Origin of the sequence: Ancylomarina sp. 16SWW S1-10-2 (assembly GCF_009669305.1) — a bacterium.
Lineage (GTDB): Bacteria > Bacteroidota > Bacteroidia > Bacteroidales > Marinifilaceae > Ancylomarina.
The window spans coordinates 1-57,671 of the sequence record NZ_SADB01000011.1; the positions used below are offsets into that span (position 1 = coordinate 1).

General features: G+C 33.9%; 48 protein-coding genes and 7 tRNA genes. 13 read left to right on the top strand and 42 right to left on the bottom strand.

Translation table 11 applies throughout. The features are described 5' to 3' along the window. The coding region (locus tag EMN46_RS19960; RefSeq protein WP_229130336.1) for a hypothetical protein at positions 1-215 on the bottom strand (215 nt) is incomplete at its 3' end. A 52-nt stretch (positions 216-267) separates the two neighbouring features. Then, positions 268-1,110: a GLPGLI family protein gene (locus tag EMN46_RS10535; RefSeq protein WP_154200773.1), complete on the bottom strand. Its 843-nt coding sequence runs from the start codon at positions 1,108-1,110 to the stop codon at positions 268-270. Between the two features lie 710 nt (positions 1,111-1,820). Here EMN46_RS10535 and EMN46_RS10540 point away from each other — a divergent pair. Together EMN46_RS10540 and EMN46_RS10545 are read left to right on the top strand one after the other, a co-directional pair. Next, positions 1,821-3,188 carry a sensor histidine kinase KdpD gene (locus tag EMN46_RS10540; protein WP_154200774.1) on the top strand — a complete coding sequence of 456 codons (1,368 nt, stop codon included), beginning with the start codon at positions 1,821-1,823 and terminating at the stop codon, positions 3,186-3,188. A gap of 44 nt (positions 3,189-3,232) precedes the next feature. Further along, on the top strand, positions 3,233-3,898 hold the full coding sequence (locus EMN46_RS10545; protein WP_154200775.1) for a response regulator transcription factor: 666 nt from the start codon (positions 3,233-3,235) through the stop codon (positions 3,896-3,898). Positions 3,899-4,124: 226 nt separating this feature from the next. Here the strand turns inward: EMN46_RS10545 and EMN46_RS10550 are convergent, their stop codons facing one another. The 23 genes from EMN46_RS10550 to EMN46_RS10660 form a co-directional block, all read right to left on the bottom strand. After that, positions 4,125-4,451 (bottom strand): DUF3467 domain-containing protein, encoded by a 327-nt coding sequence (locus EMN46_RS10550; protein WP_154200776.1) that lies wholly within the window; start codon positions 4,449-4,451, stop codon positions 4,125-4,127. A gap of 150 nt (positions 4,452-4,601) precedes the next feature. Then, positions 4,602-8,876, bottom strand: coding sequence for a DNA-directed RNA polymerase subunit beta' (rpoC, locus tag EMN46_RS10555; protein WP_154200777.1), 4,275 nt, complete (start codon positions 8,874-8,876; stop codon positions 4,602-4,604). Positions 8,877-8,958: 82 nt separating this feature from the next. Next, entirely contained in the window at positions 8,959-12,771 is a 3,813-nt protein-coding gene (gene rpoB, locus EMN46_RS10560) for a DNA-directed RNA polymerase subunit beta (RefSeq protein WP_154200778.1), read from the bottom strand. A 109-nt stretch (positions 12,772-12,880) separates the two neighbouring features. Next, positions 12,881-13,249, bottom strand: a complete 369-nt coding sequence (gene rplL, locus EMN46_RS10565; protein WP_154200779.1) for a 50S ribosomal protein L7/L12 — start codon at positions 13,247-13,249, stop codon at positions 12,881-12,883. Between the two features lie 38 nt (positions 13,250-13,287). Next, entirely contained in the window at positions 13,288-13,797 is a 510-nt protein-coding gene (gene rplJ, locus EMN46_RS10570; protein ID WP_154200780.1) for a 50S ribosomal protein L10, read from the bottom strand. A 33-nt stretch (positions 13,798-13,830) separates the two neighbouring features. Next, positions 13,831-14,523, bottom strand: coding sequence for a 50S ribosomal protein L1 (gene rplA, locus EMN46_RS10575; RefSeq protein WP_154200781.1), 693 nt, complete (start codon positions 14,521-14,523; stop codon positions 13,831-13,833). A gap of 20 nt (positions 14,524-14,543) precedes the next feature. Then, the gene (gene rplK, locus EMN46_RS10580) at positions 14,544-14,987 is read right to left on the bottom strand and encodes a 50S ribosomal protein L11 (protein ID WP_154200782.1); all 444 of its coding nucleotides are present in this window, start codon (positions 14,985-14,987) and stop codon (positions 14,544-14,546) included. Between the two features lie 23 nt (positions 14,988-15,010). After that, the gene (gene nusG, locus EMN46_RS10585) at positions 15,011-15,559 is read right to left on the bottom strand and encodes a transcription termination/antitermination protein NusG (protein ID WP_154200783.1); all 549 of its coding nucleotides are present in this window, start codon (positions 15,557-15,559) and stop codon (positions 15,011-15,013) included. 16 nt (positions 15,560-15,575) lie between these two features. Continuing rightward, a complete protein-coding gene (gene secE / locus EMN46_RS10590) occupies positions 15,576-15,767 on the bottom strand; it encodes a preprotein translocase subunit SecE (protein ID WP_154200784.1) in 192 nt (63 codons plus the stop codon). A 98-nt stretch (positions 15,768-15,865) separates the two neighbouring features. Next, a tRNA-Trp gene (locus tag EMN46_RS10595) sits at positions 15,866-15,941 on the bottom strand. Positions 15,942-15,981: 40 nt separating this feature from the next. After that, positions 15,982-17,169, bottom strand: coding sequence for an elongation factor Tu (gene tuf / locus EMN46_RS10600; RefSeq protein ID WP_154200785.1), 1,188 nt, complete (start codon positions 17,167-17,169; stop codon positions 15,982-15,984). Positions 17,170-17,228: 59 nt separating this feature from the next. Beyond that, positions 17,229-17,300, bottom strand: a tRNA-Thr gene (locus EMN46_RS10605). Between the two features lie 11 nt (positions 17,301-17,311). Further along, positions 17,312-17,384, bottom strand: a tRNA-Gly gene (locus EMN46_RS10610). A 41-nt stretch (positions 17,385-17,425) separates the two neighbouring features. Further along, a tRNA-Tyr gene (locus EMN46_RS10615) sits at positions 17,426-17,507 on the bottom strand. Between the two features lie 18 nt (positions 17,508-17,525). Further along, positions 17,526-17,599: transfer RNA gene (locus EMN46_RS10620), tRNA-Thr, on the bottom strand. A 104-nt stretch (positions 17,600-17,703) separates the two neighbouring features. Further along, complete coding sequence (gene raiA, locus EMN46_RS10625) at positions 17,704-18,003, bottom strand: ribosome-associated translation inhibitor RaiA (RefSeq protein WP_154200786.1); 300 nt, start codon at positions 18,001-18,003, stop codon at positions 17,704-17,706. Between the two features lie 17 nt (positions 18,004-18,020). After that, positions 18,021-18,905: a tyrosine-type recombinase/integrase gene (locus tag EMN46_RS10630; protein ID WP_154200787.1), complete on the bottom strand. Its 885-nt coding sequence runs from the start codon at positions 18,903-18,905 to the stop codon at positions 18,021-18,023. 70 nt (positions 18,906-18,975) lie between these two features. Then, positions 18,976-19,167: a 30S ribosomal protein S21 gene (gene rpsU / locus EMN46_RS10635; RefSeq protein WP_154200788.1), complete on the bottom strand. Its 192-nt coding sequence runs from the start codon at positions 19,165-19,167 to the stop codon at positions 18,976-18,978. Between the two features lie 174 nt (positions 19,168-19,341). After that, a complete protein-coding gene (locus EMN46_RS10640; protein ID WP_154200789.1) occupies positions 19,342-20,637 on the bottom strand; it encodes a helix-hairpin-helix domain-containing protein in 1,296 nt (431 codons plus the stop codon). 156 nt (positions 20,638-20,793) lie between these two features. Continuing rightward, positions 20,794-21,273 carry an NAD(P)H-dependent oxidoreductase subunit E gene (locus EMN46_RS10645; RefSeq protein WP_154200790.1) on the bottom strand — a complete coding sequence of 160 codons (480 nt, stop codon included), beginning with the start codon at positions 21,271-21,273 and terminating at the stop codon, positions 20,794-20,796. Between the two features lie 95 nt (positions 21,274-21,368). After that, positions 21,369-23,135, bottom strand: a complete 1,767-nt coding sequence (locus EMN46_RS10650) for an NADH-dependent [FeFe] hydrogenase, group A6 (RefSeq protein WP_154200791.1) — start codon at positions 23,133-23,135, stop codon at positions 21,369-21,371. Between the two features lie 12 nt (positions 23,136-23,147). Continuing rightward, positions 23,148-24,938, bottom strand: a complete 1,791-nt coding sequence (locus EMN46_RS10655; RefSeq protein ID WP_154200792.1) for an NADH-ubiquinone oxidoreductase-F iron-sulfur binding region domain-containing protein — start codon at positions 24,936-24,938, stop codon at positions 23,148-23,150. A 21-nt stretch (positions 24,939-24,959) separates the two neighbouring features. Continuing rightward, positions 24,960-25,352: a ferredoxin gene (locus tag EMN46_RS10660; protein ID WP_154200793.1), complete on the bottom strand. Its 393-nt coding sequence runs from the start codon at positions 25,350-25,352 to the stop codon at positions 24,960-24,962. Between the two features lie 378 nt (positions 25,353-25,730). Between EMN46_RS10660 and EMN46_RS10665 the strand changes: the two genes are divergently transcribed. From EMN46_RS10665 to raiA (EMN46_RS10680), 4 genes are all read left to right on the top strand, one after another. Then, the gene (locus EMN46_RS10665; RefSeq protein WP_154200794.1) at positions 25,731-26,537 is read left to right on the top strand and encodes a hypothetical protein; all 807 of its coding nucleotides are present in this window, start codon (positions 25,731-25,733) and stop codon (positions 26,535-26,537) included. 239 nt (positions 26,538-26,776) lie between these two features. Then, complete coding sequence (locus EMN46_RS10670) at positions 26,777-27,982, top strand: sodium:calcium antiporter (protein WP_154200795.1); 1,206 nt, start codon at positions 26,777-26,779, stop codon at positions 27,980-27,982. Between the two features lie 60 nt (positions 27,983-28,042). Further along, positions 28,043-28,675, top strand: coding sequence for a hypothetical protein (locus EMN46_RS10675; RefSeq protein WP_154200796.1), 633 nt, complete (start codon positions 28,043-28,045; stop codon positions 28,673-28,675). Positions 28,676-28,935: 260 nt separating this feature from the next. Beyond that, a complete protein-coding gene (gene raiA, locus EMN46_RS10680; RefSeq protein WP_154200797.1) occupies positions 28,936-29,223 on the top strand; it encodes a ribosome-associated translation inhibitor RaiA in 288 nt (95 codons plus the stop codon). Positions 29,224-29,271: 48 nt separating this feature from the next. Here raiA (EMN46_RS10680) and EMN46_RS10685 read toward each other — a convergent pair whose 3' ends face one another. Beyond that, complete coding sequence (locus EMN46_RS10685) at positions 29,272-29,709, bottom strand: (4Fe-4S)-binding protein (protein ID WP_154200798.1); 438 nt, start codon at positions 29,707-29,709, stop codon at positions 29,272-29,274. Between the two features lie 246 nt (positions 29,710-29,955). On the opposite strand from EMN46_RS10685, the gene EMN46_RS10690 reads away from it, so the two are divergent. Continuing rightward, positions 29,956-30,028: transfer RNA gene (locus EMN46_RS10690), tRNA-Trp, on the top strand. 64 nt (positions 30,029-30,092) lie between these two features. On the opposite strand, the gene EMN46_RS10695 is transcribed toward EMN46_RS10690, so the two are convergent. From EMN46_RS10695 to EMN46_RS10710, 4 genes are all read right to left on the bottom strand, one after another. Further along, entirely contained in the window at positions 30,093-31,655 is a 1,563-nt protein-coding gene (locus tag EMN46_RS10695) for an NAD(P)/FAD-dependent oxidoreductase (RefSeq protein WP_154200799.1), read from the bottom strand. A gap of 27 nt (positions 31,656-31,682) precedes the next feature. Then, on the bottom strand, positions 31,683-32,402 hold the full coding sequence (locus tag EMN46_RS10700; RefSeq protein ID WP_154200800.1) for a porin family protein: 720 nt from the start codon (positions 32,400-32,402) through the stop codon (positions 31,683-31,685). Between the two features lie 51 nt (positions 32,403-32,453). Continuing rightward, the gene (gene ubiE, locus EMN46_RS10705) at positions 32,454-33,173 is read right to left on the bottom strand and encodes a bifunctional demethylmenaquinone methyltransferase/2-methoxy-6-polyprenyl-1,4-benzoquinol methylase UbiE (protein WP_368667524.1); all 720 of its coding nucleotides are present in this window, start codon (positions 33,171-33,173) and stop codon (positions 32,454-32,456) included. 135 nt (positions 33,174-33,308) lie between these two features. Next, positions 33,309-35,465, bottom strand: a complete 2,157-nt coding sequence (locus EMN46_RS10710; protein WP_154200801.1) for an AIR synthase related protein — start codon at positions 35,463-35,465, stop codon at positions 33,309-33,311. 341 nt (positions 35,466-35,806) lie between these two features. Here EMN46_RS10710 and EMN46_RS10715 point away from each other — a divergent pair, with 341 nt between their 5' ends. After that, positions 35,807-36,565, top strand: coding sequence for an SDR family NAD(P)-dependent oxidoreductase (locus EMN46_RS10715; protein WP_154200802.1), 759 nt, complete (start codon positions 35,807-35,809; stop codon positions 36,563-36,565). Positions 36,566-36,614: 49 nt separating this feature from the next. Continuing rightward, a complete protein-coding gene (locus EMN46_RS10720) occupies positions 36,615-37,184 on the top strand; it encodes a hypothetical protein (protein ID WP_154200803.1) in 570 nt (189 codons plus the stop codon). Positions 37,185-37,660: 476 nt separating this feature from the next. Here EMN46_RS10720 and EMN46_RS10725 read toward each other — a convergent pair whose 3' ends face one another. Further along, positions 37,661-39,358, bottom strand: a complete 1,698-nt coding sequence (locus tag EMN46_RS10725) for a BamA/TamA family outer membrane protein (RefSeq protein ID WP_195715243.1) — start codon at positions 39,356-39,358, stop codon at positions 37,661-37,663. A 260-nt stretch (positions 39,359-39,618) separates the two neighbouring features. On the opposite strand from EMN46_RS10725, the gene EMN46_RS20225 reads away from it, so the two are divergent. Beyond that, a complete protein-coding gene (locus EMN46_RS20225; RefSeq protein ID WP_255447784.1) occupies positions 39,619-39,747 on the top strand; it encodes a hypothetical protein in 129 nt (42 codons plus the stop codon). Between the two features lie 220 nt (positions 39,748-39,967). Further along, positions 39,968-40,975 (top strand): type I glyceraldehyde-3-phosphate dehydrogenase, encoded by a 1,008-nt coding sequence (gene gap, locus EMN46_RS10730; RefSeq protein WP_154200805.1) that lies wholly within the window; start codon positions 39,968-39,970, stop codon positions 40,973-40,975. 707 nt (positions 40,976-41,682) lie between these two features. Here the strand turns inward: gap and EMN46_RS10735 are convergent. Next, entirely contained in the window at positions 41,683-43,317 is a 1,635-nt protein-coding gene (locus EMN46_RS10735; protein WP_154200806.1) for an ABC-F family ATP-binding cassette domain-containing protein, read from the bottom strand. Between the two features lie 235 nt (positions 43,318-43,552). Between EMN46_RS10735 and EMN46_RS10740 the strand changes: the two genes are divergently transcribed. Then, positions 43,553-43,640, top strand: a tRNA-Ser gene (locus EMN46_RS10740). Positions 43,641-43,799: 159 nt separating this feature from the next. Here the strand turns inward: EMN46_RS10740 and EMN46_RS10745 are convergent. Together EMN46_RS10745 and EMN46_RS10750 are read right to left on the bottom strand one after the other, a co-directional pair. Next, positions 43,800-44,423 (bottom strand): DUF6266 family protein, encoded by a 624-nt coding sequence (locus EMN46_RS10745; protein ID WP_154200807.1) that lies wholly within the window; start codon positions 44,421-44,423, stop codon positions 43,800-43,802. Positions 44,424-44,500: 77 nt separating this feature from the next. Next, positions 44,501-44,746, bottom strand: a complete 246-nt coding sequence (locus tag EMN46_RS10750; RefSeq protein ID WP_154200808.1) for a hypothetical protein — start codon at positions 44,744-44,746, stop codon at positions 44,501-44,503. 124 nt (positions 44,747-44,870) lie between these two features. Here EMN46_RS10750 and EMN46_RS10755 point away from each other — a divergent pair, with 124 nt between their 5' ends. Beyond that, the gene (locus EMN46_RS10755) at positions 44,871-45,344 is read left to right on the top strand and encodes a DUF5675 family protein (protein ID WP_154200809.1); all 474 of its coding nucleotides are present in this window, start codon (positions 44,871-44,873) and stop codon (positions 45,342-45,344) included. A gap of 1,142 nt (positions 45,345-46,486) precedes the next feature. On the opposite strand, the gene EMN46_RS20425 is transcribed toward EMN46_RS10755, so the two are convergent. From EMN46_RS20425 to EMN46_RS10795, 8 genes are all read right to left on the bottom strand, one after another. Continuing rightward, positions 46,487-46,867 (bottom strand): S46 family peptidase, encoded by a 381-nt coding sequence (locus tag EMN46_RS20425; protein ID WP_368667530.1) that lies wholly within the window; start codon positions 46,865-46,867, stop codon positions 46,487-46,489. A 96-nt stretch (positions 46,868-46,963) separates the two neighbouring features. Continuing rightward, positions 46,964-47,989: a hypothetical protein gene (locus tag EMN46_RS10765; protein WP_154200811.1), complete on the bottom strand. Its 1,026-nt coding sequence runs from the start codon at positions 47,987-47,989 to the stop codon at positions 46,964-46,966. Next, positions 47,979-49,271, bottom strand: coding sequence for a carboxypeptidase-like regulatory domain-containing protein (locus EMN46_RS10770; RefSeq protein ID WP_154200812.1), 1,293 nt, complete (start codon positions 49,269-49,271; stop codon positions 47,979-47,981). The genes EMN46_RS10765 and EMN46_RS10770 overlap by 11 nt, the downstream gene beginning before the upstream one ends. Positions 49,272-49,385: 114 nt before the next feature. Continuing rightward, positions 49,386-50,045: a hypothetical protein gene (locus tag EMN46_RS10775; RefSeq protein ID WP_154200813.1), complete on the bottom strand. Its 660-nt coding sequence runs from the start codon at positions 50,043-50,045 to the stop codon at positions 49,386-49,388. 186 nt (positions 50,046-50,231) lie between these two features. After that, on the bottom strand, positions 50,232-51,932 hold the full coding sequence (locus EMN46_RS10780; protein WP_154200814.1) for a hypothetical protein: 1,701 nt from the start codon (positions 51,930-51,932) through the stop codon (positions 50,232-50,234). Positions 51,933-52,492: 560 nt separating this feature from the next. After that, positions 52,493-53,725 carry a type II toxin-antitoxin system HipA family toxin gene (locus EMN46_RS10785; protein WP_154200815.1) on the bottom strand — a complete coding sequence of 411 codons (1,233 nt, stop codon included), beginning with the start codon at positions 53,723-53,725 and terminating at the stop codon, positions 52,493-52,495. A gap of 3 nt (positions 53,726-53,728) precedes the next feature. Beyond that, a complete protein-coding gene (locus EMN46_RS10790) occupies positions 53,729-54,007 on the bottom strand; it encodes a helix-turn-helix transcriptional regulator (RefSeq protein ID WP_154200816.1) in 279 nt (92 codons plus the stop codon). 739 nt (positions 54,008-54,746) lie between these two features. Next, positions 54,747-56,468: a right-handed parallel beta-helix repeat-containing protein gene (locus EMN46_RS10795; RefSeq protein ID WP_154200817.1), complete on the bottom strand. Its 1,722-nt coding sequence runs from the start codon at positions 56,466-56,468 to the stop codon at positions 54,747-54,749. Positions 56,469-57,671 lie beyond the last annotated feature (1,203 nt).

Consider the following 57,671-nt stretch of genomic DNA (forward strand, 5'->3'; position numbering starts at 1 on the left):
TCAACCTGATTACTATAATAACTGTAACATTTGGAGCAATTATGCCCAATTTGAAGATACAACATATCCCCATCTGATTTTTTATATGATAATGTATCTTTTAAATACTCAAAATCATAAACGCACTTCAAAAAAGACTCATCCAATTTTTTCTGTGCATTACAAAATATCGACACTGCTAATATGCTGATCGACAATAATATTTTTTTATGCATATAAAAATTAATTTATAATATTGTGAAACCCGTATGTGTGGAGTCCCCCCCTTTAATAATCCCGCTCAATTAAATCGTARCGCATCATTTTTTGTAAAGAATTACTTCCTAAATCAATTCCGGTTTCCATTTCTATATAGCCACCCATATTCATTAKGTAGGCTTTTTTTGCTTTTAGGAATTCAAGTCGWTTYGTTTTTCCAAACTTCTTGCTCCCCACGTATGTCTTACTAAACACAWTCGGTTCTTCTTTTTTTTCTATGCCTATTATTACAAAATTGTATTGCTTACCAATGTCATGAACCTCWAGAATCAAACCAGGTAARCCACCAAATTTCCATGGTCCATCGCTTATGGGAATTTCARGAGCAAACCATGCCAACCATTGTCTGCCACGAAAAGTGCATTTGGCCAGTTGACAGGAATTACCTAGAACCACTTTGGTACTATCCAAAACTTCCCAGTTTTGTACATTTAACTCATCCTCATAAATGTAACCCTGCAAGGAAATTCCATCGGTAATGGTCATCTTGCCCCTTGGGTAATTTTTATACACAAATGTTTTTGATCTTTTATAAGGAAAACCATTAGTTGGAACACCTCCATTGGCCTCTTTTATTGCTTTTTTAAACAACATGCTCCACATTTCTTTACTATTAGAGGTCTTACTCAAAGAATCTGCTTGAAAAGTATAATAGCTATAGTTTTTAGAGATATCCTGCCCTATTTGTAGAATAATTAAATCATCCCTTATAATATTGTTTAAAGTATCAAATTTCCATTTCATGCTATATTGACATACCAAATTCGTCTGTTCAAACTTATCATACACCTGGCATTTGGTATGTAATCCAAGCCCTAACAGACAACTCAACAATATTAATTTAACATACATAACTGAAATTATCTAAAAAAAACAAAGAGAGCGATTTGCTCCCCTTCTTTACTGTTTAACAATATTTTAAAAACTTTTATTTTTCTCTGAAAATAGATGCGAGTGAAAACACTTGCACCCATATTGGCTATTTCATTTAGTCGTTTTAGGTTCAGAAATGTTCCGTTTAGGTCTGTTACCATTTCGTATAGGTTCGAAACTTATAATTTGTGGTTCTTTAAGTTTCCGTTTGGGTTCTGTAAGCCAAAATCGGAGGTCTTCTACCCATCTGTTTAGGTTCGGAACCGTAAATTTAGGGTTACAGAACCTAAACACTTTTTGAATACTTCCATACTATTTTTCTTTTTCATAATTTTAAATTTTGAAGTAATTAAAATGGTGGTCTTTCTTCTTTAAATTTAGAATACAAATTCTAAATAAACGATTAGCTTTCTAATCGTACTCGGTGAGGTACCTAATCAAAATCAGCTGGGTTTTCTAATTGAAATACAAGCATTTTAATGAACAAATAAAAAAAATTACAGTGCAGATAGAGAAAATATCAGCTTTATCAAACATTTAATAAATTCATTTAATTCTCATCAAGTAATGAGAATTAAATGATGATTTTGATGAGAAAAGAGAGGCATTTTTTTGAAGATCTTTTATAATTTAGAATAATTCTTTTAAAAAATATTTCATATTCTTAAAAAGAAAGATAATTTTACTTTATGAAAAGTAAATTATTTCAAAGGCTATTTGCAATAATGGTATTGGTACTTACAATGCTTATTTTTTCCCAGCTTATTTGGCTACATCAACAAATGGAACAGGACAAACAAGCTTTTAAAGTAAAACTGGAAAACAGTTTGCAAAGCATATTAAACTTTCATACCCTGCAAGGATATAGTACTTCCGATCCTAAAAAACCACACACAACCACAATTACTATTGAAGAAACCGAAGAAGAATCACAACCAAATTCTCCCAAACAATTGGGTAGTACAGAAATCAATACAAACAAGTACATTCCAAACTTCTCACTTCATAAAGCACTTGAAGCTGCATTCACCGATATAAGTTTAGAGCGAAAAAAAATACATTTACATATTATTGATTCTTTGTTCCTGAAAAGTTTTGCAAAACGAAACTTTATAGAAAGTTACAACATGCAACTTTTAGAAAATGGAAAAACGATTGATAAGATATACTCTAATGAAAATATCACATTAAAACCGTCGCAAAGTAATATCCACATAGCAATTGCTTTGGGCACAAAAGAAATTTATGTTTTTACGGCCAATTTCAAACTAAGTACATTACCCTTCTTGCGCATAATGTTAATCTCTATCAGCATTTCAGGTATAGCCGTTATTCTTGTGGTTATTTTTATGATTTACATACTGCTTAAATTAAAACAAAAAGCAAATCAGTTGCAATGGCGCGAGCAAGCCGTAAGTGGTATTGTACACGATTTAAAATCTCCCATATCATTCACCTATACTTTTTTGGACTACCTGGCTGGTAAAGAGCAATCGGCACCAATGCAAAAACAATTGAGTAATGCCAGCACCAACATTGCTAAATTAAGCAACAAAATAGAACTAATTTTAACCTTGTTTCGTGGTAAAAAGAGAGCAATAGCTATGGAGTACAAAGCTTATCCTCTTGCTGAAAAATGTGGCGAAATATTGTCAGAATTGAATCTTATCTATCAAGAAAAACAGGCTATATGCACAATAAATATTCCTAAAAATCTAAACATAAAAGTAGATCCTTTGTATTTTGAAATGGCATTACATAACCTACTCGACAATGCATTTAAATATTCTGATGCTCCTGCTAAAATAAACATTATAACTAAAAGTGATAAAAAAGAATTATACATTTACATTAAAGATTCGGGAAAAGGCATTCCACAAAAAGAACAGAAGAAAATTTTTCAGGAATTCTATCGTTCCAGCAATAATACAAAAGGACATGGCATTGGTTTATCGTTTAGTCGGCAAATTGTAGAAGCCCACAAGGGAAAAATTAAATTAGAAAGTAAAATTGACGAAGGCAGTAGTTTTTGGATTATTTTACCCTTAAAACAGTAAACAAAATTACAAAAGCGCAACTGATAACCAACAACAAATTTAAAATGAAAATAATATTTGTAGATGACGATATTAATTTAGGCAATTTCATAAGTAATGTATTGGAAACAGATTACAATTATAGTGTGCATTTCCAGAATACAACACTTGGAATCATACATGTTATTGAAGATTTCGTTCCTAATATTGTTATTTTAGATGTAGAAATTGGAGAAAAGAATGGCATTGATACAGCAAAGAATATCATTGCTAATTATCCACAAATACCCATACTGTTTGTATCCTCACATACCGAAGAAGAAATGATTACAAAAGGTATAAATGTAGGAGGTAATGCTTATATCCCTAAACCCATTTCCATACCAATTCTGGTCTCTTATATCAAACGTTTTACTTCTCAAAAGCAATCTAAAGCATTTGTATTTACCTCTGACTATAAACTAAATTTAAATACTAACGAATTGTTTTATAAGAATATACTAGTTAAAAGATTAAGCCCTTTCGAAAAAAAGACTTTGGAATTATTGATGAAAAATCCCAATCAGATAATGAGACAAAATCAAATTGCAGAAAAACTTTGGGGTTCCACTCAAAAACAAAATATTTCTAGCTTACAGAATACTTTATCTAGTTTACGGGAATTATTTAAAGAAAATAATTCAATTGAAATTGATACGATAAGAGGTGTTGGTTATATGCTTAATGTTTAGATAAGCCTTTTAATAGAACACAAATCACACTGATCAGAACAATTTTCACATTTTTTTTTATCCGCTTGGCGTTACGTTTTTGTAAAGCACTAATCAAACAGATTTTCCTCCATATTTATTCAAAAAGCGCAAAGAATAAATAATTCTTTGCGCTTTTATATGTTTTTTTAGTCATCCCCTGACATTTACAACTTTCAAATAGTCAGAGCATGACAAAGTCAATCTTTTAAGCTTGCCCTGTTGGTCCAAAACTCATTGGTATAATTGGTCCTTGAGAACCTTGACCGCCATCAACATTTTTAATAGGTCCATTCATCGATTCGTATTTTTTAATATTGTCCTGTAAGGCTAACATTAAACGCTTTGCATGTTCTGGAGTTAAAATAACTCTTGATTTGACATCTGCTTTTGGTACACCTGGCATTATACGTACAAAATCAACAACAAACTCTGAATTAGAGTGTGTAATAACTGCTAAATTAGAATAGGTACCTTGAGCCACTTCTTCACTAAGTTGAATATCAATTTTATTCCCTTTTTTATTGTCTTCCATTGTAAATATTTTCAGTTACGTAACAATAATTTTATTTTATCTTAAATTAGTAAATTAAGATGAGCTAAAATAATAAAATATACTCGTAATAAGATAAAAAAAAAGCTGTTTCAATAAATGAAACAGCTTTTATATTTATTAAGAGTTTACTTACTCTTTTGTAGGCGTTTTAGCAAGAAGTTTTTCGTAATCTTCTTTTGCACCAACTACGATGTCTCTGTAAGCACGAAGACCAGTACCTGCTGGAATCAATTTTCCACAAATAACGTTCTCTTTCAAGCCTTCTAAATTATCAACCTTACCACGAATTGCAGCCTCGTTCAATACTTTAGTTGTTTCCTGGAAAGAAGCCGCTGACATGAAACTCTTAGTTTGAAGAGATGCACGGGTAATACCCTGAAGAATTTGAGTAGAAGTAGCCGCAATAACATCACGTGCAACAACCAATTTCATATCCTTACGCTTCAATACTGAATTCACATCACGTAATTCTCTAGCAGTAACAATCTGACCTTGCTTTAATTCGTTAGAATCACCAGCTTCAACAACAACCTTTTTACCGAAAATCTCATCGTTCTCAAGCATAAATACTTGCTTATCAACAATTTGTTTTTCAAGGAATGTCGTATCTCCTGGATCAGCAATAACAACCTTACGCATCATCTGACGCACAATAATTTCAAAGTGCTTATCATTAATCTTAACACCCTGCATACGGTAAACATCCTGTACTTCGTTCACGATATACTCCTGAACTTTTGTAGGACCTTTAATAGCAAGAATATCAGCAGGTGTTGTAGCTCCATCAGAAAGTGGCGTACCAGCTCTTATATAATCACTCTCTTGAACAAGCATTTGTCTTGATAGAGGAACAAGATATTTCTTCTCTTGACCAGTTCGTGAAGTAACAATAACTTCACGATTACCACGCTTGATCTTACCGAAAGTAATTTCACCATCAATTTCAGTAACAACTGCTGGATTAGATGGATTACGAGCTTCAAACAACTCAGTAACACGAGGTAGCCCCCCAGTAATATCACCTGTTTTACCAACGTTTCTTGGAATCTTAACAACTGATTCACCAATTTTAATCATATCACCTTCGCTTACCGAGACGTGTGCCCCAACTGGTAAGTTATAAGACTTAAGAATTTCACCGGTAGAACTTAATATTCTAACACTGGCATTCGTAGCTTTATCCTTAGATTCAATAATTACTTTCTCAGCAAAACCTGTTGCTTCATCAGACTCTTCAGTAAAGGTTATACCTTCAATTAAGTTTTCGAATGAAATTTTTCCAGAGAATTCAGAAATGATCATGGCATTATAAGGATCCCACTCACAAATCAAATCACCTTTTGAAACATTAGCAGCATCCTTAGTATACAGTTTAGAACCGTAAGGAATAGCATGTGTTGATACAGCAATATTTGTATTTTTATCGACGATACGTAATTCACCAGTACGACCAATTACAACATCGAATTTTTCACCTTCTTCAGTCGTGTGTTCAACAGTTCTAAGTTCATCGAACTCAGCAAAACCATCGTATTTAGATACAACAGAATTCTCAGCTGAAGTATTACCAGCAGTACCCCCTACGTGGAAAGTACGAAGTGTTAACTGTGTACCTGGCTCTCCAATTGACTGTGCAGCAATAACACCAACAGCTTCACCTCTTTGAACTAATTCACCACTTGCAAGGTTACGTCCATAACATTTGGCACAAACTCCTTGACGAGCTTCACAAGTTAATACAGAACGAATCTCTACAGTTTCAATTGGAGAAGCTTCAATAGCTTCTGCGATTTCTTCTGTAATTTCTTCTCCTGATGCAACAAGTAAGTCACCAGTTAAAGGATGGAAAACATCATAAACAGCTGTACGACCTAAAATTCTTTCGAATAGAGAAGCGACAACATCTTCTTGATTCTTAATTGCTGAAACAGAAAGACCTCTTAAAGTACCACAATCTGATTCGTGGATAATAACATCTTGTGCAACATCAACTAAACGTCGAGTTAAATAACCCGCATCAGCCGTTTTAAGGGCCGTATCCGCAAGACCTTTACGAGCACCGTGAGTAGAAATAAAGTACTCAAGTACAGAAAGACCTTCCTTAAAGTTAGAAAGAATTGGATTTTCAATAATCTGACCACCTTTAGCTCCAGATTTCTGAGGCTTGGCCATCAAACCACGCATACCACCCAACTGACGAATCTGTTCTCGTGATCCACGAGCACCAGAGTCAAGCATCATATATACAGAGTTGAAACCTTGATTATCATTTTCCAACTGAGTCATCAATGTTTGAGTCAAATTAGCATTTACATGCGTCCAAATATCAATAATCTGGTTATAACGTTCGTTGTTAGTAATGAATCCCATATTATAGTTATTCTTTACTTCGTCAACTTGTTCATAACCTTCAGCAACCATTGCTTCCTTCTCGTCAGGAACCTTAACATCAGAAAGGTTAAACGATAGTCCACCTTCAAAAGCTTGACGGTAACCTAAGTTTTTAATATCATCAAGAAATTTAGCAGTCAAATGAACACCACATTTCTTATAAATATATCCAATGATATCACGAAGAGCTCTCTTCGTAATCAACTGATTTAAAAAACCAGCTTTTTCAGGTGTATGTTGATTCATAATGATACGCCCCATAGTTGTCTCTATAATAGTGTCAACTAGTTCGTCATTTTCATTAAGATCTTTTACTTTCACTTTAATCTTAGCATGAAGATCTACTGCTTTTTCGTTAAAAGCAATCATTGCCTCTTCTGCAGAGTAGAAAGTAATACCTTCACCTTTACAACCTGTACGTTCTTTAGTAATATAATAAAGACCCAATACCATATCCTGAGAAGGAACTGTAATTGGAGTACCATTAGCAGGATTCAGAATATTGTGAGAACACAACATTAACATCTGAGCCTCAAGTACAGCTTCATTACCTAAAGGTAAATGGACAGCCATTTGGTCACCATCAAAATCGGCATTGAAACCAGTACATGCTAGTGGATGTAGTTGAATCGCTTTACCTTCAATTAATTTTGGTTGGAAAGACTGAATACCCAAACGGTGAAGTGTTGGAGCACGGTTAAGCATCACAGGATGTCCTTTTAATACATTCTCAAGAATATCCCAAACCACAGGATCTTTACGATCTACAATTTTTTTAGCAGACTTAACAGTCTTTACAATTCCACGCTCAATAAGCTTACGAATAACGAAAGGCTTATAAAGTTCAGCTGCCATATCCTTAGGAATACCACACTCGTGCATTTCCAAATTTGGACCTACAACAATTACCGAACGAGCAGAATAGTCAACACGCTTACCCAATAGATTCTGACGGAAACGACCTTGCTTACCTTTCAATGAATCTGAAAGAGATTTTAAAGGACGGTTGTTTTCTGTCTTAACCGCATTAGATTTACGTGAATTATCAAATAGTGAATCAACAGCCTCTTGAAGCATACGTTTCTCATTACGTAAGATTACTTCTGGAGCTTTGATTTCGATTAATCTCTTAAGTCGATTGTTACGAATAATCACACGACGATACAGATCATTTAAATCTGAAGTTGCAAAACGACCACCATCTAAAGGTACCAAAGGTCGTAATTCTGGTGGAATTACAGGAACAACTTTGACAACCATCCATTCTGGTTTGTTTACACCTTTAGACTCACGAAAAGCACCAACTACTTGAAGACGTTTCAAAGCTTCGTTTTTACGTTGCTGTGAAGTCTCAGTATTAGCCTTGTGACGTAACTCATATGATAATGTATCAAGATCTAAACGAGAAAGCAAACTGTATAGTGCTTCAGCACCCATTTTTGCAATAAACTTATTTGGATCTTCATCATCAAGATGTTGATTTTCTGCAGGAAGAGTATCTAGAATATCTAAGTATTCTTCTTCAGTTAGAAAATCTAAATAATTAAGAGCTTGACCCTCTTTATCTACAGCTGTACCAGCATTAATTACAACGTAACGCTCGTAATAGATAATGGTATCAAGTTTCTTAGTTGGTAAACCCAAAAGGTAACCAATTTTATTTGGCAAAGATTTAAAATACCAAATATGCGCTACAGGCACAACCAATTGGATGTGTCCCATACGCTCACGGCGTACTTTTTTCTCGGTAACCTCAACACCACATCGGTCACAAACAATTCCGCGATAACGGATACGCTTGTATTTACCACAGTGACACTCATAATCCTTTACTGGACCGAAAATTCTTTCACAGAATAAACCGTCACGTTCTGGTTTATAAGTACGATAATTGATGGTTTCAGGCTTTAAAACTTCCCCGCTAGATCTTTCTAAGATCTCTTCAGGAGAAGCAAGACTGATAGAGATTTTTGTAAAATTACTCTTTACTTTGTTATCTCTTCTGAATGCCATATATTGAAAATTAGGATATTAACAAATTGAATCATGAAAAGTGAATGCCAGAATAAACCAACATTCACTTTCTATATAAGGCTTATACTAATTTGACGCTCAAGGCAAGACCTCTAAGTTCGTGTAATAACACGTTAAGAGATTCTGGAATACCTGGAGCTGGCATAGGTTCACCTTTAACGATAGCTTCATAAGCTTTCGCTCTACCTATTACATCATCAGATTTAATAGTCAAGATTTCTTGTAGAACATGAGCAGCACCAAAGGCCTCAAGAGCCCATACTTCCATCTCTCCAAAACGCTGACCACCAAACTGAGCCTTACCACCAAGTGGTTGCTGAGTAATCAGAGAATAAGGTCCGATAGAACGCGCATGCATCTTATCATCTACCATGTGACCTAGTTTCAGCATGTAGATAATACCAACCGTAGCAGGCTGATCAAATCGTACACCAGTACCTCCATCATGAAGGTAAGCTTTACCAAAAGCAGGAACACCAGCTTTGTCAGTATATGCAGTAATTTCGTCTAGACTTGCACCATCAAAAATTGGCGTTGCAAATTTTAAACCTAACTCAATACCAGCCCATCCAAGAACCGTTTCAAAAACCTGTCCAAGGTTCATACGAGATGGTACACCAAGTGGATTCAAGCAAATATCTACAGTAGTTCCATCCTCAAGGAATGGCATATCTTCTTTACGAACAACACGTGAAACAATACCTTTATTACCGTGACGTCCAGCCATTTTATCACCAATCTGAAGCTTACGTTTCTTAGCAACATAAATCTTCGCCATTTGGATAATACCTACTGGCATTTCATCTCCGATAGTAAGGTTGTATTTCTTACGTTTACTAGCACTATCAAGTTCTTTGTACTTAATAACAAAATTATGCAGTAAGGTTTTAATAGTTTGATTCTTTTCCTTATCAGTTGTCCACTTGTTAGGGTCAACTTGTAAGTAGTTAATCTCCATTAATAATTTCTGAGTAAATTTAACACCCTTAGGAATTAAATCAACACTTAAATAATCCTTAACTCCTTGAGAAGTTTTACCATTACAAATTGTAAACAATCTCTCTATAAGAAGGTTGTTTAAATCGCCAATAGTTTTTTCAAACTCTTCATCAAGTTTCTGCAATAATGGTTTATCGCTTTGCTTAGACTTACGGTCACGAACAGCTCGAGAAAATAACTTTTTCTCGATAACAACACCATGAAGTGAAGGAGAAGCTTTAAGAGATGCATCTTTTACATCACCTGCTTTATCACCAAAAATTGCACGAAGCAATTTCTCTTCTGGAGAAGGATCAGATTCTCCTTTTGGAGTAATCTTACCAATAAGAATATCGCCTGGCTCAACATTTGCACCAATACGAATTAAACCATTTTCATCAAGATTACGAGTTGCTTCTTCACTTACGTTAGGAATATCAGAAGTTAATTCTTCCATTCCACGTTTTGTGTCACGTACTTCAAGAGAATACTCACTTACATGAATAGAAGTAAATACATCATCCTTAACAATACGCTCAGAAATAACAATCGCATCCTCATAGTTATAACCTTTCCAAGGCATAAATGCCACCTTAAGGTTACGACCAAGTGCTAACTCACCAGTTTGAGTACCATATCCATCAGTTAAGATTTGACCCTTAACTAACTTATCTCCTTTAGCTACAATAGGCTTAAGGTCAATAGTAGTTCCCTGATTCGTTTTTTGATATTTTGGTAAATTGTAAGTTACAACATTTGATTCAAAACTAACAAATGCTTCACTTTCGCTTCTTTCGTAAGCGATTACAATTTTAGTTGCATCAACAAATTCAACAACACCAGCTCTTTTAGCTATAATCTGAGTACGAGAATCTCTCGCAACAGTTGCTTCAAGTCCAGTACCTACAATTGGTGATTCAGGTTTGATAATTGGAACGGCCTGACGCATCATATTCGATCCCATCAAAGCACGATTGGCATCATCATGCTCAAGGAACGGAATCAATGAAGCCGCCATAGAAGCAATCTGATTTGGAGCAACGTCCATCAAATCTAAATTCTCAATCTCTTCAAATGGGAAGTCACCATCTTTACGTGATTTTGCTTTATCATTAATAAATGAACCATCATCATTCAATGGCGCATTAGCTTGGGCAATAATCAATCCTTCCTCTTCCTCAGCTGAATAATAACTTATACCGTCATTACTTAAATCAACTTTTCTATCAACTACCTTACGGTATGGTGTTTCAATAAATCCAAGATCATTAATCTTAGCGAATACACATAAAGAAGAAATCAAACCAATATTTGGTCCCTCTGGTGTTTCAATAGGACATAAACGACCATAGTGAGTATAGTGAACATCACGAACCTCGAAACCTGCTCTCTCACGAGACAGACCACCTGGTCCAAGAGCTGACATTCTTCTCTTATGAGTTACCTCGGCAAGTGGATTGGTTTGATCCATAAACTGAGACAAAGCATTTGTTCCGAAGAATGAATTGATAACTGAAGATAAAGTCTTCGAGTTAATCAAATCAATTGGGGTAAACACCTCATTGTCACGAACATTCATTCTTTCACGAATAGTACGCGCCATACGAGCTAAACCAACACCAAATTGACTATATAGTTGTTCCCCTACAGTACGAACACGACGGTTACTCAAGTGGTCAATATCATCCACATCAGTACGTGCATTCAATAACTTAATAAGGTACTTAATAATTTCAATAATATCTTCTTTGGTCAATACCTTAGTATCCCTATCGGTATTTAAACCTAATTTCTTATTGATTCTATAACGACCAACATCACCTAAATCGTAACGTTTGTCAGAAAAGAACAATTTATCAATTACATCACGAGCTGTAGCCTCATCTGGTGGCTCAGAGTTTCTTAATTGACGATAAATATGAAGAACAGCTTCTTTTTCAGAGTTACAAGGATCTTTCTGCAAAGTATTGTAAATAATTGCATAATCAGCAAGATTCTGCTGTTCCTTGTGTAATAAGATAGTCTTAGCACCTGACTCAAGAATTTCTTCAATATGTTCTGGTTCAACTATAGTTTCTCTATCGATAATAACTTCGTTACGTTCGATAGAAACTACCTCTCCTGTATCCTCATCTGCAAAGTCTTCAATCCAAGATTTAAGAACACGAGCGGCAAGTTTACGACCGACAACTTTCTTAAGTCCGGTTTTTGAAACTTTTATTTCGTCAGCAAGATCAAATATTTCTAGAATATCTTTATCACTTTCGAAACCTATCGATCTTAATAGAGTTGTAACAGGAAGTTTTTTCTTTCGGTCAATATAAGCATACATAACATTATTAATGTCAGTTGCAAATTCGATCCATGATCCTTTAAAAGGAATAATACGTGCGGAATATAACTTAGTTCCGTTGGTATGTAAACTTTGTCCAAAGAATACACCCGGAGAACGGTGAAGTTGAGATACGACAACACGCTCAGCACCATTGATTACGAAAGTACCTTTTTCAGTCATATAAGGCACAGTTCCAAGATATACATCTTGAATAACTGTATCAAAATCCTCATGCTCTGGGTCGGTACAATATAGCTTTAGTTTAGCCTTAAGGGGCACACAATAACTAAGGCCTCGTTCGATACATTCTTCAATGGAGTAACGTGGTGGATCAACAAAATAGTCAAGAAATTCCAACACAAAATTGTTACGGGTATCCGTAATTGGGAAATTCTCACTAAATACCTTAAATAATCCTTCGCTCTTTCTGTTTTCAGAAATTGTTTCCAACTGAAAAAAGTCTTGAAAAGATTTTAGTTGTATTTCCAAAAAATCAGGATATAGAAACTGATTTTTATTTGAAGCAAAACTAATTCTTTGACTAATAGTATTTGAAGACATTTACTTAAAATTAATTGAACCTAAACAATAATAAACAACAAAAAGGCTTAGAGTTCCAAATTAATGAAACTCTAAACCATAATAACCTTACTTGAAGGTCTTAGTGATTCTATTTAAGTTCAACTTCAGCTCCAGCTTCTTCTAATTGTGCTTTTAATGCTTCTGCTTCTTCTTTAGAAACTTTTTCTTTCAATGGTGCTGGTGCAGCATCTACTGCAGCTTTAGCATCCTTAAGTCCAAGACCAGTTAATTCTTTAACTAGTTTTACTACAGCTAGTTTAGAACCACCTGCAGCTACTAGAATTACATCGAATTCAGTTTGCTCAGCAGCAGCACCTTCAGCGTCTCCACCTGCAACTACTACAGCAGCAGCAGCTGGCTCGATTCCGTACTCATCTTTTAAGATTTGAGCTAATTCACTTACTTCCTTAACAGTCAAATTAACTAATTCTTCTGCAAACTTTTTTAAATCTGCCATGTTGTTTTATTTTTTAAATAATAAATACTCTAAATATATTACTCTGATACTACTTCTTCAGCAACTTCTTCACCTTTACCGTTTTCTAAGGCAGAAATAACTTTTTGAATTGGCGATTGCAATGCTGCAATAATATCCCCAATAAGTTCTTCCTTAGACTTAATAGACGCTAGAAGGTCTAACTCACCAGCTCCAAGATAAACAGCTCCCTCTACGAAAGCTCCTTTTAGTGTTGGTTTGTCATTATTTTTACTGAATTCTTTGATTAGCTTTGCAGGAGCATTTCCCACATCTGAAAGCATAAGAGATGTTGCACCCTTAAGGATTCCAGCCAAATCATCACACTCAACTTCTGCTTTTTCTAAAGCATTACGAAGTAAAGTATTTTTCACAACAACCATCTTTATTTGCTTCCCAAAACAAGCTCTACGTAAAGCAGAAGTTGCAACAGCATCCATTCCTGAAGTGTCTGTTAGGTAAAAGTGATTTGATGCGTTGATTTGTTCTGTCAAGCTATCAATAATCTGAATTTTGTCTTCCTTTTTCATGATTACCAAGGTCTCGATTAAAAAATAATTTGATTAGTCAATAAGTGATTTTGGATCAATTTGAATCCCAGCACTCATTGTACTTGACAGGTATATACTCTTGATGTAAGTCCCTTTCGATGCAGATGGTTTCAATTTATTGATAATACCAACAAATTCTTTAGCATTATCTTTGATTTTATCTGCTTCAAAAGATACCTTAGCAACTGATGAATGAATAATACCATATTTGTCGACCTTGAAATCAATCTTACCAGCCTTAACTTCGTTAACAGCTTTAGCAATGTCCATAGTTACAGTACCGCTCTTAGGGTTTGGCATTAAACCACGTGGGCCTAATACACGTCCAAGTGCACCTACTTTAGCCATAACAGTTGGCATTGTAATGATAACATCAATATCAGTCCATCCTGCTTTGATCTTAGTAATAAATTCGTCAAGGCCAACAAAGTCAGCACCTGCAGCTTTAGCTTCTTCTTCCTTATCAGGAGTACAAAGTACTAAAACACGAACATTTTTACCAGTACCGTGAGGTAGGGTTACCACTCCACGAACCATTTGATTCGCTTTTCTAGGGTCAACTCCTAAGCGAACATCCATATCCACTGAAGCGTCAAATTTAGTAGTAGTAATCTCCTTAACCAATGCTGCTGCTTCGTCGATAGTATAGATCTTATCTCCTACGACTTTTTCTAAAGCTAACTTTCTATTCTTTGTTATACTCATTTTAAATGCAGTATTAAAAATTATTGATTAAGCGGACTATCACCAGAAATAGTGACACCCATACTTCTTGCTGTTCCAGCAACCATACTCATGGCGCTCTCTACTTCAAAAGCATTCAAATCTTGCATCTTTCCTTCTGCGATAGAACGAACTTGTTCCCAAGTAATTGATCCAACCTTAATACGGTTAGATTCCGCAGAACCTGATTTTAATTTTGCAGCTTCTAAAATTTGAACAGCAACGGGAGGAGTTTTTGTAATGAATTCGAAAGAACTATCACTGTAAACAGTGATAACAACTGGAATAACTTTTCCAGCCATGTCTTGAGTTCTTGCATTGAATTGTTTACAAAAATCCATAATATTTACTCCCTTAGCACCTAATGCAGGTCCTACTGGAGGTGAAGGATTTGCAGCACCACCTTTGATCTGCAATTTTATTAATCCTGCTACTTCTTTAGCCATAGTTTTACTTTTCTAAAGGTTTTTTATTCTTTTTCTACTTGCATGAAACTTAACTCAAGAGGTGTCTTACGTCCAAAGATTTTAACCATTACTTTTAGTTTCCTCTTCTCAGCATTAACCTCTTCTATCACACCAGTAAAACCATTAAATGGTCCATCATTCACATTTACCGATTCACCAACAAAATAAGGAATACTCATTTCCTCATCTTTATTAGCCAATTCGTCAACCTTACCCAAAATGCGATTCACTTCTGATTGTCGCAATGGAGACGGGTCGCCGCCTTTAGTATCCCCCAGGAAGCCAATCACATTCGTAACACTACGAAGGATGTGAGGGATTTCGCCTGTCAATGCAGCTTCGATTAAAACATAGCCTGGTAAGAAAATTCTTTCCTTGCTAATTTTTTTACCGTTGCGCACCACAAACACTTTTTCAGTTGGAATGAGAACCTGCGATACGTAATCCTGAAGTCCAAGATTAGAAATCTCACTTAAAATATATTCTTGGACTTTCTTTTCTTTTCCTCCTACAGCCCGTAGAACATACCATTTTTTGTCAATTTCAGCCATCTTAAAGTTTCAATGATTAGTAAAACATACCATATACAGTGTCCATCAACGTTTTAAACGAAAAGTCCATCGCAAAAATTACACCTGCAATAATTGCTGAAGCTACCATTACGACGATAGCACTGCTTTGAAGTTCAGGCCATGTTGGCCATGAAACTTTCTGTGTCATTTCGTTATAAACGTCTTTAATATAATTTACTAATTTCATGTGCTTATAATTAAAGTTTTATTAATTCACATGGAAGTTGTCTCACAGTCTAAATAAATCCAGTTTGTGAGACTTATTTCATAAGACAAAGTATCCTTTGGCACGGGTGGAGAGACTCGAACTCCCGACACCTGGTTTTGGAGACCAGTGCTCTGCCAACTGAGCTACACCCGTAGAAGAGTAATCCGTAAACGAATTACTCTTTATATGTAAATTACTCTATAATTTCAGTAATTTGACCTGCACCTACAGTTCTACCACCTTCACGGATAGCGAAACGTAGACCAAGAGAACAAGCAACTGGAGTAATCAATTCTACATTGATAGTAACGTTATCACCTGGCATTACCATTTCAACACCTTCTGGAAGAGTAATCTCACCAGTTACATCAAGAGTTCTAATATAGAACTGAGGACGGTATCTGTTATGGAATGGAGTGTGACGTCCACCTTCTTCTTTTTTCAATACATAAATCTCAGCCTTAATCTTAGTATGAGGTTTAATAGTACCTGGGTGAGATATAACCATACCACGTTTGATAGCAGCTTTGTCAATACCTCTAAGTAATAAACCTACGTTATCACCAGCGCGACCTTCATCCAAAATCTTACGGAACATTTCAACACCAGTACAAACAGTTTTTACACCTTCAGCACCAAGACCGATAATTTGAAGTTCTTCACCAGTTTTAACAATACCAGTTTCAATACGACCAGTAGCAACAGTACCACGACCAGTAATAGAGAATACATCTTCAACTGGCATTAGGAAAGGCTTATCAGTATCACGTGGAGGAAGTGGAATCCAAGTATCAACAGCATCCATAAGCTCCATGATCTTATCTTCCCATTCTTTTTCACCGTTCAATGCACCTAAAGCAGATCCAGCAATGATTGGTGTGTTATCACCATCAAATTCGTAAAAATCTAAAAGTTCACGAACTTCCATTTCTACTAACTCTAGCATCTCTTCATCGTCAACCATGTCAACTTTGTTCAAGAAAACTACCATTCTAGGTACGTTTACCTGACGAGCCAATAGGATGTGCTCGCGAGTCTGAGGCATAGGACCATCAGTAGCAGCACAAACCAAAATTGCACCATCCATTTGAGCAGCACCAGTAACCATGTTTTTCACATAATCGGCGTGACCTGGACAGTCAACGTGAGCATAGTGACGATTAGCAGTTGAATACTCAACGTGAGCAGTATTAATAGTAATACCTCTTTCTTTTTCCTCTGGAGCATTATCGATAGAATCGAAAGATGCTACATCACAAAAACCTCTTTTTGACAACACAGTTGTAATAGCAGCAGTCAAAGTAGTTTTACCGTGATCAACGTGACCGATAGTACCGATATTTACGTGTGGTTTTGACCTATCAAAATGTTCTTTAGCCATAACTCGAAAAGTTAATTAATAATTAGACAACAATTAAAATAATATTTTATATTTTCCTGAGCCATTGATGAGATTTGAACTCATGACCTCTTCCTTACCAAGGAAACGCTCTACCCCTGAGCTACAACGGCAAAATAATATGAGCGGGAAACGAGACTCAAACTCGCGACCCTCAGCTTGGAAGGCTGATGCTCTATCAACTGAGCTATTCCCGCATATCACAACCCTATATAAATAGGTTTATGAAATTTCACTGTGGGGAGAGCAGGATTCGAACCTACGAAGACGAAGTCAGCAGAGTTACAGTCTGCCCCGGTTGGCCACTTTGGTATCTCCCCAATAAAATTCAAAAAAAGAGCCGGTGGCCGGAGTCGAACCGACGACCTGCTGATTACAAATCAGCTGCTCTGACCAACTGAGCTACACTGGCAATTAACAGACCATTCACACTGGGACATACAATTCCCTCGCAAATGGTCTGCAAATGTAAATACATTTTATCTATATAACAAAACTATTAAATAATTTTTACAATTATTTTCCACGAAGTTTCTCTTTACGCTTTGTGATTTGACGTTTCAATGCATCTACCGCTAAATCAACTGCTTCTTCGAACGTTTTGCTTTGCTTTTTGGCAAATATATCACCTCCCGGGATATTAAATTTTATCTCTACTTCTTTATTTTCTACAACCGATGGTTTTTCAGCCCTTAAAAAGACCTCTACGTTGGTAACATCATCGTCAAGCTTAAGTAATTTAGATACTCTTCCTTCAACAAATTCTTCCAACCGTGCATCAGCATTAAAACCTACTGCTTGAATGTTTACTTTCATACTCTATCCTCCAAGTTTTAAGCTCTGGGGTGAGCCTGTTTATAAATAACGTTTAGCCTCTCAAAGCCTGTGTGAGTGTATATTTGAGTAGCAGACAAACTTGAATGTCCCAACAACTCTTTTATAGCATTCAAATCAGCTCCATTATTAAGTAAATGTGTCGCAAAAGTATGTCGCAACACATGAGGACTTTTCTTAGAAAGGGTTGTTATTTTAGACAAGTGTTTTACCACAATCCTATACAACAACTTTTCGTAAGCTGGCTTTGCATGATCTGTTAAGATTAAAAAACCATCCTCTTCTGAACAAAGCAAAAATCTTTGTTCTAAATACTCATCAAGAAGTGTTTCGAGAACATTACTAACAGGAATGATTCTCTCCCGATTTCTTTTACCTAAAACTCGAACAACTGAGGCTGATCGATCAAAACTAGACACCTTTAGGTTCATCAATTCAGATAAACGCATGCCAGTCTGATAAAACATTTCAACTACCAGTCTGTCTCGAACCCCTTCAAACCCTTCACCAAAATCTACTTCTTGCAACAATAGCATACTATGCTCGGCAACAAAACTCGGAAGCTTCTTACCTTGCCTAGGACCTACAACTTTATCCATAGGATTCTGTTGTATTAACGATTCTCGCAATAAATATTTAAAAAAGGATTTCAAAGAAGATAATTTCCTATTTACAGTTCTGGCTGTGCAGCCATCATTCATTAAAGAGACGATCCACTTTCTGATATCTTTGAAATTCAATTCAACTAATTCTTCTTCTTTAATACCATAGGATGTTAAAAAAGAAAAGAACTGATTTAAATCACAATCGTAAGATACCAAAGTATGCTTAGAATAGCGTTTCTCATACTGCAAATAAGACAGAAAAGATTCCTTATATCTCATACACTTTTAATTCATAATCTAGTTAAACCAAGTTACAAAAAAATAAGACATGAAACCTTTTCAAAAGAAATTAATCTTCGTTCAATTGCATTTGTTGAACATAAACTGCGTGAATCTTTTCTTTTCTTTTTCTTACAGAAGGCTTAATATAAACCTGTCTTCCACGTAATTCTTTGATTACACCAGTTTTTTCAAATTTTCTTTTGAATTTTTTTAAGGCTCTTTCAATGTTTTCGCCTTCCTTCATAGGAATAATAATCATAGTTTCTTCTTTTATTTAATCATTTCTAAATGAGCCGCAAACTTATTAATTCATTTACGATATTTCAAACAAATCTATAAAAATCTGACCAATTACTTAAATTTTAATTGAATCGCATATAAATGTCAGATAATTAGACTATTCTTTTCATCGAAAAATAGCCGTTTTATGCTTTTATTCTAAAATCAAATAGGGTTTTACTCTTGAAAAGTTCGATTTTGAAAAAATTTTCTTCTTTTGCAAAATTACTAAATCATCAATTAAACCTTTTCTCTTTCTTAAACGAACGATATCCAATGCTTCTTTATAACTTATATATGGATGAGCATTTAATTCATCAACTGTCGCTTTATTAATATTAATTAAGTGCAAATCAATTGTATCTACAAATACATATGAACGAATACTATCAATTCGACTCAGCCTTAAACCATATACATCGTTCAATTGATCTACATTATAAAAACCACCCAACTTTTTTCGATAGTTCATAATTTGCTTAGAAAAATACGAACCAATTCCTGGTAAAGATTGCAAGCCAATAGAATCTGCATGATTTAAATCAACTAAAATTTTATTAACAAACACTTTCTTGGGTATATCTATATAAGGTCCAAGCTCAATATACTTTAAAGAATCAAAACCATAAATTCTTTTCAAGTCTTGAGCCTTATAAAACTGTCCTCCCTTTGATAAAAACTTATTTATTCTATTAATGACAGCTAATTTAACTCCTAGACTATCCCAAGCACTTTTACTAGTATGGTTAGGATCGAAAGAAAACAAATAAGTTTTGGTCTCCAATTTATTTGATCCTATCTGAATAAATTTCTCATACTTCTCGAAATCAGAGGAACTAATTCCATAAATATCTTTCAACTCCTCTTTTTTACTAAACTGTCCAAGCTTACTTCTATATCGAATAAAATTGCGGGTTTGAAATTCAGAAAAACCTAAACTTAGTAAATCCATTGAATCGACTTGATTAAGATCAAAAGGCTTTAATTTAGCTTTAAATTTAGAAGTAGATAAGACCTTTATAGAAGCAATATGAATAAATGGTTCTAATCTAAGATACAAATCATCAGTCATGCCATAGATTTTCTTCAAATCACCTTTACGTGCAATACGACCACCCGACTTTCTATAAGCCAATAGATTTTTAGTCAAGAAATTTGAGAAACCCAACGATAACATTCCTGAGCTATCAATACGATTAGGATCAAAGGAAAATAACTTATAAGAAACACCCCTATTATCTTTCTCTTTTGAATTGACAGACATGGAAATCAACAAACTATCCAATGTCTTTTGCTTCGCAGTATTGTTTTCCCATACTGGAACTTTATTATTAAAAAAGAATAAAGGGTACATAAAAACAGCAAGCACAAGAGCTAAAAGAATAATTAGACTCTTTCTTTCAGAAGATGAAAACGAGAAATAAGTTTTTAAATGCTTTTTAAAAGACATATTAAATAAGTTGAGGTCATAATGTTTCTTTGTAAGACTAAGATAATTAGACTACTGAAGTTATATTATTTTTTTCACAATACAAATATATCTATCTGATACCACACAAAAAAAAACAAAAATTTCGAAGGTATATTTATCATTAAAATCAAAAACTTAGCCTTGATACTCTTTTAAAATATCAGCAACATCACCAACAGCAACACGTCCATAAGTACGCTCTCCAATTGTAACTACTGGAGCCAAACCGCAGGCGCCTACACAACGTAGACATGAGATGGAAAACTTACCATCTTCAGTTAACTGACCAACAGGTACTTTAAGTTGCTTTATAAATTCTTCTAGGACTTTATCAGACCCACGAACATAACAAGCTGTTCCCATACAAACAGAAATAGGGAACTCACCCTTAGGTACCATCGTAAAAAATGAATAGAAGGTAACTACGCCATAAACGTGAGCAACTGACACATTCAATTCACGAGCAATAACCTCCTGAACTTCAGCGGGAATGTAACCAAAGTTTTTTTGAGTTTGATGGAGAACATTAATCAGCTCGCTGCTTTCGTTATTAAATGATTTACAGATTTCAATAAGTTTGTCGAGCTTATCTTTTCCTAATTTTATTTTTGCCATAATACTTATATTTAAGATGTGAGATAAAAATCAGATGCAAAGATCTAAAAACTCACATCTAAATTCTCATATTTACGATCTCATATTTACTTAAACTATTCGATTACATCCTTTCTGTCGAAATAGTGAGTATGTAGTAGTTTATGCGACAATTCACCACAAGGCTTACCTAAGAACTCTTCGTACAATTTAATGATATACGGATTTTCATGCGATTTACGAATTGCCTTACCAGCATCTTCGCGATAAAGAGCTGCAGCACGTTTAGCTATAATAGAGGCATCACCGTGGTGCAACGGTTGGCCTCCCCCTCCAATACAGCCGCCAGGACAAGCCATAATTTCAATAGCATGATATTGAGATTTACCATCTCTGATTTCTTCAAGAAGCTTACGAGCATTACCCAAACCATGAGCAATACCAATGTTTAACTCGAGTCCATTAAAATCGACTTTAGCACTACGAACACCTTCCATACCACGAAAAGAAACAAAGTCTACCTTCTCTAGTGTTTTTCCTGTATAAATCTCATAAGCTGTACGAATTGCAGCCTCAATAACGCCACCTGTAATACCAAAAATGACACCAGCACCTGTTGACTCTCCCAAGGGGTTATCAAAATCCTCATCAGGAAGCGTAACAAAGTCCATATTGGCTTGTTTAATCAAGTTAGCTAATTCCCGTGTTGTGATAGAATAGTTTACGTCTGGATCACCATCAACTTTAAATTCATCACGCTGACATTCATATTTTTTAGCCAAACAAGGCATAACAGAAACAACAGTCATATCCTCACGCTTGATACCCATTTTATTTGCCAGATAAGTTTTAGCAATAGAACCAAATATTTGCTGAGGTGAACGAGCTGTTGAAGGAATATCTTTCATATCCGGAAAGTGATGTTCAAAGAAATTAACCCAAGCTGGACAACATGAGGTTAAAATAGGAAGTTTCACCTTTTTATCGCCTTTTAAAAACGCATCAAGCCGTTGGAGCAACTCAGTACCTTCCTCCATAATAGTAAGATCGGCAGCAAAGTCAGTATCAAATACTCTATCGAAACCTAAGTTACGAAGTGCAGCAACCATTTTGCCCGTTACCAATATTCCCGGTACCATTCCAAATTCTTCGCCAAGAGCTGCCCTTACAGCAGGAGCCGTTTGAACGATAACAGTTTTATTAGGATCTGCAAGATCTCCAATCAAATGATTGGTATGATCCTTCTCGGTAAGAGCTCCAGTGGGACATACAGCAACACATTGTCCGCAATAAGTACAAGGCGATTTCTCAAGATTCATCTCGAAAGCAGGTGACACAACTGTTTCAAAGCCACGATTAATTGCAGAAAGCGCACCTACTGTTTGCACCACATTACACATTGTTTCGCAACGACGACACATGATACACTTATCCATATCACGAATAATAGATGGAGAATAATCTACCCTATAAGTTGACTGTTCACCTTTATAATGAATCTCACGAACACCTAAATTATTAGCCATAGTCTGCAAATCACAGTTTCCTGATTTTGCACAAACCAAACAATCGGCTGGATGATCAGAAAGTATTAATTCCATGACTGTTTTACGGGCATTTAAAACTCTCATGGAGTGCGTTTTGATATTCATTCCAGCCACACATTTTGTATTACACGAAGATGCTAGATTTTTTCTTCCCTCAACTTCGACAACACAAATACGACATCCACCTGGGTTATGCTCAATATCCAAATCCTCAAGGTGCATATAACAAAGCGTTGGTATATCAACACCAATTATTTTAGCCGCCTCAAGAATAGTAGTTCCTTGGACAACCTCTATATCTTTATTATCAATGGTTAACTTTATCATTTGTTCCATTTCTAAGCCTCCTTATTGTATACTAATGGCATTAAATTTACAGGCATCCATACAAGCACCACACTTAATACATTTTTCAAAATCGATAACATGAGCTTTTTTTCGTTCTCCAGAAATACAATTCACCGGACAATTCTTGGCACAAAGCGTACAACCAACACAAAGTTCAGGATTTATAGCATATTGCAATAAAGCCTTAAATCGTCCTGCAGGACATTTATGATCTACAATATGAGCGATATACTCATCGTAGAAATTATCAAGAGTAGACAAAACTGGATTTGGAGACGTTTGTCCCAATCCGCAAAGAGAAGTATCTTTAATTACACCACTTAAATTACGCAATAAATCTAAATCGTTTAGAGTTCCTTCGCCTTTAGTAATCTTATCTAATATTTCATAAAGACGCTTATTACCAATACGACAAGGTGTACATTTGCCACAGGATTCCTCAACTGAAAATTCGATATAGAATTTCGCCATAGAAACCATACAATCATCCTCATCCATAACAATCATACCACCCGATCCCATCATAGAGCCAGCTGCCAGAAGGTTATCAAAATCGATTGGTGTATCGAGATGCTTCTCTGTTAAACAACCACCAGAAGGGCCACCAGTTTGAACAGCTTTGAATTTTTTTCCATCTTTAATACCACCACCAATTTCGTAAATTACTTCTCGAAGTGTTGTCCCCATAGGAACTTCAATAAGTCCAACATTATTAATATTTCCTGCCAAAGCAAAAACCTTAGTTCCTTTTGATTTTTCAGTTCCGATAGAACTAAACCATTTAGCACCTTTGTTGATAATAACAGGAATATTAGCAAAAGTCTCCACATTATTTACATTCGTTGGCTTACCCTTATATCCTGATTCCGTTGGGAAAGGAGGTTTTATTGTTGGTTCACCACGAAGTCCTTCCATGGAATAAATCAAAGCCGTTTCTTCACCACAAACAAAAGCTCCAGCACCATAACGCATCTCAACGTCGAAATTGAAACCCGAACCTAAAATATCATTCCCCAACAAACCATACTGCCGAGCTTGATTAATTGCTACTTTCAAACGTTCAATAGCAAGTGGATATTCAGCTCGTACATATATAATACCTTGGTCAGCACCTATTGAGTATGCACAAATAGCCATTGCCTCAAGTACCGAATGCGGATCTCCTTCGAGTATAGAACGATCCATAAATGCGCCTGGATCTCCCTCATCAGCATTACAAACCACATATTTTTGATCAGCTTTGTATTTAGAAGCAATCTCCCACTTCAAGCCAGTTGGAAACCCTCCTCCTCCACGTCCGCGTAAACCAGATTCTTTAATCACATCAACAACAGTCTGTGGTAACATTTCGAAACACTTCCCTAATGCGCTATAACCATCACGAGCAATATATTCCTCAATATTTTCGGGATCAATAAATCCACAATTTCTAAGAGCAACACGAATCTGTTTCTTATGGAGACCACTATTTTGGGCATTACTTACAACTTCTTTATTAATAGTAGCGGCGTAAAGTAAACGTGATACCTGTCGACCTTTAATAATATGCTCCTCAATAATTTCTTCAGCATCTTCAGGCTTCACTTCAATATAAAAGGTGTTATCGGGAAGAATTTTTACGATTGGCCCTTTTTCACAAAAGCCAAAGCAAGCTGTAGTCACTACCTGAACTTCATTCTCAAGACCTTTAGCTTTAAGTACAAGTTCAAACTTATTTTGAATAAGCTCACTTGCAGATGCTCTACAACCTGCTCCACTACAAATAAGAATATGCATTTTATACTTTCCCATAACAGCGATTAGGTTTAAATATTAGTCAATAGTATTATAGTTTACAGGAATAATTCCATCAACCAATTCACCATTCTTAATATACTTCTCAATAATTTCATTAGCTCTTTTTAAATCAACATCTCCAAAAACGATAGGTTCTTCACCCGGCAAAGTCACTTCGATGGTTGGTTCTGCATAACAATAGCCCATACATCCTGTTTGAGTAACAAGGGCTAAAATTCCTCTCTTGGAACATTCTTCAATAAAGTAATTCATCACCTCTTTTGCACCAGAAGCAATACCACAAGTAGCCATAGCAATTTTAACTTGGAACATACTATCTGGAGCATCACACTTTGCTATAAGATCCATTTTCATCTGAAAATTTTCTTTTATTTTCTTTAGATCTGTAAGAGATTTTACTTTTGCCATAATCTCAAATGTTTAAGGTTCGAATTATATTATCGTGATCATATTCTCGTTTATTATAACTTTTAGAGAAACATGCCATTCATTTTATAGAGATATTCCATAGTAGGTTAATTTGTGCACTCTGCCTTGTAACTAAAGATACAAAAAAGCCAAAAGCTTTCCATATTTACACACTACATTTCCCTTCTCTAAGAGCACTAGTTACTAATATATAACACCTGAATTGGAGTTTGAAATTCATAAAAGCTGAATAATCCTTCAATTTAAAAAAAATATTAAGTATCAATTATTATCTTAATTCGTAACTTTCAATCATTAAAAATATAGTCACCCATATCAATACGCTTTCTTCTTATTAAACTCTTTTTTCTTTAGTAGATGTATAAAAAAAATCAAAATATATTACTTCTAATTCAAGAATTAGAACCAAACAAAAAAGCTTTAAATCATGCTCTAAAAATCGCCAACATATTTAAATCTAAAGTCTTAATCTCGACTTCTCCTTTCTCAAAAAACAAAATAGAACAGACCGATATTGAGGCTTATATATCAAAATTAGAGCATGTTAATACAATTACACTAGACAACACGAAAGAAGAACCAAACAAAAGCATTGAAAAACTCAACATTATTTTCCTAATCATAGAAATTAACAATAAAACGGATTTCAAGTTGTTTTTGAAGAACAACATATTCTCCTGGATACTAAAAGCAAAAATTCCATCATTACTAATTAGTAGAAACACTTCGAGCAATACCGATTATTCAAATATTATCCTACCTATAGATCATAAAAAGGAATCGAAAGAGAAAATGATTTGGGCAAGTTATTTTGGTCGATTCAACAATTCAGTCGTTCAACTTATTCTAGCCAATGAGAAGGAAGATGTATCCATGAAAACAATTAGAAACACGTTAGCATTCACAAAAAAGATGTTCTCACAATTTATTTTTGAATATAAAATTCACAAATCTAAATTACCTAGCAAAAGTATTAACGAGGAAGCCTTTAAAACATCAACAACTCAAGAGTCTGACCTTGTGATTTTAATGACTGATAAAACAGAAGGCATTCTTTTTCCAAGGTATAATTCATCAAAAATTAAACACTATATGAATACATATTCTAATCCCATACTTTTAATAAATCCTATGAAAGATTACTACCTCCCCTGCGATAGTTAACAAACTACGTTATGAATTCAGCTGTAAATAATAAAATAAGGACAAACATTACAATTTGGCTCGACTGTGATTTTGATTGATAAACGAACTGTTATAATAAATCACTCTAAAATAGAGGTTTGTAAAAAAGACTAATTCAAAGTATTTAAATATTCTTTTTCCTCATTTTAATAAAAAAATTACCATTAATTTCGGGGTACAAATAGAACAAACTCAGAATACATCTATTACTATAAAACATGGATATTTTCAATCTCATTTTTCACACTTGGTACGGTGGGTTAACCTTAATGATAATCTGCTCTCTTATAATTGCAAAATCGTGCAATATATTTGAGGTGGCAACAGACTATCTAGGTCGAAATATGAGCGAAGGCGTTAAAGGAGCTTCCTTAAATGCCATTGGATCATCAATTCCAGAACTATTAACAACTGTCTTTTTCTTAATCTTTGCTACTCATGCCAATTTAGCTCGTGACTTAGCTGCTAGTATTGGTGGTAATACCGGTTCGGCCATATTCAATAGTATTGCCATACCCATGCTAGTAATAGGAACAGTTATTGCAACAGTTCCTGGCGTAGTTGGTCTAAAAATCAGCAAAAAAGTTGTTATTCGAGATGGCTTATTTCTTATTACTGCAGAACTTCTACTTATCGTACTCCTTTCTAGTAAATACATTACACATTGGCACGGTTGGGCTTTCACTTTATTCTACCTCATATACCTAGCTTACACCTTCTTATCAATGAAAAAAGGTAAAAACCCAGAACCACAGTCAAGTGATCATAATGACGATAGTGAACAAGGAAAATATTTAAAATATGTATTAAAAACAGGAACAGGAAGGAAGCGTAGAAGTTGGTTACTCTTAGTAGGATCCACTCTTATTATTGCAGTAGCTTGTTCTGGATTAGTGGAAGGCTGTAAAGGTATTTCAAACTCACTAGGAATTAACCCTCTTTTTGTAGCATTAATATTAATTGCAGCCGCTAGCAGTGTACCAGACACTATCATTTCTATTCGAGATGCAAAAAAAGGGAACTACGACGACTCTTTATCAAACATCTTAGGATCTAATATTTTTGACATCTCAATTAGCTTAGGACTTCCACTAGCTTTATTTTTATTATTCACCGGACAAAAGATCGAATTCTCTGAAGCTGGTTCAACCTTAGTTGATATCCGAATCGTTTTATTAATTGTAACACTTATAACAATTGCCATTTTTTACTTTAGTACCATTCTAAAAAAGCGTCATGTCGTCTTTTTAGGTCTTCTTTACACTATATTTATTTTATACGCAATTGGTGCTGCCGAGTATTATTCTGGTAGTAATTCATTACTATCACAAGCCTCAGGCTCTTTTATTCAATATCTCAGACAACCTAATGGTCTTGGAGAACATCTTCAGAGACTAGCAGATTATATTACTTCTGGTTGGTAAAATTTTGTACTTGATAATTACCGCCATAACTTTAAATTCAAATCACTAATTCTATCAATCATGTTTAGTTCATTCGAAATCATCTATAAATTCTCATTACAATTAATATTGAGCTTTTGGATTATAGTCTGGTCTATATTGTCGTGGTACGGAGTCGAATTAGTTTTCGGAATAAGCCTATGGCAAATTCCGTCAACAATATTAGGTACACTTCTAGCTGTTATAACTGGAGTCTATTTTTACTCTATTCTTTCTATTCCCTATAAACTATCAAGAAAATTTGATATCATAAAAGATAAGGTTGCCTTAGAATCCTATCAGAACTGTGACGATTTTCAAAAAGAAGTTGCTGATTTCATTATTGATTTTTTTAATTACCCAGGTACCAATGTCATCGGCGGAAACTTCCATTTTAAAGGATGCAAAAAATACATTTGTAATTCTGGAGAACAAATCGATAATTTCAAATCTGACTCAATTACAAAATATAAACTGAAGTCAGGCAAAAGAGCCGTCTATATTCCAATTAAAATTGCTGAGCATGACTTAGGAGATATGTTGTTAATAATGGAAGGTTGGACATTACCACTTTTTAAAAGTATTATGGCTGACTTTGAAAATTATTTTCTTGATGATCAACTTTTCCATGTCCTAAATTATGTGACTAGAAAACAAGTTGAAAAGAAAAATTAAGCTACAACAAAAATATTTCAGGATATCTTATCAGCTATTACTTCTAATACTAAGCACCTTAGGATTTATTAACATTTCACATCATAATAATTCATCCTAAAGCCTTTCTTTATTGAAATATTTTAGCTAATTTCATGACAGAAAGATTAATCAAAACGGCATTTACAAGCCACACGTGCACATTTTACAACTGATCAGTTACTATTTAACGAAATATTAACTCATGCTCTTAGGGGCACTAAAATATAGGAGGACCTGTGATGAATATGAAAATACAATCCGTAGGCTTTAAAGCCGATAAAAAACTTGAGGATTTCATCAATCAAAAGTTAACTAAACTAAATAAGTTTGATAGTAATATTAGTGATTATAACGTCACATTAAATATTGAAAATTCAGATCCTAAAGCCAATAAGGTTGTTGATGTAAAAATTAACGTTCCTGGGAATGAACTTTTTGCTTCAAAACAATCTAATTCTTTCGAAGCAGCTGTAGAACTTGTTACAGATGCTTTAAAAACTCAGATCTTAAAAAATAAAGAAAAATAATCTTCTAGTATAGTAAGAAAGCCCTGATACACTTATCAGGGCTTTTTTTTAGTCTTCAAAATCAATTTTTCTATGTGTTCCATCACAAAATGGCTTATTCTTTGATTTACCACAACGACAGAAAAATGTATCACCTAGTTTAATTTCTCTTTGCCCATTTGTATTGATCAAAGTTATTGGACCTTCAATCATCAATGGACCTTTTGGTATAACCTTTACTTTTAATCCAGATTCAATTGCCACAGGCTCCTCACTCTTTTCTTTCTCTGGTATATTAATATAAAATGATAAGGCCTTTGTTGGACATTTCTGTACTTGTTTAATGATCTCCTCATTAGTAGCAGCATTAATTTTTATCCAAGGTTGTTCTCCTGGTTTAAAAACCGAAGCTAAACCCTTTGCACACACTCCAGAATGAATACATAAATCACTTTGATACACAACAGTAATTTCACCATTACTGTACTCTTTTTTTTTATTTTTCATATCAGTAATTATTTAGATATTATTAGCTATTCGACCTAATTCATAATTTAACACTTAAAAATGAAAAATTCATTAGATATTTATAAAAAAAAATCTTCAAACTAAAAACCTCATCCTTAAAACACTAGCAAAACTAGGGACTACCGAACATCAAATTCTTTCTATTTCTTTAACAAAAGCACTTGCAGATATCAGTATTTATCCTACTTTTGTCGCAGACAAGACAAAAAAATGACTTGTTTACAGACGGGTGTAGCTCAGTTGGCAGAGCACTGGTCTCCAAAACCAGGTGTCGGGAGTTCGAGTCTCTCCACCCGTGCAAAAAGAAAGCCTTTTGAAGATATCTTCAAAAGGCTTTTTTCTGTTTAATTTTTTACTGTATTTTATTCGGTCATCATATTGTGAAAAGCTTCAGCGCAACGCTCACCATCCATAGCTGCAGAAACAATTCCACCCGCATAACCAGCTCCTTCACCACATGGGAATAATCCAGCAACTTGAACATGCTGCAAACTTTTATTATCACGAGGTATTCTTATAGGAGATGACGTTCTCGACTCCACTCCCAATATAACAGCCTCATTAGTGAGGAAGCCTTTAGATTTCTTTCCGAAGGCTTTAAAACCTTCTTGTAAACGATATCGAATATTCTCTGGCAGCCACTCATGCAAATCAGAACTCTTTAAACCTGGCTGGTAAGACGAATCAGGAAGATATGAACTGTGAATTCCGTTAACAAAATCTGCCATTCGTTGAGCAGGTGCTGTTAAATCAGCTCCTCCTTTTTCGAATGAAAGTTTCTCTACCTTCTCTTGAAATTTTAAACCAGCTAATGCACCAAACTCTTTAAACTCATTTATATCATCTTCCATAATTTCTACAGCCATTCCTGCATTCGCAAAAGCTGTATTTCTTCGTGATGATGACATGCCATTAACAACCTGTTGATTTTCACCCGTTGAAGCAGGTACAATTACTCCACCAGGACACATACAGAATGAATACACACCTCTACCGTCAACTTGCTGCACAAAACTATAGCTTGCTGCTGGTAAATATTCACCACGACCTTCTGGGTTATGATATTGAATTTGATCGATTAAATTTTGAGAATGTTCTATTCGAACTCCCATTGCAAAAGTTTTAGCTTCAATCTCAATTTTTTGTGAGTCTAGAAGATAATAAATATCTCGAGCAGAATGACCAGTTGCAAGAATTACTGATTCGGCCTTAATTTCTTCGCCACTTTCAATTCTTACGCCTAATATTTTATTTTCTTTTACCAATAAATGATCAACCTTTGTCGAAAATCGAACTTCTCCTCCAGCCTGAATAATACTTTCTCTTATTTTTACAATCACCTTAGGCAATACATCAGTTCCTATATGTGGATGAGCATCAATCAAAATATCTTCTTGAGCACCATGAAAATGAAGAACTTCTAGGATTTTCTTCAAGTTACCACGTTTTTTGGATCTAGTATATAGCTTTCCATCTGAAAATGTACCCGCTCCACCTTCTCCAAAACTGTAATTTGAATCTGGATTAATAACTCTATCTTTATGAATAGCAGCCAAATCCTTCTTACGATCTTCAACACATTTCCCTCTTTCCAATACAATTGGGCAATAGCCTAATTCGATAAGTCTAAGAGCTGCAAACAAACCTCCTGGCCCAGCGCCAACAACAATTACTTTCTTTTTATCTGAAACATCTTGATAAGTAAAATCAGACAATTTTATATCAGGAAATACCTCATCATATGCAACACGAAAACGCATGTTCATCTTGATATTCCTTTGTCGTGCATCAACAGATCGTTTTAAAAGCTGGATTCCTGTGATTCTCGAGGCATAAATTTTCAAACTATTAGCCACTAAAGGTTTATAGAAACGTTCTTCCGAAGCTTCGCGCGGACTTAAAACCAAATTAATATCGGTAAGCATAGTATAATATATAAAGGGTAAGTGTATTTATTCGAAATGAAATGAAAGGGTAACAACATTCGAACTCATTCTGCTCATAGAATAAGTGTAAAAATCTGCATCTGGATTCTCAGAATCAAGTTTATGATTGAGAATATCTTGCAAACCTAGAGATAATTTAAGTTCAGTTGCAAACTTAAAATAGGGTAAATAGAAATCAATACCAGCTCCTAATTCCAAGCTAAAGTAGTTTGGTTCTAAACGAACCATTACGCCATCATCAATATCTAGCTTAGTAGGAGCTTGAACATCCATTTTATAACTAAATCCTCCAACTAAATAGGGACGATAATTATTAATTCTTTTCGCTCTATATTTCAGCAATAAAGGCAAGTTAATAACAACACTCTCTATAGTCGTTTCTGCAGGATAAGTAGACAGATCATAATCGTTTGAATATAGGATTGTTCGTTCACCAAACTCTAAACCTGGTTGAAAACGCAAAGAAAAATCCTCATGCAATTTTAGATCAGAAACAATGCCCACTGAAAAACCAGAAGAAAAAGTCACTTGCTCTGCTTTCCAATTATCCTTAGCTGAATTTCGAATAGCATAATCCATAATATTCAAGCCCAAAGTAAAACCAAAATGCAATCGTTTCTGATCAACCTCTTGACTATTTAGTATACGTCCAGGGCTATACACTTTTTGTGAAAAAAGATAGCTAGACAAAAACAGGAGCAATAATATAATAAATGCTTTCTTCAAACTTTAGAGTGTTGTTTCAATAAATAACTTTATTATCAAAATAATATTGTTCTATTTAGTTCCAATATATATCGAAGCAATACCAAAAGTTAGTCGTTGCTCTGAAACTGATTCGAAACCACAAGTTTTACATATTTCCAAAAATTTATCACCATCAGGAAAATTTTCCACTGATTCTGGCAAATACGTATATGCTGATATGTCCTTAGATACAAGACGTCCCCAAAAAGGTAAAATCTTAAAAAAGTAGAAGTTGTAAATCTGTTTAATAGGAAATTTTCTTGGTTTCGAAAACTCAAGTACAACAAGCTTGCCTCCCTTATTCAACACACGATGCATTTCTCTAATTCCCTTTTCAAGGTGTTCGAAGTTACGTACTCCAAAGGCTACTGTAATTGCATCAAATGAATCGTTTTCGAATTGAATATTCTCAGAATCACCTTCAAAGAGCTGAATTTTATGCTCTAGTCCTTTTTTAGCAATTTTCTCTCTTCCCACAGCTAACATTTCTGTTGAAATATCTATTCCAACAACGGAATCGGGATTAAGCTTTAAGGCAGCAATGGCAAAATCGCCAGTACCAGTAGCAATGTCAAGCATACGTTTAGGTTGATGAGATCGAAGTAGTTTTATAGCTTTCTTACGCCACAACTTATCGATACCAAGAGAAAGAAAATGATTTAAAAAATCATATTTCCTAGCAATATTATTAAACATTAAAGCAACTTGAGCTTTCTTGCTCTTATCTAAATCTTTATATGGATTGACCACTAAAATATATTTTCTGAGGTTAATAAATCGGATAACAAGGTTCTCCTTAATGCGAAAATTAAGAAACCAAACGCAAATATATTAATTGTAGAGACAAGCCGAATACAAATCTCGCTTTATTTACATGATTATTAATCAATCAAAAGGAGAACTTAACTGAAAATCGGTTTTATAATCATCAATAAAGCCAAAAGGAATATCGTCGATTCTCAACTCGCCCTTAGTCACATGACCTAAAGTTGAGAATGGCAAACCAGACTCCATCATGGCATCAATAAAATCATCTTCATTCTCCATTGATACGGACACAACAATTCTTGATTGCGATTCTCCAAATAAGAAAGCATCTTTTCTCACTTCGGCAGGCGAGGTAATATCAAAACCAAATCCCAATGCCATTCCGGATGCAACTAAATTAAAGAACAAACCACCTTCATCTACACTATGTGCCGAAACAACCAATTTCTCCTTAATTAATTTTTGAACACATTCGTTTACTTTTCTCTCTTCGTAAAGTGAAAAATGAGGGATTCCCAATGGAACTTCCTTTTTAATGCACTGTAGATATTGAGATCCTGCAATATCATTATGAGATTCCCCAAGAAGAAATATCATATCTCCTTTTTGTCTAAAAATATATGACGTATGATCTTTAGGAGAGTCTAAAATCCCCATCATTCCTATGACAGGAGTTGGTTGAATAGAGATTCTATTACCTTCAACTGTACTTTCGTTATAAAAGCTAACATTTCCTCCTAAGACGGGAATATCATAAAACTTACAAGCTTCGGTTAAACCTTCTACAGTTTCAACTAACTGACCATAAACCTTCCCCTTGAGCAAACTACCAAAATTTAAACAATCGTTAATTGCAATAGCTTTTCCGCCAGAACATGAAATACGACGAACAGCCATCGCCATATTTATTTGAGTACCTATATAGCTATTAGAATTGCAATAGTTTGAATTACCTGAAACAGTAAAACAAAGAGGCTTTGATTCTTTATTATACAACACAATTGCATCAGAAGGAGAACGATTTTCTTCTACTTGATTATGTAATTGAATATGTAATTTAACACCGATATTCTTATCTTTTAAAAGATGTTTAATCAATTTCCAATAATCATCGGGTTCAGGAATAGTCTCCAAAAAATCGCAATAATTACTTTCATTTGATGGAACATATTCTTTATTTTCTTGAGGAGCGGCATACCCCATAACCAAATCTTCAGGAGAAAATTCTGCAAGCACATCTTTGTTATCAAAAAATGTTAATATTTTATTTTCAACAATCGTTCCTATTTGAGTACAAAGAACTTCCGATCTGTTAAACGTGTTTTTTACATCTTCTACTTTAGATTGGTCAACCACAATCATCAATCTTTCTTGTGTTCTGGACAACAAAATTTGATCCACAGTCAAATTTTCTTCTGCTAAAGGAATCTTATTCAACTCAATATCAATTCCAAAGTCATTTTTAGCTCCAATTGCCGAACAAGCAGTCACCAAGCCAGCAATATCCATATTTTCAACATGCAATAAAGCATTCTCTTGAGTTAATTCTAAAACTGTTTTTACTATGGCACTCGCTAAATCTGGATTACTTTTTGCCACAGAACCCGTATTTTCATCTACTGTGACACCATCATTACCTGTTAAACTACCAACAATAAACACAGCACTACCAATAGGAATATCTCGTTTCGAAATAAGATGATCCTTATGAACAAGACCCGCAACCATAATATTTACCAGAGGATTAGAATTGAAACAAGAATTAAAGCGAATTTCACTACTAATATTCTTCACGTATTGTAAAGAAGAATAATCGTAAACACCTTTCTTTACCTCCTCCATCAACCATTGCGTACTATCAAGATTTTGATTACCAAAATGCAATGAATTTAGGGAAATAATTGGCTTTGCACCAAGAGATACAACATCACGAATTACATCACCAACACATGTCGCAGCACCTTCATATGGATCAATTCCCGAAGGATGATTGTGACTACCCATTTTGAAAACACAAACCATATCGTTACCAACATCGACAGCACCCGAATTTGCAGTAATAGCTTCCACAATAACACGATTACCTGTTGTTGGTAAATATTTCACACATTGATAAGAAGTCTTATAAGAGACTCTTTCGGTCCACATGGCAGCATAAATAAGCAACTCTAATTCATTAAGTTCTCGACCAAATTTCATTGAAATTGAATCTAAAAAATCTTTATAAGATTCTAATTCTTCTGCAACCTTCAGTGTATTCGCTTTATTTTTCATGTGTTTCTAATTTAATATTAATAGCACATCGCAGTCACCATATTAATTCTAAATTAACCATGGTTCATTTCATCTGTTTCCAAATGTATTGTGTCAATAATTACACCTTTATAAAATATGTATACTCAAAAAAAAATCAACCGAAATCCTTACACATATTCGTAAAATACTACAACACAAGTATTATCTCATGCTTGATGATTAACTAAATTTATAAAAAAATAATGAACCCTTATAGTAATTAGATACTTTGTTTCTAAATTTAGGGCTGAAAACAATTCGTTTTAACTTAATTGTTCTCCGATAAGACAAATTCAAGATAACATATTAAAATACACTAAATGAACAAAATAGCATTAATAACAGGTGCTTCAGCAGGAATAGGTGAAGCTTGTGCAATTAAATTGGCAGAAAATGGATTTGACTTAATAATTGCCGGAAGACGTGAGAAAAATCTTGAAAAACTTACACAAAAAATAAAAGACATATCTAAAAGTGAAGTTTTAAGTGTTTGTCTTGATGTACGAAACTTTACTGAAGTTGAAAAAACAATAAATTCTTTACCTGAAAAATGGAAAAATATCGATGTTTTAGTCAACAATGCGGGTTTAGCTGTTGGCGTATCTCCAATTGAACAAGGTATAGTTGATGATTGGGATCGCATGATTGACACTAACGTAAAAGGTCTTCTTTATGTAACACGATGTGTAAGTCCACTTATGACAAAACGTAAAAAAGGATTAATTGTGAACATTACTTCAGTAGCAGGAAAAGAAGTTTACCCTGGTGGCAATGTATATTGTGGAACAAAACATGCTGTTGATGCTATTACTAGAGGTATGAGAATTGATTTACTACCTCACAACATTAGAGTTAGCTCAATTGCTCCGGGTATGGTTGAAACCGAATTTTCTCTTGTTAGATTTAAAGGTGATGAAAATAAAGCTGATCAAGTTTATGAGGGATTTAAACCGTTAAAAGCTGAAGACATTGCTGATACATTGTTATTTATTGCAACCCGACCAGATCATGTCTCAATCAACGATATTCTTATTATGCCATCAGCGCAAGCATCGGCAAGAGATGTAAACCGTAATTAATAAAAACATCAATCTTTTAAGTATCTTTCGTTATCAACAAAATTGCAATATGGAAAAAATAAGCAATTGTAATATTAAGCGTAATAAAAAACTACTCGTTTCAGATATTATTAAATACTACGAAACAAGAGGATATACTTTAATTGATGCGGATGCATACGGAATGACATTAAAAAAGGGATCAAGGTGGGGCTCCATAAGCTCACCTAATCCCTTAAATTGGAGGACAACTGTTAAACTTGATATCGTTAAAGTTGAAAGAATGGACTACAACCTTTTTGCTCGATATAAATTCAGTTCTTTGGGCCAATTTTTGTCTACCAATACAAAAATTTACTTTCAAAAAGAAACCGAAGCGTTTAATGAAGCCATGCTTCATTTCAAAGTAAATACTGATGAGATAGAAAAAATCGGAAATGAGGCTAGTACCGAAAATATCCAAAATATGTTTTCTGCTCTCGCTGTGGGGGTTCTTGTTGCTATCCTGCTCATATTTGGCTTAAAAATTTACTTGACTCACGATTTATCAGTTATGACATGCTCTGCACTTACTTTACTGAGTATTATCTTTTGCTATTATATCATTAATCAAGTAAGACATAAAACAAACACAATTTAAAATAAGGATTAATGTTTTTGACTACCCAAACAATACAAAAATGAAACTCATTAAACATTTAGCCCTTTTAAGCTGCCTCATAGGGCTAGCTTATGGTTCTTCTTTTGCTTGTACTATAGCCGTTATTTTAGGTAAATAAACTAAGGTGTAAAACGGGGATCACAGATCCCCAACTCTAAACCTGCATATTACAAATATGCAGGAGCAGGTTATTTGTATTTAGGCGTATAGACAAAGTCCTCCATGTATAACAATCAAAAAGCAACACATTAAACATATAGCACTTTTAAGCTGCCTTATAGGATTAGCTCGTGCTTCTTATTTGGCTTGTACTACAGCCGATATTTTAGGTGAATCAACTAAAGTGTAAACGGGGATCACAGATCCCAAACTCGAAACCTGCATATTACAAATATGCAAGAGCGGGTTAGGTGGGGCTTGCACAATACTCTTTATTTTCGGGAATCGTCTAAGATTTAAAACTTAGCAATAAAGCCAAAGTGAATTTTTGCAAATTTTAAATTGGCAGTTTCTCCATCTTGTTTACCTAGAGCATAGTTAAGCGTAAACAAGCCTGTTCCGGCAGAAAAATTAAATCCAAAGCCATATCCCATCGGTTTATCAGATGTTTTAGTTTCTTGTACTTCTTTTTCGTACCATGCCATATCGTAAAAGAGATAAATGCTTGTATTGCGACTTGGGATAAACTGAAATTCTTGTCTCCCAATCACATATTTTGAAGCTCTAAAGGAATCTTCATTAAAACCTCTGATACTCTTCAAACCTCCCAAACGATACAAATCATTTTCGAAATAATTGACACGACTCATCAAAGCAGCCATAATTTGCCAGTGATATACGAATTTTGACGCCAGTGGAATATAATTTTTAAGATCTAAGGAACCTTCAAATACTTTTGTTTTTAAATCTACGCCATCATACAATTCGTCTGGAATATTAATGTTTTTTTTAATCTTATTTTCACCTCCAGCTGCATTAAGATTCCAATACCATCCCTTATGAGAATTATATTTTCTATCCAAATTCTCGTATTCATATTGAAATCCCAATAAGTTAGATTTAGAATCTGCAAAATCGGGCAATACATTTGAACCTACGTACTGTTTAGAAGAAATTAAACTAGATGACTTTAACTGATAAAACAACTTAACACCACCATCACTACTTCCCTTAAAATCTAAACCAAGTCTTAAATTTGTGTTCACATAAGTTGAATCTTGTTTTAAGAGTTGAAAGGAAAAATCAGTTCCTAACTTGGAATTAAAGATGTAAGGATATTGAAACACGATGTTCAAATTTTGACTACTTTCCTCCAACTTTTCCCAATTAAATTGAATTAATTCCCCCCTATGAAAAGAGTTGAGTAAAGAAAGATTAATCTCTCCTATAAATTCCAGTTTATCTGTTTCACTATTATTCTGGAAACCTATAATTCCATCAAATCGATTAGCTGATTGTTTTTTCAAGTAATTGTGAACCTTGGCTAAGCCATCGAAAAACTCAAGCTCTGATGGTTTAATTTCTGACACAAAATCAAGTTTGGATATTAACTGGGAAATACTTTCAAATTTGTGTTCACTATAATCTTCCCCTACCTTTATATCTAAATAATTCTCAATAAACTTCGAATTTACGGTTGCATTACCTCTTGTAAACATCGTATCCCAAACAACTTTTTGATTTGGACGAAGTAAACAAGTTCCACTAATTTTACCATTATCAATTTCAATATCAGAAACTTTGATTGTTGCAAAAGGATGCGCATGATTTATATAATACTCCAAAATTGATACTTGCTCACTTTCACCATCTAATAAAGAAAATCCATCAAAAGAATTGACATCTAAATGATAATCCGGAACTTTTGAATCTAAAAGAAAACTCACTTTTTCCCATTGATATGGTTTTCCAATATGAAAAATTGCAAAAATTGTATCAGCAGTTTGATATGTACTATCTACACTTGTTTCTAAAAACCCTTTCTCAATAAAGAATGATTTTAAATGCTCTAGTTTATCCATCAATATCGTTTCACTATCAAAACGATATCGCTGTACATCTCTAGCTTGCTTTTTAAAAATGGGTAATTCACTTCCTTTCAGTTTTAAACGATAAGCCTTAGGTTGAGAGAGTAAACCAATAGGTTTTAACATGAATATAACCAAAAACAAACTGATTTTTAGCAGAATAAAAAAATTTAATTTGAAAGTGGTCATATGGGCTAAAACAAAAAATTAACTAAAATCTAAATAACTAAATAATCTTCAAAAATGAATGATAATTTCTATAGTTACAAGAATATCATTATCTTTTGCCAATTATTGAACAAAATTATTTTATTTTTTCTTATAATACCTATGAGTATAAGCTATAAATATTAAATTTGAAATCTGATTCGAAAATAAATAAGACTATGAAAAAACTAATTTATGCATTATGCCTACTCCTTTTTGTAGGAACCATTTTAAGTTCTTGTTCTGTTGACAAAAAATGTCCTGCATACTCAAAAGTTGAAATGCAAAAAACATCAAAGACAGTATAAAAGATTAAAATCCCTATTGAAAGGGATTTTTTTTTGCATTTTTACATCCAATTGCAATCGTTGGAAATTTGAGTAACATCCTGAATGACAACAGGAAGACTCATCCCCAAAATTAAGATGCTCGTGTATTTTTTTCATGTTTACCACTCATTTTCACAATAATTTCTCTATTTTTGCCATTCAAGAAACAAAGGGTTTATAAATTAAAACTTTATACACAATGTCAAAGATTAAAATTGGTATCAACGGATTTGGACGTATCGGACGTTTCGTATTCCGTCAAGCTGTTGCTCAAGAAAATATGGAAGTAGTAGCTATTAACGACCTTATTGATGTGGATTATATGGCTTACATGCTTAAATATGATTCAACTCATGGTAAATTCAACGGTGATGTTGAAGTTAAAAATGGTCAGTTAATCGTAAACGGAAATGTTATACGTGTTACTGCTGAAAGAAATCCAGCTGACATTAATTGGGGTGCTGTAAATGCAGAATATGTAGTTGAGTCTACAGGTCTTTTCTTAACAAAAGAACGTGCTCAAGGTCATATCGATGCTGGTGCTAAAAAAGTTGTTATGTCTGCTCCTCCTAAGGATGACACACCAATGTTCGTAATGGGTGTAAACAACAAAGAATACACTAGTGATGTAACTTTCGTTTCTAACGCTTCTTGTACTACTAACTGTTTAGCTCCTGTAGCTAAAGTGTTGAATGACAAGTTTGGTATTATTGAAGGTTTAATGACAACTGTTCACGCAACAACTTCTACTCAAAAAACTGTTGACAGCCCTTCGAACAAGGACTGGAGAGGTGGACGTGGAGCTGGTCAAAATATTATTCCTTCTTCTACTGGTGCTGCTAAAGCTGTAGGTAAAGTAATTCCTGCTCTTAACGGTAAATTAACTGGTATGTCTTTCCGTGTTCCTACACCTGATGTATCTGTAGTAGATTTAACTGTTCGTTTAGAAACAGAAACTACTTACGAAGCTATTTGTGCAGCAATGAAAGAAGCTTCTGAAAACGAATTAAAAGGTATTCTAGGATATACTGAAGATATGGTTGTATCTAACGACTTTACTGGAGATACTCGTACTTCTATCTTCGATGCTAAAGCTGGTATCCAATTGTCTCCAACATTCGTGAAAGTAGTTTCATGGTATGATAACGAAATGGGATATTCTACTAAAGTATGTGAATTAATTCAATATATGGATTCAGTAAAATAATTTACTGATCACAATATTTCAAAAAAGATTGTCTTAATTGACAATCTTTTTTTTGCTCTAATTTATACCAATAGTTCGTAAGATATGATCACCAAGAATTTTGGCATGATAATTTTACTCTATCCAATCAGCAAAGGGAAGCGCTTGTATTAATAATTTTCAACCATTCTAGCCTTTAAATAGCCACGATGAGACTTTGTGCTATTTACTTCAACATTTTCATCTATTGTCCCTAAGGGACTTTTTTTTTATGTGTATTATAATATTGTTACCATACTGTCAGCTCTCTGAGCTTTTCTTAAATTATTTAGACTTCTCTCTCTTTTAGATCCGTTAGAAATGTTAGTATGGAATTCGTTTAGTTCTTGTTTTTAGATCTCCTTAGGTGCAATACTCCTAACTCATAAAAAAATGGCTTGATTTCATTATCTCTCACCAAGCTTACAATTTTTTTTCAATATTTGTATTATAATTCTATTGCCATACTTTCAGCTCTCCGAGCTTTCCTTTAAAATATTAAAACTTATCTCACTTTTTAATTTAGTTAGGGATGTTAGTATGGATAAACTTATAGCTTTTTCAGTTACACCTAGCGAACATCTTTATAGCTTGCAAATAAGCTTTTCGTAAAAGTTTTCATTTCAAAACAAATAAAAAAAGCTTGCAGAAATAATTCCACAAGCTTAATATCTTTATATAATAGAAATCTATTTAACCTCTAAATCTGTAAGATGTTCCATTTTCTTCGTTTCAAGAAATTCTGAAATACCACACAAATGCTCTTTCACTTTCTTGTTACCAAATTCGTACACCTTACTTACCAATCCATTTAGAAAATCTCTATCGTGAGATACAAGTATCAACGTGCCATCAAAGGCTAATAAAGCTTCTTTAAGGATATCCTTGGTTTTTAAATCTAGATGATTAGTTGGCTCATCGAGAATTAAAAGATTAACTGGTTCAAGCAAAAGCTTAATCATAGCTAAACGTGTACGCTCTCCACCAGAAAGAACTTTTACTTTCTTAGTTGAGTTTTCACCTCCAAACATAAAGGCGCCCAACATATCCCTAATCTTAGTTCTGATATCACCTACGGCAACATCATCTATCGTTTGGAAAACAGTTAGGTTTTCATCCAATAGGGAAGCTTGATTTTGAGCAAAATAACCAATCATGGTATTATGTCCCAATGTTAGATCTCCTGTATAATCAATCTCATCCATTATGGCTTTTACCAAAGTCGATTTCCCCTCTCCATTTCGACCAACAAAAGCTATTTTTTCGCCACGCTCAATCGTAAATTTAGCATCTGCAAAAACAACGTTTTCACCGTATGTTTTACCTAAACCATCAGCAATAACAGGATAGTTACCTGAACGAGGTGATGGTGGAAATTTCAAGCGTAAAGAAGAAGTGTCTTCCTCATCAATCTCAACAATTTCCATTTTTTCGAGCATCTTCTCTCGAGACGACACTTGATTCGTTTTAGAGTATGTTCCCTTAAAGCGATCGATAAAAGCCTGGTTATCGGCAATAATTCGTTGCTGCTCTTCATAAGCTTTTTGCTGATGAAGATGTCTGTCTTTTCTCAACTCCAAATACTCCGAATAATTAACTTTATAATCGTAAATACGCCCCATAGTCACCTCAATGGTACGAGTCGTTATATTATCAACAAAAGCACGGTCGTGAGATATTACAATCACGGCTTTCCCCGAATTCATCAAAAAATTCTCAAGCCATTGAATCGATTCAATATCCAAGTGATTGGTTGGCTCATCGAGAAGTATAAGATCGGGTTGACGCAAAAGAATTTTTGCTAACTCGATACGCATTCTCCATCCACCACTGAACTCAGAAGTTGGACGCGTAAAGTCCTCACGCTTGAACCCAAGCCCCAAAAGTGTTTTCTCAACCTCTGCATCGTAATTAATCTCCTCAATAGAATAAAAAACTTCACTTAATGCTGAAACGCGTTCAATTAACTGATAATATTCTTCCGATTCGTAATCAGTTCGAGAGCCCATTTGTAAGTTAATATCCTCTATCTCTTTCTCCATCTCAAAGATCTTCGCAAAAGCTTGAGAAGCTTCCTCAAATACGGTTCGAGTATTGTCAGTCATTAAATGTTGAGGCAAATAGGCAATTACAGCATCTTTAGGCGCTCCAATTCGACCACGAGTAGGTTTGTCTGCTCCTGCTATAATCTTTAGCAGAGTCGACTTACCAGCACCATTTTTCCCCATAAGTGCAATTCTGTCCTTCTCGTTTATAACAAAGGAAATATCTTTAAATAAGGTAGTGCCACCAAACTCTACCGCCAAACCATCAACTGAAACCATTCTTCTTAATTTTCAACTAACTAAAATAGATTAAATCATATTTTGCTAGTCCTATTTATTTTAAAGCTGCAAAGATATAAGAGATAGTCAATATCCTTGTTAAAGAACACCTTTTTTACATAGAAGATACTTCAATAACGATAAAACTGGTATATCCACCTATTCTTTATCAGTTTTCTATCCATTATAGTTTTTTAAAGCCAATTATTCTTCTACTTTTGTTGTCTGAACAATTGGAGGGATGACAGAGTGGCCGATTGTGCATGCTTGGAAAGCATGTGTACCGCAAGGTACCGGGGGTTCGAATCCCTCTCTCTCCGCCAGTGTTTACAAGCAAAGCAGCATTTTTAAATGCTGCTTTTTTTATTCTATTTGCCCTCAGGTGTAACATAGGTGTAACAATTTTCTCGCTTTATAACACCAAAAACAAAAAGCTGCTACGTAAAACGTAGCAGCTTAAAGAATTTTAATTAAGAAAAATTCTAAGAAAGAATAATTTCTGAGTGAGAATCTGCAGAAAATTGACTCCCTTCAGCTGTTCCAAAAAACACATACAAATGAATACTACCAGCTGCAACTGGCAAAGTAATTTCAGCCGACTGATCAGAACGAACTGAAGTTGTATTCAAAATATGAACCTTTTCGTCAGTAATCACCAAAAGATGCAGTTTGTCATCGGCATTACCGATACCCGTATCACTTTCATCTTTCCAAGACATTTCTATACCAGATGCAACATCTGCATCATCCTGAATAGATAAATTCACAGGAAGTGCTAAACTTCCCACCGATGCATGAAAATCAGAATAATTTACCAAAGTGCCACTTTCATCAAAAGCAGGCATATTGGTTTTCACAAACAAATTGTAACCAGTCATTTTGCCACTGACTAAATTCCAAACTGGACGGATCAGACTTGATAGCAATGATGAGGCTAAACTGACAACCGATTTAAACCGGCTTCTCTGTTTTTGCTGAGCTTCGGTATTCGAAGCATTTGGACCAGGAAGCGATTTGATATAATTCACGCCTTTCCATGAGCTGCCCACTATGGAGCCAACTTTTCCTGTGAATGGGCCCAGGATCCCTTGATTGTATTTTCCCATGACATTTAAAATTTGGGTTAGTAAATAATTAGTTAACATAGAATTGAGACAGATACAGAGCAGGTACCTACTTGACCTTACTCCTTTTTGTCTTTATGTTCACGCTTTTTGCGATCACGATTTCTATCTTTTTTCGCCCATAGTCGCTTTAATATAGCAATGACTATTGTCGAGATGGTACCACCAACAACTGAAACTACAGCTTCAGTGCTGTCAAGTGGAATACTTTGTGCCGCATCAAGAACGTCGGGCTGAATTCCAATGGATTCTGCTATGCCCATAGTTGATGCCGTGCCAATCAAAAAAGAAGGTATATTTTTCATTTTCAATGATTTTAAGGGTTAAACATAGATTTAAAATACATATATTAAAGTCAAAAAACACCACGACAATATTGATTTACAGCGCATTACACTCAACTACATCAAATTGTATAATTATCTAATTATGAAAGAACATGATATTTTATATCTGAGGATTATTCGGGAAGAATTCACTAGTCAAACCACAATAGGGAAAATGTATATCGATGGTCACTTTTTTGGCTACACTTTGGAAGATACCGTTCGAGCTTTTGGTATCAAGGTGAAAGGTCATACTGCATTACCTGCCTATCAATATCAAGTCAAACTAAATTTCAGTCCGAAGCATAAAAGAGTAATGACATTGATTTTTAATCAAAGTGATGGAAGTGTGAATGCTTTGGGTATCCAATTTAATGGCATTCGTTTTCATGGAGGGAATAGACATTTCGATACAGAAGGATGCATTTTAATCGCCAAACATCGAATAAGCAATCAGGTTATTCAAGGTAGCCTGGAAAAAGAGCTTAATTTTAAAATTGCTGAGGCTGAAAAACAAGGAAAACAAATTATTCTGGAAATCATCAATGCTCCGACTCCACACATCAACACGATTTAATTTATTGCCTCATCAAAGAGAATAATCTTCAACTACAGATCTTTTGCTTCTTCCTGTTAAACATCTTAATATTTTCCGATGTGCGGGCTACCCTGTCAAGGTTTTTATCGGATTATTTTGATTTAGATGTGAGCTATTAGATGTGATTTTTAGAAAAAAATCGGATAAAACCGGAGGCTTGACCTTGACTTGCTGATAGCGATAAAAAGCTTGTGCGTAAGAAAAAAAGATTCCACCTGCTACTGATAAGGAAATACCTTGTTTATCAGGTAGAAGGAAAATATGGATATATCTAAAAAGTAAGGTTAAAGAGGATAAGGATAAAGGTTAAAGTCAAAAAGTCTTAAAGATCAAATAACAAACTCTACTTTAAACATTACTGCTAATTTTCCATTTCTTTTTGTTTTTAATGCCTGCATTAAAAATGGGTGGTGGTGGGGTTTGTTGGTGGTTTTTGAGTCGGAGTTTGATAATAGGTGCGAGCCGCCTGCGAGTGGGAGGCCGTGACTGGCAAGAAAAACAAGGAACTTGTGATTGCCAGCCAGCGGTTTTTGGCGGTTTTTTTGAGGCAGGGTGGTTGGAAATGGGTGGAGGGCAAGTCGAGGCATGTTTTATCCCCTATTAAATCAAATTATAATCATAAAACATATTGGGAAAGTAATTGCCCTTGGCCCATGCGCGTAGGTAAAGAGCTTACGATGGAGTTAAAATATGCGGTGATATTACTTTGAAGAGAGTCTAAAAATCTATAGTTCAACATTCACAATATTTAATCATTAATGGTGGAGGTAGCTCTATTTTACGAATCGTAAGTTCTGTCCGTGGCCTCTCAAAAAAGATGACAAAAACCGATAGCGGCCGACCTAGCAGGCGAGCCCAAAGTGAGCAATGGAGGAACTTTTGACTGGTGTATTTTGGTTGGGGTAAAAAAAACTGATTTACGAACCACTACCCTATTCTTAAAAACACATTAACATAGATAACCAAGCACGAGACAAAAGGGCTGAGAATTGCTGTAAACGATGAAGGACGGAGTGAAAAAAGTATGACAGGGTTGCGATAATATAAAAATACTGGATAAAAATTATTCGGAGCCTCAACAAAAAAGTGAGACCCCGAAATATCATATTAACATAGCAACTTTAGGTGACAAATGCCTGTTGACTGAGAAACCTCTTTAGATTAAAAGTAGATAAAATGCGGTTTAGAAACAGTGGAGCAGCCATCTCGATAGTGATCAGGAGGATTTTGGAAACCCCTGGCGGACTTTTTGCAGAAGACCGAAGAGAGAACGCCATATTTCCTAGCTTTTCAAGAGTTTCTTTGTAATTAGGAATTTTATCTAATATTTGAGGAGAACAACAATGATAGTTGGTCATTAATAATCCTTTGGGGGATATAATAACACCAGAACAACTTCCATTAAAATATACAACAGATCTACTCAAACAGTCAGAATCTTTGATATTTAGCAATAGATTGGGGTCAATTTCTAACCCCAATTCGGTTAGTTTTTGATATATCGATTAATTGATCTGAGCTAACCACATTCCTTCGTCTGCAAAACATATTATTATTTGGAGAAGAAATAGTAAGATTATAATCTTTATTATAACACTTTATTTAGTCACATTCATTATACCTGCATCATTATCGGCGTTATTCAAACGTTTATTTTCTCTCGAATAATTTCTTCCAAAATTAAAATTCCATGTAAATTTCATTACAACCATTTTTGAAGATTCATTTAAATAAGCTTCTCGCTTATTCGAAGCATATTGGTTTCTGTTCTCGTTTGTTCGTTTATAATTATCTACAAAGGGATTAATGATGCCCAGTCCGATAGAATATCTCTTATGGTTTTTCATCACCATCATCATATGCATATTCTCACCACCAATTACGCTTTCTCCCCAAAAATGATTATAGCTATTATTGGCGTTAAAAAGTAATAACCAACTTTTATATGCAAGCATCATTTCAGCACGGTAATAAAAATTATTATAAGTATGTAAATAACTTTTACCTTCACTAATGTATCTATTCAATCCTCCTGTAGCCGAAAGTTGTAATACTTTCCATAACATCCCAACTCTTGCAGTCAGCTCATTATTATACTTTGTCCATTTTTTTTGATTGTCATAAGTACGAACAAACATATTTTCCTCTCTTAGGGTCGTTTCCATTATTGGATCGTTTGCCAAAATGTATTGCGATTTAGCAATCCCTGTAATTAAACCTTTGTGATATTCAAAATATAAATCAGCCTGATATTGCTGATAAGGATCAAGGTTTGGATTACCTCTTTCTATTTGTAATAAATCGATTGCCTGTTCGACATCGCTTAATTTTGATAAATCCGGAGAATGGTTATCCATTTTCCCTGTTATTCTTCCAGAAAAGTGATCCGTAAATTTATAATTCACATTAAATCTTGGTCGAATATTATAAGTTTCATAACCTTCATCATTATTTTGCCTTAACCATGATCTATTAACACCAAACCCCAAAGAATAATTTAATTTATTTTTATTGCCCGAAAATTCTGTATAAAAATAGGTATCAGCACGATCTAGATCTGTAGTAAACAAATATGATCCAGAATAAGTATTTTCCGTGATTGATTGACTATGTTTAATCCCCATTGTCAAAATCTATTTCGTACAAACCTTCCCCAATCAACGAATATTTTTCACCTTCAACATTCCTTTCAATCATATTAGACGATTCATATGATCCTTCATTATAGACACCAGTTAAGTCAGTACCAATATAGGCCCCAACCATGTTAAACATTAATCGTTCTTTACTATTTAAATGACGCAGGTAATATAAATCAACTGATGGGAAATAACTTCTGGTGTCTGTATAATCCTCAATATTTACTTTATAAGAATCATCATCTGATCTTAATAATTGACTGTTATAATCGTTATGAGGTTCTAAATTACCAACATATTTTAGATTTATATTAAAGAAATATTTTTCAGGCTCTTGATAATTATAGGTAAAAGATAAATTATGGATTTCATTAGTATAACGTCCAGATTTACCAACCTCTATTCTTTCCAACAGATCGCCATTCTCAAATAAAAATTTCTCGTTGTTCTTTCTCCAAAATTCATAGAATTCTCTCAAGCTTAAGGAATAATTAAACTTGAATTCCGATTTATTTACATTCAAACGAACTGAAATTTGATCTTCAGAAAACATTACGTGTGGAGATTGCATTAAATCGATGCTTACACCACCACCAGTCTGATACCTTTTTGTTTTGTAATTTATTACAGCTCTAGAATCTCCATAACGCAAACCAGGATTATCAATATACTCGATATGCTGAATATCATCCGGCAATAATGCAATTACTTCTTTTTCGCTTACTTGGACACCATTTATCCGCAACTGAATTTCTCCATCATCTATCAAATAAATACTATTCATTAAAGGATTCACTTTTACACCTGGTAGCATTACACTTTGTAATAAATTTAATCCATTGCTCGAAGATTCTTTTTGCTTTGGATTCGGAAATACAATTTTACGATTAGGTTTATCAATAATATTTGCAGCTGTTACTGTTACTGTTACATTATCTAAGGCTACTCGCTGATCTTTCAAAACAATTTCACCCAGATTAATATTGGACGAAACACAATCAAATTCAGTTTTAAAAGTTTCGAAACCGATGCAAGAAACTAAAAGAATGTAGTTGTTACTTTTAACTTTTGAAATTCTAAAATTCCCTTTAGTATCTGTACTTACACCACATATAGAAGTTGAATCTTGTAGCTTTAATGTGACATTTGCAAAAGGTACTGCTTCATTTATATCAGAAATAATTTTCCCTTTAATTTGATAATTCTGAGCGCAAAGTTGTACAGAAAACAAACTAAATATTAAAATTTGTAATGCTTTATATTTCATAATTTTCTTATTTATATTAGTGGGAATTCATCATTCATTACTGATTCTTAATTTAACCACATGCTAAATATTAAGAATAGTAATTTCTTGAAAAGAGGGTTTATGAGGAGTTGATTAGTTTACAGTTGGTCCGTAACCTATCATTTTTAAGAATTTCTTAACAAAACTTGAGTAAAATTTTGTTTTGCCCTTGCTTACTTTTCGATTTACATGTTCAATAATGAAATCGTCCTTTCTTACTGTTTTTTTCAACCAAAGAGCATTATAATTATTCTTACAACCGGAAATGGCAGTTACTCCTTTAGCATTTGTAGCGTGAGTAAACTCAGACAAATAGAAATATTCGTAAGTAAAGACGGTTGTATTTTTTTCATTCCCTGAACGAATTATCAATTCATCTCTTATTAAATCACCCCAAGAATTATAGGTATAATAATGAACATTTTGATTCTTCATGAATCTCTGCATAGTTACAAACCCTTGCGCATCACGCTGAATATAACTTTTATGCTCATCAATATTTGACAAAGAATTATATTGATCAATATAAGTATCAAGTTTTGTAATTATTCCATTCACATTTTTTTGTCCTGATATAAATTTACCATCTTCAAAACTGTATGATCTTCTTTCTTTGATAGAACTATTATCAATTTCCCCTTTGGTACTTATTTGATAATATTCTTCAACTAGATTGTAACTTTTTTGCGCATATACATTTATAGTATTGCTGAAAATTACTACGAATAAAAAACTAATAATTTGTTTCATCATGATATAATCTTTGTTCGAATTACATAGGTAAAAGTACGTGCAAAACGCCCTTCGATTGATTTATATCATGAAGTTTTTAGAGTGCAGGCCATTTCATAGACCTCTGTAATACAAAATATTAACTATGGAGTTTTGGGGAAAAGTTTATATCTGGCATTTTTAGATTTATATCCTTTAGAAATACAATTATAAATTCATCAAGAATTCTACAATATCACCTTTTTCGTTGATTAAAAGTTTCTTCCTTATATTTGTTTTTCTCTGATAAATTGTTCGAACACTTTGTTGTGTAACTACACTAATCTCTTTAGTTGAAAACTCTGCACAAAGCAAACAGCATAATTGAATTTCTTTCTCTAGTAATATATTGCTGTATTTTTTTGAGATATTTGTGAAGAATCCGTTATATATAGAATCAATGATCGGATATAAATCGGACCATAACAGCAAAGATTCAACATTTACATCCTCATTGGAAATTCGTGTCATTTGTTGTAAAAGGTCCTGGTTTTGTGAAGTTGGATTGGTCGCAATCAACTTTATTATACCTAGTTGTTGAAGTAAAATCTTTTTAAAAAAATTATCATCAATTTCATTTGATTGCTCTTTTAAAGCTTTATCAAATAATCTTTGTAGCGTTTCTGTTTTTTCTTCAATTTCGACTAGCCGTCTAACTTTTTTTCTATTATAACTAATAAACACAAATAATATCAATGCAAATAAAACTGTTATAATAGTTACAGTTAAATATAATCTTTGTCTATTTAACTTCAGTTTAAGAATATTAGTCTCCAACCTATTTTTATCTCCTAGCTGTTTTCTTATAATTTGTTGTGTCTTATAATTTTCACTTACAATAGAATCGTTAAAATTACCTATTCCAAACAAACTGATATGATTATTTTTCTTAGAATTAATAACAGCTTCAAGTGCCATCAATATATTCTTACGTGAAATATAATTTGCATCGTCTCTATTAGCATTTGAATTAAACGATATTTTAGCTTTTTCAAAGAAGATGTTAGCGGAATCATTTTTTTCTACAGCCAAATAAGCTAAAGAAAGGCTAGCATACAGATTAGGAAGCCCTGAATTATTAGAATATTTTTCAGCCTGTTTCAACTGCTCAATTGACTCTATATATCTTCTTTTTCCATATAATATATCGGCATAATTTCTGATCCTATTGACACGTAAATCCGTAGAAATATTATCACTACCTTTAAAACTCTTATTCATATATTTCCTGACAGAATCTAACTTTCCTTCATAAGCATAGTTTAACGCTATATCATAGTAAATATCTGCTATCGCATCTTTATTAACTTTCAACCTTTTCTTAAAATACAAAATTGCGGCACTATACATCTTTTGCTCCATATGAAGGCCACCTAATAATTCACAGAAACGATCAAGCATTTTGGAATTATTATTCTTTGTTGCAAGTTGATTTCCAAGACTTAAATATTTGAAAGATTTCTCATAGTTTTTCTGTTGAAGCCAATAAGTACCCCCAAGCATATAAACTTCATATTGTCTTTCTAAATCATTAGTAGACCTATAATATTTCAAAGGTATCTGAAATATCTTTTCATTAATTTGAGGTGTTGCGCTATTAAATTGTGTATAAGCATAGAGCCTGTAATAATCTGCTAAATTATTTTCTGAAAGTTGATTAGGTTCTTCTATTTGAAACAGATACTTCGCAACACTATCAGGGTTATTCTTATATTTCTCTGCATCAAGTAGTTTCTGATGATCATTACTCTGATTAACACAAGAAAATAAACAGATAGACAATAAGATTAACAGTATAATTTTTTTCATAAATTTTTCAAATTTATATTTTAAAATTAAAGTGCTTGAGATTAATAAAATATTACTCATCCAACTCGATTTTTTGTATTAAGTTTTAATCCTATCAAATGAATTTTTTTTGGGGATTGTTCTTTGATTAGGTTAGTTATGCGATGGCTGACTTTAGTTCTATTGACTGGTTAAACATATTCGAGATCAATATGATGCAGAATGTTACAAAAGTCTTTATCCAAATTAAAGTTGCAAGAAATTTTAGTTTATGAAAATCAGGTCCAGCCTTTAATTTTATTTTGGAATAGAAATTTCACACCTCTCATATTACGGAATTATATGGCAAAACGAGGGTCAATTCAAAACTAACAAAATAAATTAAGAAGCTTTAATTATTTCAAAGCAATTATTTACAATATATTCATATTGAATATGATTTAAAGAATCTCTTTTCTTGCATTGTTCTGCAATAATATTTGTAATACGATGACGTTTTTTAGTTAGATTAGTTGAATAGGCTTGTTCATAAACGATCTTATGCAGGATGTTACAAAAACCCCCTTTCCTATTTTTCTGCACTTAAAAGGATGTAAATTTCTCTTTGCAGCAGCCCGAAGAGAGAACGTCCTATTTCCTTTTCAATTTTTATTTAAGCGATTAAATGTCTTTTCAATTTCGGAAGTTAATTGTTTTGAGATACCACAATCTTGAGCTAAATGTCTCCATTGAGAAATCGCTTCTTTTACTTGCTCCAAAATTGATTCAGGCTTCTTCAGTCCAAAATGATTCGCTAATTTTAATAGATGTGTTTCTCCTGGGTTTTTACTTTCACCTGCAATCATGGTATTGTGCAAACCATAAGCTGAAGTTGAATAAGTCAGGTCGTAAGCTGGTGCCATTTTCCAATTTCCTTGAGCATTCATTAAAAAAGAAAAGTTTTTAGAGTGATCATCTCTATTATGTGCATAGACATTAAAGGCTGCTAAGCGAAATATTTTTTCATAAGCATTCACATGTCTTTCCAAACGAAAAGCACAATCCATCAGGTGTCCATAATCCATTGTGCTCATTCTAAAATTATCGTGCATTAAACCACTTGCTGTATGTACATGAAGTTTACCCTTTTCTGTTCTGTCGAAACGCTTGGTACCAAAATAAGTTTGGTTAGATTTACCTTGAAACAATTGACATTCGCTCATTTCAATTCCTGCTTTTAAAGCCATTTGATAATAGGCGTATTCAATTTTAGCAATCTCTTGGTTATCTTGGGATGATGGAAATTTAATTAACCATTCTTCAAAATCATCAGGAATTTGATTGTACCCATGAATCAATTCATTGGTTTGCTTCTTAAATCCCACCAAAATCTTAGGACGTGCTCCACCAGAAGAACCTCCTAAGGTAAAAAGTTCTTCTATCATTTCTGTACTCTCCCCTTTGAGAACATGTGTCATCTCTCTAGCAATGACGTCTAATTCCAGTTGCTTCTCAAAATCACGAAGTCCATCCTGTTGCGGCAGATAAGACAACGCTCCCATACCATTCTCTCCAACATAAGCCAATCTATCTAAAGGTGTCATGCTGAGAATGTCAATTCCTTTTGAACTTAGGCTACGATCCAACAATAATCTTCCCCAACCATCGGGTAAAGAATCATTAAAAATGCCATAAAGACCCTCAAATGGGTCTTTTTCTGCATTCGTAATTTCGCCTACAAAGGGTAATTTTATGGGGGAAATATTCAGGCCTGTTTTCAAGAAATCGGAATGGTATCGAAAATAGATCTTCCGATTATTCAAAACCAACTCCCCCACTTCGTATGATTGACCTTCCAAATTAAAATTTACTAGTACATTTTCTATCCCAGTCATTTCTTAAGGTTTTGTGGTGAATAGTTTTTCAATATTGGACAGATCTTCCTTTGTTTGAAATATAGACTCGAAATCACCTAAACGATTCATCAAGTGAGCCAATTTGAGAAGTGATTCTAAAGAGATTTGACCTGTTCTTTCAAAACGTTTTAAACTGCCCAATGAAACGCCCGATCGCTCGGCCATTTCAGCTTGTGAAAGTTTTAAGTGTTTACGTAAAGCTTTATGGCGTTCTGCCAAAGCTTTACTCATATCTATTGGTGTTGATGACAGTGAATACATATAGCTTAAATATTAGCTAAATATACGTATTACTACCCAAAATAGCTAATATATTAATCAATTGATACGTTCAAAACTAGTGGTTATGATACTTATTAAGGTCATAGAGCTTGAAAAGTTCAAAGGTTAAAGGAGAAAGATTAAAAAAGTCTGAAAGCATCAAGCTTTCAATTTTAACTCTGTCAGAATCAGAAAAAGAATTCTGACAGTTACTATGAAATTATTCGGAGCCTCAACAAAAAAGTGAGACACCGAAATATCATATTAACATATCAACTTGTGGTGAAAAATGCCTGTTTGCTGAGAACCCTCTTTAGATTAAAAGTAGATAAAATGCAGATTAGAAATTGGTGGCATTGGGGCGATTGATTTGGTTAATCATACAGCTATTCATTTGGAAGCTGTTCAAACGGTTGGCAAATTAGACAATATGAGTTTTCTAGATCATTATGCTCAGGTATAGATAGAAAAGATGACTTGTTTTGCATTTCCAGTCATTGAATTGCTGATGCTTACTTCTAAAAGAACCTTTTGTAACAAATATGTGCGTGACAGGTTTTGAAGTAATAAGTAGATTACGTAACGATGCTGATTTAAGATATCTCTTTAAAGGTAAGCAACAAGCAGGAAAAGGTAGACCAAAACAATACGGAGAAAAATTATTTACATAAAAAGAAATCCCTGAGAATTTAAATTCCCAAGGATTTCTATATATCTAAAATGTATTTATAAATTCAATCTATTCAACAACAATTCCATTTGAATTAGAAATATGAACTTTCCCTCCATTCAGGTTATTTCCCTTAACAGTTACAACATTATTTTCCTGTCCTGATTCAGCATTTACATTAATGAAAGAAATTGGTTTATAAGCAACTTCAATTTCGTTATCTCTAATAAGTACATCATCGACATTTCCCGAGGCTATACTAATACCGTAGCAGTACGCATCTCTCGTAGTTGTTATTATATTATCATAAATTTCAGCATCTTTAAGATTCCTCACTGTTATTGATGTTATGCACTCCTTAATTTCATTTCCAAATACTTTCACATCAGAATTACGTACACTAATACCAGTAGTATAACCATTAATTATATTACCAGAAATTTCGTTTCCAAATACTGATTCATTATCTTCAAGTCTTCCACCTACAATTCCTGTAGATCCATTACCATCGCTAGAAGTAATTTTATTTCCTCTAATCGTTATTCTAGTTCCAACACCCAACCCTATAGCAGATTCTGTTGTGTTATTTTCAATGGTTACATCCTCACCTATAGCGACATAAAATGAAGCATTAAGACTCCCTTTTTCAATATTATTTCGTATAATAATATTACTGGCTCTTTCATAATAAATCAACGTTCCATCTGAACTACGACCTCTACCAGCTTCAATATCAATCCCCATTCTAGGAGCCGTTCCTTCTGAATATGGCGTATCTATTCCTGCATTCAAAAATGTGTTATTCTCAACAATCATATCATCACCATCAGTAATAGATAGATTATTTCGTCTATTACTATCAAAAGTGCAGTTAGACACTAGAATATTACTAGAAGCAACATAATACGAACTAAAAGTATGACCAATACTACCTATTTCCAATCCATCACCAGCTGCATCCATTAATTTCATATTCTTTACCGTTACATTTACACCACTCTTAATCTGTATTAAATTACCCCACTCATGAGTTTTATAAGTTAACCCATTAGTAACTATAGGATCATAAGTATGAAAATCTCTATCACCATACAAATTTCCACCTATAAGATTAACATTCTCTACAGAACGAAGCTCAAATAAGGCATACCTAAAATATTTATTGGGTTGAACTCTTAAGTATGTATTATCAGTCATTTCTAGTGTAAAATTAGAAGGAAGACTAATCGCCTCATCTTTTGACCAAATTAAATTTCTCTCACTTGTAACTTGAAAATAAGCATCTAAATCATCAATTTGAAAAACTTCAGCTCCATATGAGGTTACATCATCAATAACTTTTTGAATCGTTTCTTTATTAACTAAGGCGATATCGTCAGAAACTTCACCTTCGGTTATTTCCCATTTCGATTTTTCAAATTCAAATGTAGTACTAGTAAGCGTTGGAGTTCCTTCAATTATTAAATTCTTATTTAATAATTCCCCTGCAATTTTTCCATTTGTAAATACGAAGGTTCCATTTACAATCTCACCTTCGTTATAATTAATAACTACATCAGCAGGAATTTCAATTGATTTCCCACCTAAATCGTGAGAAAAGGCAATATTCAAAGTATCCTTCGCTTGTATTGTTGTAAAATCAAAACTACTAGGTGTACTAGTAGGATCAGGATCAGCAGGTGGAATAACCTCCTCAGGTGGACTTATAATTTCTTCGTCAATACTAATCACTTCATCACATGAAGCAAAGAAAAGGGCTGAAATAAAATAAAGATAAAATAGATTTTTCATGATAATTCTAATAAAATTTTAAACAATAAATTCAAGACTGACAATCAGTCTCTATTGCAATATGAAATCTTCATTAAAATCGGTGTCAAAATCTACCATTCGGAATAAATACATAATTAATTTATCCAAACCCAAAACCTTATTAAAGCAAGATAAATTCTTAACTTCATACAAGTTTCTCTTCTTTCTTCACAAAACTAAAAACTATTCAACCACACACCTTATATTGTTACATTTAATAGAAACAATACACATTCACCAAAACAGCCTAATCGTCATGAACAACTATTTTACTTACACTAAACACGAATAAGTGTTGATGAATTTAATTTATGATTCTTTTCAAAGTTTTTAATTAATAGACACTGATCTCAATTTTCATATGCAATAACGATCATTGTCTATTTCAATTTCCATTCCACTTTAGACCAATATTTTCAAAACACAAGCACCCCCACATAACTAACTGATTTAATGTTAATTGTATGTATCATTAATCTTTATCATTAAAAACCAATACCAAAACTAAAAATCATATTTGTGGAATTAAGTATCAAATTTTGTGGACATATTCTACACATTAAATACAAATATAATCAGATGACTTTCAGTTAAAGCATTATTAATCAAACATAAAACAAGAAGAAACGCCCCTTTGAATTAAATTCAAAGGGGCGTTTTGACCTTTCACATCTTATTAAAGATGAAAATAGCTCAATAAAAAAGCAAACTTATTTAGAGGTTAGTAATTAGCAACAAATAAATTCGAATTGATCTTTTTTGTTAAAAGTCATCACTCTCTCTACAATAATATTAAATATTGCTACCATACTGCCAGCTCTCCGAGCTTTTTCAAATATGTGTTTCTGATTTATATCTTCCTTAGTTCCATAGGAAGGATAGTATAGTAGCAGATGAATTAGGTGTTTATTTTAAAAGCTCCATAGGAGCGAAAGAGTTAAATGAATTTGAAATAATTTTTCTGTCATCCCTCTGGGATTCTTATTGGGATTATATGGTAATTCTACCATACTGTCAGCTCTCTGAGCTTTTCTTTAAAATTGTTTAGTCTTATCTTATTACTACCACACTTATCAAATGTGCTTATTCAAATTTAACCACTTTGTAGTTTATAATAGCTCCCCATTTTAGTTGATATAAAGCCCAAATTTGGTTATCGCTCATAAACTATAGCCAATACCA

Coding starts and splice junctions, on each gene's coding strand:
- EMN46_RS10540 (WP_154200774.1), top strand. CDS start 1,821: ATGAAAAGTAAATTATTTCAAAGGCTATTTGCAATAATGGTATTGGTA.
- EMN46_RS10545 (WP_154200775.1), top strand. CDS start 3,233: ATGAAAATAATATTTGTAGATGACGATATTAATTTAGGCAATTTCATA.
- EMN46_RS10550 (WP_154200776.1), bottom strand. CDS start 4,451: ATGGAAGACAATAAAAAAGGGAATAAAATTGATATTCAACTTAGTGAA.
- rpoC (WP_154200777.1), bottom strand. CDS start 8,876: ATGGCATTCAGAAGAGATAACAAAGTAAAGAGTAATTTTACAAAAATC.
- rpoB (WP_154200778.1), bottom strand. CDS start 12,771: ATGTCTTCAAATACTATTAGTCAAAGAATTAGTTTTGCTTCAAATAAA.
- rplL (WP_154200779.1), bottom strand. CDS start 13,249: ATGGCAGATTTAAAAAAGTTTGCAGAAGAATTAGTTAATTTGACTGTT.
- rplJ (WP_154200780.1), bottom strand. CDS start 13,797: ATGAAAAAGGAAGACAAAATTCAGATTATTGATAGCTTGACAGAACAA.
- rplA (WP_154200781.1), bottom strand. CDS start 14,523: ATGAGTATAACAAAGAATAGAAAGTTAGCTTTAGAAAAAGTCGTAGGA.
- rplK (WP_154200782.1), bottom strand. CDS start 14,987: ATGGCTAAAGAAGTAGCAGGATTAATAAAATTGCAGATCAAAGGTGGT.
- nusG (WP_154200783.1), bottom strand. CDS start 15,559: ATGGCTGAAATTGACAAAAAATGGTATGTTCTACGGGCTGTAGGAGGA.
- secE (WP_154200784.1), bottom strand. CDS start 15,767: ATGAAATTAGTAAATTATATTAAAGACGTTTATAACGAAATGACACAG.
- tuf (WP_154200785.1), bottom strand. CDS start 17,169: ATGGCTAAAGAACATTTTGATAGGTCAAAACCACACGTAAATATCGGT.
- raiA (WP_154200786.1), bottom strand. CDS start 18,003: ATGAAAGTAAACATTCAAGCAGTAGGTTTTAATGCTGATGCACGGTTG.
- EMN46_RS10630 (WP_154200787.1), bottom strand. CDS start 18,905: ATGAGATATAAGGAATCTTTTCTGTCTTATTTGCAGTATGAGAAACGC.
- rpsU (WP_154200788.1), bottom strand. CDS start 19,167: ATGATTATTATTCCTATGAAGGAAGGCGAAAACATTGAAAGAGCCTTA.
- EMN46_RS10640 (WP_154200789.1), bottom strand. CDS start 20,637: ATGTCTTTTAAAAAGCATTTAAAAACTTATTTCTCGTTTTCATCTTCT.
- EMN46_RS10645 (WP_154200790.1), bottom strand. CDS start 21,273: ATGGCAAAAATAAAATTAGGAAAAGATAAGCTCGACAAACTTATTGAA.
- EMN46_RS10650 (WP_154200791.1), bottom strand. CDS start 23,135: ATGGAACAAATGATAAAGTTAACCATTGATAATAAAGATATAGAGGTT.
- EMN46_RS10655 (WP_154200792.1), bottom strand. CDS start 24,938: ATGGGAAAGTATAAAATGCATATTCTTATTTGTAGTGGAGCAGGTTGT.
- EMN46_RS10660 (WP_154200793.1), bottom strand. CDS start 25,352: ATGGCAAAAGTAAAATCTCTTACAGATCTAAAGAAAATAAAAGAAAAT.
- EMN46_RS10665 (WP_154200794.1), top strand. CDS start 25,731: ATGTATAAAAAAAATCAAAATATATTACTTCTAATTCAAGAATTAGAA.
- EMN46_RS10670 (WP_154200795.1), top strand. CDS start 26,777: ATGGATATTTTCAATCTCATTTTTCACACTTGGTACGGTGGGTTAACC.
- EMN46_RS10675 (WP_154200796.1), top strand. CDS start 28,043: ATGTTTAGTTCATTCGAAATCATCTATAAATTCTCATTACAATTAATA.
- raiA (WP_154200797.1), top strand. CDS start 28,936: ATGAATATGAAAATACAATCCGTAGGCTTTAAAGCCGATAAAAAACTT.
- EMN46_RS10685 (WP_154200798.1), bottom strand. CDS start 29,709: ATGAAAAATAAAAAAAAAGAGTACAGTAATGGTGAAATTACTGTTGTG.
- EMN46_RS10695 (WP_154200799.1), bottom strand. CDS start 31,655: ATGCTTACCGATATTAATTTGGTTTTAAGTCCGCGCGAAGCTTCGGAA.
- EMN46_RS10710 (WP_154200801.1), bottom strand. CDS start 35,465: ATGAAAAATAAAGCGAATACACTGAAGGTTGCAGAAGAATTAGAATCT.
- EMN46_RS10715 (WP_154200802.1), top strand. CDS start 35,807: ATGAACAAAATAGCATTAATAACAGGTGCTTCAGCAGGAATAGGTGAA.
- EMN46_RS10720 (WP_154200803.1), top strand. CDS start 36,615: ATGGAAAAAATAAGCAATTGTAATATTAAGCGTAATAAAAAACTACTC.
- EMN46_RS10725 (WP_195715243.1), bottom strand. CDS start 39,358: ATGTTAAAACCTATTGGTTTACTCTCTCAACCTAAGGCTTATCGTTTA.
- EMN46_RS20225 (WP_255447784.1), top strand. CDS start 39,619: ATGAAAAAACTAATTTATGCATTATGCCTACTCCTTTTTGTAGGAACC.
- gap (WP_154200805.1), top strand. CDS start 39,968: ATGTCAAAGATTAAAATTGGTATCAACGGATTTGGACGTATCGGACGT.
- EMN46_RS10735 (WP_154200806.1), bottom strand. CDS start 43,317: ATGGTTTCAGTTGATGGTTTGGCGGTAGAGTTTGGTGGCACTACCTTA.
- EMN46_RS10745 (WP_154200807.1), bottom strand. CDS start 44,423: ATGGGAAAATACAATCAAGGGATCCTGGGCCCATTCACAGGAAAAGTT.
- EMN46_RS10750 (WP_154200808.1), bottom strand. CDS start 44,746: ATGAAAAATATACCTTCTTTTTTGATTGGCACGGCATCAACTATGGGC.
- EMN46_RS10755 (WP_154200809.1), top strand. CDS start 44,871: ATGAAAGAACATGATATTTTATATCTGAGGATTATTCGGGAAGAATTC.
- EMN46_RS10765 (WP_154200811.1), bottom strand. CDS start 47,989: ATGGGGATTAAACATAGTCAATCAATCACGGAAAATACTTATTCTGGA.
- EMN46_RS10770 (WP_154200812.1), bottom strand. CDS start 49,271: ATGAAATATAAAGCATTACAAATTTTAATATTTAGTTTGTTTTCTGTA.
- EMN46_RS10775 (WP_154200813.1), bottom strand. CDS start 50,045: ATGATGAAACAAATTATTAGTTTTTTATTCGTAGTAATTTTCAGCAAT.
- EMN46_RS10780 (WP_154200814.1), bottom strand. CDS start 51,932: ATGAGTAATATTTTATTAATCTCAAGCACTTTAATTTTAAAATATAAA.
- EMN46_RS10785 (WP_154200815.1), bottom strand. CDS start 53,725: ATGACTGGGATAGAAAATGTACTAGTAAATTTTAATTTGGAAGGTCAA.
- EMN46_RS10790 (WP_154200816.1), bottom strand. CDS start 54,007: ATGTATTCACTGTCATCAACACCAATAGATATGAGTAAAGCTTTGGCA.
- EMN46_RS10795 (WP_154200817.1), bottom strand. CDS start 56,468: ATGAAAAATCTATTTTATCTTTATTTTATTTCAGCCCTTTTCTTTGCT.